The organism is Marivirga lumbricoides (assembly GCF_014636295.1).
GTDB lineage: Bacteria > Bacteroidota > Bacteroidia > Cytophagales > Cyclobacteriaceae > Marivirga > Marivirga lumbricoides.
Genome location: NZ_BMEC01000005.1, coordinates 288357 through 346027, shown reverse-complemented (window position 1 = coordinate 346027; position 57671 = coordinate 288357). Strand labels below are relative to the sequence as shown.

General features: G+C 36.8%; 57 protein-coding genes and 1 pseudogene (2 of these 58 cut by a window edge). 31 read left to right on the top strand and 27 right to left on the bottom strand.

Translation table 11 applies throughout. The features are described from left to right. The 4 genes from IEV85_RS09985 to IEV85_RS09970 all read right to left on the bottom strand — a co-directional run. On the bottom strand, positions 1-385 hold the start of the coding sequence (locus IEV85_RS09985; protein ID WP_188462840.1) for a glycosyltransferase family 4 protein. Its footprint begins 704 nt before the window's first position; the window shows 385 of its 1089 coding nt (coding positions 1-385); it begins with the start codon at positions 383-385; its stop codon lies off the left edge, out of view. Next, a complete protein-coding gene (locus IEV85_RS09980) occupies positions 369-1403 on the bottom strand; it encodes a Gfo/Idh/MocA family protein (protein ID WP_188462838.1) in 1035 nt (344 codons plus the stop codon). The genes IEV85_RS09985 and IEV85_RS09980 overlap by 17 nt, the downstream gene beginning before the upstream one ends. A gap of 119 nt (positions 1404-1522) precedes the next feature. Then, positions 1523-2236, bottom strand: coding sequence for an SDR family oxidoreductase (locus IEV85_RS09975; protein ID WP_188462836.1), 714 nt, complete (start codon positions 2234-2236; stop codon positions 1523-1525). A gap of 329 nt (positions 2237-2565) precedes the next feature. Beyond that, on the bottom strand, positions 2566-3030 hold the full coding sequence (locus tag IEV85_RS09970) for an MgtC/SapB family protein (RefSeq protein ID WP_188462834.1): 465 nt from the start codon (positions 3028-3030) through the stop codon (positions 2566-2568). 297 nt (positions 3031-3327) lie between these two features. On the opposite strand from IEV85_RS09970, the pseudogene IEV85_RS24845 reads away from it, so the two are divergent. Both IEV85_RS24845 and IEV85_RS09960 read left to right on the top strand, forming a co-directional pair. Then, positions 3328-3417: pseudogene (locus IEV85_RS24845) on the top strand (hypothetical protein); the annotation flags it as partial. 73 nt (positions 3418-3490) lie between these two features. Continuing rightward, the gene (locus IEV85_RS09960; protein ID WP_229712553.1) at positions 3491-3985 is read left to right on the top strand and encodes a flavin reductase family protein; all 495 of its coding nucleotides are present in this window, start codon (positions 3491-3493) and stop codon (positions 3983-3985) included. An 835-nt stretch (positions 3986-4820) separates the two neighbouring features. Here IEV85_RS09960 and IEV85_RS09955 read toward each other — a convergent pair. From IEV85_RS09955 to mbhE, 8 genes are all read right to left on the bottom strand, one after another. Next, entirely contained in the window at positions 4821-7466 is a 2646-nt protein-coding gene (locus IEV85_RS09955) for a PAS domain S-box protein (protein WP_188462832.1), read from the bottom strand. A 434-nt stretch (positions 7467-7900) separates the two neighbouring features. Then, complete coding sequence (gene mnhG / locus IEV85_RS09950; protein ID WP_188462830.1) at positions 7901-8254, bottom strand: monovalent cation/H(+) antiporter subunit G; 354 nt, start codon at positions 8252-8254, stop codon at positions 7901-7903. After that, complete coding sequence (locus IEV85_RS09945; RefSeq protein ID WP_188462828.1) at positions 8244-8522, bottom strand: MrpF/PhaF family protein; 279 nt, start codon at positions 8520-8522, stop codon at positions 8244-8246. The genes mnhG and IEV85_RS09945 overlap by 11 nt, the downstream gene beginning before the upstream one ends. Next, positions 8519-9010: a Na+/H+ antiporter subunit E gene (locus tag IEV85_RS09940; protein WP_188462826.1), complete on the bottom strand. Its 492-nt coding sequence runs from the start codon at positions 9008-9010 to the stop codon at positions 8519-8521. The genes IEV85_RS09945 and IEV85_RS09940 overlap by 4 nt, the downstream gene beginning before the upstream one ends. Before the next feature lie 42 nt (positions 9011-9052). Next, positions 9053-10561 (bottom strand): Na+/H+ antiporter subunit D, encoded by a 1509-nt coding sequence (locus IEV85_RS09935; protein ID WP_188462824.1) that lies wholly within the window; start codon positions 10559-10561, stop codon positions 9053-9055. 4 nt (positions 10562-10565) lie between these two features. After that, the gene (locus IEV85_RS09930) at positions 10566-10901 is read right to left on the bottom strand and encodes an NADH-quinone oxidoreductase subunit K (protein ID WP_188462822.1); all 336 of its coding nucleotides are present in this window, start codon (positions 10899-10901) and stop codon (positions 10566-10568) included. A gap of 1 nt (position 10902) precedes the next feature. Next, positions 10903-11313 carry a Na+/H+ antiporter subunit B gene (locus IEV85_RS09925; protein ID WP_188462820.1) on the bottom strand — a complete coding sequence of 137 codons (411 nt, stop codon included), beginning with the start codon at positions 11311-11313 and terminating at the stop codon, positions 10903-10905. Further along, positions 11310-13607 carry a hydrogen gas-evolving membrane-bound hydrogenase subunit E gene (gene mbhE, locus IEV85_RS09920; RefSeq protein ID WP_188462819.1) on the bottom strand — a complete coding sequence of 766 codons (2298 nt, stop codon included), beginning with the start codon at positions 13605-13607 and terminating at the stop codon, positions 11310-11312. The genes IEV85_RS09925 and mbhE overlap by 4 nt, the downstream gene beginning before the upstream one ends. Positions 13608-13774: 167 nt before the next feature. On the opposite strand from mbhE, the gene IEV85_RS09915 reads away from it, so the two are divergent. Further along, complete coding sequence (locus IEV85_RS09915; protein ID WP_188462817.1) at positions 13775-14491, top strand: hypothetical protein; 717 nt, start codon at positions 13775-13777, stop codon at positions 14489-14491. Between the two features lie 170 nt (positions 14492-14661). Here IEV85_RS09915 and IEV85_RS09910 read toward each other — a convergent pair whose 3' ends face one another. The 12 genes from IEV85_RS09910 to IEV85_RS09855 form a co-directional block, all read right to left on the bottom strand. After that, the gene (locus IEV85_RS09910; RefSeq protein WP_188462814.1) at positions 14662-15285 is read right to left on the bottom strand and encodes a protein-L-isoaspartate(D-aspartate) O-methyltransferase; all 624 of its coding nucleotides are present in this window, start codon (positions 15283-15285) and stop codon (positions 14662-14664) included. A gap of 77 nt (positions 15286-15362) precedes the next feature. Beyond that, complete coding sequence (locus IEV85_RS09905) at positions 15363-16322, bottom strand: aldo/keto reductase (RefSeq protein ID WP_188462812.1); 960 nt, start codon at positions 16320-16322, stop codon at positions 15363-15365. A gap of 280 nt (positions 16323-16602) precedes the next feature. Further along, complete coding sequence (locus tag IEV85_RS09900) at positions 16603-17196, bottom strand: hypothetical protein (protein ID WP_188462810.1); 594 nt, start codon at positions 17194-17196, stop codon at positions 16603-16605. Next, a complete protein-coding gene (locus IEV85_RS09895; RefSeq protein ID WP_188462808.1) occupies positions 17183-17671 on the bottom strand; it encodes an RNA polymerase sigma factor in 489 nt (162 codons plus the stop codon). Before IEV85_RS09895 ends, IEV85_RS09900 begins: the two co-directional genes overlap by 14 nt. Beyond that, positions 17668-18504 carry an alpha/beta fold hydrolase gene (locus IEV85_RS09890; RefSeq protein WP_188462806.1) on the bottom strand — a complete coding sequence of 279 codons (837 nt, stop codon included), beginning with the start codon at positions 18502-18504 and terminating at the stop codon, positions 17668-17670. Before IEV85_RS09890 ends, IEV85_RS09895 begins: the two co-directional genes overlap by 4 nt. Positions 18505-18624: 120 nt before the next feature. Beyond that, on the bottom strand, positions 18625-19452 hold the full coding sequence (locus IEV85_RS09885) for an energy-coupling factor ABC transporter ATP-binding protein (protein ID WP_188462804.1): 828 nt from the start codon (positions 19450-19452) through the stop codon (positions 18625-18627). Between the two features lie 2 nt (positions 19453-19454). Beyond that, positions 19455-20225: a hypothetical protein gene (locus IEV85_RS09880; RefSeq protein ID WP_188462802.1), complete on the bottom strand. Its 771-nt coding sequence runs from the start codon at positions 20223-20225 to the stop codon at positions 19455-19457. A 50-nt stretch (positions 20226-20275) separates the two neighbouring features. Further along, the gene (locus IEV85_RS09875; protein ID WP_188462800.1) at positions 20276-22090 is read right to left on the bottom strand and encodes an OmpA family protein; all 1815 of its coding nucleotides are present in this window, start codon (positions 22088-22090) and stop codon (positions 20276-20278) included. Positions 22091-22104: 14 nt separating this feature from the next. Further along, positions 22105-23226 carry a hypothetical protein gene (locus tag IEV85_RS09870; RefSeq protein WP_188462798.1) on the bottom strand — a complete coding sequence of 374 codons (1122 nt, stop codon included), beginning with the start codon at positions 23224-23226 and terminating at the stop codon, positions 22105-22107. A gap of 13 nt (positions 23227-23239) precedes the next feature. After that, positions 23240-23932: a hypothetical protein gene (locus IEV85_RS09865; RefSeq protein ID WP_188462796.1), complete on the bottom strand. Its 693-nt coding sequence runs from the start codon at positions 23930-23932 to the stop codon at positions 23240-23242. 134 nt (positions 23933-24066) lie between these two features. Continuing rightward, positions 24067-24567 carry a hypothetical protein gene (locus IEV85_RS09860; protein WP_229712552.1) on the bottom strand — a complete coding sequence of 167 codons (501 nt, stop codon included), beginning with the start codon at positions 24565-24567 and terminating at the stop codon, positions 24067-24069. Between the two features lie 5 nt (positions 24568-24572). Then, the gene (locus tag IEV85_RS09855; protein WP_188462792.1) at positions 24573-26051 is read right to left on the bottom strand and encodes an AAA family ATPase; all 1479 of its coding nucleotides are present in this window, start codon (positions 26049-26051) and stop codon (positions 24573-24575) included. A gap of 301 nt (positions 26052-26352) precedes the next feature. Between IEV85_RS09855 and IEV85_RS09850 the strand changes: the two genes are divergently transcribed. The 3 genes from IEV85_RS09850 (at position 26353) to lspA (ending at position 29044) form a co-directional block, all read left to right on the top strand. After that, positions 26353-27465, top strand: coding sequence for a sensor histidine kinase (locus IEV85_RS09850; protein ID WP_188462790.1), 1113 nt, complete (start codon positions 26353-26355; stop codon positions 27463-27465). A 99-nt stretch (positions 27466-27564) separates the two neighbouring features. Continuing rightward, positions 27565-28383, top strand: a complete 819-nt coding sequence (locus IEV85_RS09845; RefSeq protein ID WP_188462788.1) for a cytochrome c — start codon at positions 27565-27567, stop codon at positions 28381-28383. Between the two features lie 154 nt (positions 28384-28537). Then, a complete protein-coding gene (gene lspA, locus IEV85_RS09840) occupies positions 28538-29044 on the top strand; it encodes a signal peptidase II (RefSeq protein ID WP_188462786.1) in 507 nt (168 codons plus the stop codon). 76 nt (positions 29045-29120) lie between these two features. On the opposite strand, the gene IEV85_RS09835 is transcribed toward lspA, so the two are convergent. Continuing rightward, positions 29121-29327 carry a hypothetical protein gene (locus IEV85_RS09835; protein ID WP_188462784.1) on the bottom strand — a complete coding sequence of 69 codons (207 nt, stop codon included), beginning with the start codon at positions 29325-29327 and terminating at the stop codon, positions 29121-29123. A gap of 222 nt (positions 29328-29549) precedes the next feature. Between IEV85_RS09835 and IEV85_RS09830 the strand changes: the two genes are divergently transcribed. Then, complete coding sequence (locus IEV85_RS09830) at positions 29550-30641, top strand: SPFH domain-containing protein (RefSeq protein WP_188462782.1); 1092 nt, start codon at positions 29550-29552, stop codon at positions 30639-30641. Between the two features lies 1 nt (position 30642). Beyond that, positions 30643-31752 carry a TFIIB-type zinc ribbon-containing protein gene (locus IEV85_RS09825; protein WP_188462780.1) on the top strand — a complete coding sequence of 370 codons (1110 nt, stop codon included), beginning with the start codon at positions 30643-30645 and terminating at the stop codon, positions 31750-31752. Positions 31753-32160: 408 nt separating this feature from the next. On the opposite strand, the gene IEV85_RS09820 is transcribed toward IEV85_RS09825, so the two are convergent. Further along, on the bottom strand, positions 32161-32511 hold the full coding sequence (locus tag IEV85_RS09820) for a 4Fe-4S binding protein (RefSeq protein WP_188462778.1): 351 nt from the start codon (positions 32509-32511) through the stop codon (positions 32161-32163). A gap of 256 nt (positions 32512-32767) precedes the next feature. Here IEV85_RS09820 and IEV85_RS09815 point away from each other — a divergent pair, with 256 nt between their 5' ends. From IEV85_RS09815 to IEV85_RS09805, 3 genes are read left to right on the top strand one after another with little or no spacing between them, the layout of a single operon-like run. Continuing rightward, positions 32768-33775, top strand: a complete 1008-nt coding sequence (locus IEV85_RS09815) for an acyl-CoA reductase (protein WP_188462776.1) — start codon at positions 32768-32770, stop codon at positions 33773-33775. Further along, on the top strand, positions 33776-35119 hold the full coding sequence (locus IEV85_RS09810) for a short-chain fatty acid transporter (RefSeq protein ID WP_188462774.1): 1344 nt from the start codon (positions 33776-33778) through the stop codon (positions 35117-35119). It abuts the gene before it with no gap. A 56-nt stretch (positions 35120-35175) separates the two neighbouring features. Further along, positions 35176-35589, top strand: a complete 414-nt coding sequence (locus IEV85_RS09805; protein ID WP_188462772.1) for a hypothetical protein — start codon at positions 35176-35178, stop codon at positions 35587-35589. A 17-nt stretch (positions 35590-35606) separates the two neighbouring features. Here the strand turns inward: IEV85_RS09805 and IEV85_RS09800 are convergent, their stop codons facing one another. Then, complete coding sequence (locus IEV85_RS09800; RefSeq protein WP_188462770.1) at positions 35607-36239, bottom strand: histidine phosphatase family protein; 633 nt, start codon at positions 36237-36239, stop codon at positions 35607-35609. Between the two features lie 110 nt (positions 36240-36349). On the opposite strand from IEV85_RS09800, the gene IEV85_RS09795 reads away from it, so the two are divergent. From IEV85_RS09795 to IEV85_RS09700, 20 genes are all read left to right on the top strand, one after another. Next, the gene (locus tag IEV85_RS09795; RefSeq protein ID WP_188462768.1) at positions 36350-36781 is read left to right on the top strand and encodes a hotdog fold thioesterase; all 432 of its coding nucleotides are present in this window, start codon (positions 36350-36352) and stop codon (positions 36779-36781) included. Beyond that, a complete protein-coding gene (locus IEV85_RS09790) occupies positions 36778-37995 on the top strand; it encodes a chorismate-binding protein (RefSeq protein ID WP_188462766.1) in 1218 nt (405 codons plus the stop codon). The genes IEV85_RS09795 and IEV85_RS09790 overlap by 4 nt, the downstream gene beginning before the upstream one ends. A 56-nt stretch (positions 37996-38051) precedes the next feature. Next, complete coding sequence (locus IEV85_RS09785; RefSeq protein ID WP_188462764.1) at positions 38052-38510, top strand: MarR family winged helix-turn-helix transcriptional regulator; 459 nt, start codon at positions 38052-38054, stop codon at positions 38508-38510. A gap of 11 nt (positions 38511-38521) precedes the next feature. After that, a complete protein-coding gene (locus tag IEV85_RS09780) occupies positions 38522-39526 on the top strand; it encodes a ligase-associated DNA damage response exonuclease (RefSeq protein WP_188462762.1) in 1005 nt (334 codons plus the stop codon). Between the two features lie 112 nt (positions 39527-39638). After that, complete coding sequence (gene argB / locus IEV85_RS09775) at positions 39639-40457, top strand: acetylglutamate kinase (RefSeq protein WP_188462760.1); 819 nt, start codon at positions 39639-39641, stop codon at positions 40455-40457. Positions 40458-40524: 67 nt separating this feature from the next. Next, entirely contained in the window at positions 40525-41730 is a 1206-nt protein-coding gene (locus IEV85_RS09770; RefSeq protein WP_188462758.1) for an aspartate aminotransferase family protein, read from the top strand. Positions 41731-41785: 55 nt separating this feature from the next. Then, the gene (argC, locus tag IEV85_RS09765) at positions 41786-42820 is read left to right on the top strand and encodes an N-acetyl-gamma-glutamyl-phosphate reductase (RefSeq protein ID WP_188462756.1); all 1035 of its coding nucleotides are present in this window, start codon (positions 41786-41788) and stop codon (positions 42818-42820) included. Between the two features lie 9 nt (positions 42821-42829). Next, entirely contained in the window at positions 42830-44041 is a 1212-nt protein-coding gene (gene argJ, locus IEV85_RS09760; protein WP_188462754.1) for a bifunctional glutamate N-acetyltransferase/amino-acid acetyltransferase ArgJ, read from the top strand. Positions 44042-44049: 8 nt separating this feature from the next. Further along, entirely contained in the window at positions 44050-44421 is a 372-nt protein-coding gene (locus tag IEV85_RS09755; RefSeq protein ID WP_188462752.1) for a methylglyoxal synthase, read from the top strand. 321 nt (positions 44422-44742) lie between these two features. Then, positions 44743-45657, top strand: coding sequence for an endonuclease/exonuclease/phosphatase family protein (locus IEV85_RS09750; RefSeq protein WP_188462750.1), 915 nt, complete (start codon positions 44743-44745; stop codon positions 45655-45657). 251 nt (positions 45658-45908) lie between these two features. After that, complete coding sequence (locus IEV85_RS09745; protein WP_188462748.1) at positions 45909-46604, top strand: DUF2064 domain-containing protein; 696 nt, start codon at positions 45909-45911, stop codon at positions 46602-46604. 70 nt (positions 46605-46674) lie between these two features. Continuing rightward, a complete protein-coding gene (locus tag IEV85_RS09740) occupies positions 46675-47898 on the top strand; it encodes an ABC transporter substrate-binding protein (RefSeq protein ID WP_188462746.1) in 1224 nt (407 codons plus the stop codon). Further along, positions 47899-48753 carry an ABC transporter permease gene (locus IEV85_RS09735; RefSeq protein ID WP_188462744.1) on the top strand — a complete coding sequence of 285 codons (855 nt, stop codon included), beginning with the start codon at positions 47899-47901 and terminating at the stop codon, positions 48751-48753. Then, positions 48743-49516 (top strand): ABC transporter permease subunit, encoded by a 774-nt coding sequence (locus IEV85_RS09730; RefSeq protein WP_188462742.1) that lies wholly within the window; start codon positions 48743-48745, stop codon positions 49514-49516. Before IEV85_RS09735 ends, IEV85_RS09730 begins: the two co-directional genes overlap by 11 nt. Then, positions 49516-50292, top strand: a complete 777-nt coding sequence (locus IEV85_RS09725; RefSeq protein WP_188462740.1) for an ABC transporter ATP-binding protein — start codon at positions 49516-49518, stop codon at positions 50290-50292. Before IEV85_RS09730 ends, IEV85_RS09725 begins: the two co-directional genes overlap by 1 nt. A gap of 6 nt (positions 50293-50298) precedes the next feature. Next, on the top strand, positions 50299-51213 hold the full coding sequence (locus IEV85_RS09720; RefSeq protein ID WP_188462738.1) for a nucleoside hydrolase: 915 nt from the start codon (positions 50299-50301) through the stop codon (positions 51211-51213). Between the two features lie 47 nt (positions 51214-51260). Further along, on the top strand, positions 51261-52250 hold the full coding sequence (locus tag IEV85_RS09715; RefSeq protein ID WP_188462736.1) for a phosphotransferase: 990 nt from the start codon (positions 51261-51263) through the stop codon (positions 52248-52250). A gap of 4 nt (positions 52251-52254) precedes the next feature. Next, positions 52255-53232 carry a radical SAM protein gene (locus tag IEV85_RS09710; RefSeq protein WP_188462734.1) on the top strand — a complete coding sequence of 326 codons (978 nt, stop codon included), beginning with the start codon at positions 52255-52257 and terminating at the stop codon, positions 53230-53232. Beyond that, positions 53229-56444: a SusC/RagA family TonB-linked outer membrane protein gene (locus IEV85_RS09705; protein WP_188462732.1), complete on the top strand. Its 3216-nt coding sequence runs from the start codon at positions 53229-53231 to the stop codon at positions 56442-56444. Before IEV85_RS09710 ends, IEV85_RS09705 begins: the two co-directional genes overlap by 4 nt. A 10-nt stretch (positions 56445-56454) precedes the next feature. After that, positions 56455-57671 carry the 5' portion of a SusD/RagB family nutrient-binding outer membrane lipoprotein gene (locus IEV85_RS09700; RefSeq protein WP_188462730.1) on the top strand. Its footprint extends 232 nt past the window's final position, so only the first 1217 of its 1449 coding nucleotides appear in the window; the start codon lies at positions 56455-56457; its stop codon lies beyond the right edge, outside the window.

Sequence of the window (57671 nt, the reverse complement as noted above, 5' to 3'; positions counted from 1 at the left end):
CCTTTACTGCTCTCCAACAGGTTTGTTCACAGGAATGATAAACTGTAATTACAGGACACTTCCAGCTGCCAGGGCTTTGGTTATAATTGTTGAAATGAATAATATCAGGATCTACCTCAAGGCAAATGGAAGCTATCCATTTTTTTGCCAAGCCCATGTCTGATGAAGCCCCCTGCGTCCATTCCAGCTTGTAATTGCTTTGATACACATGTGTATTAGAAAGTTTATTTACATCAATGGATTGCTTTTCATTGAGCAAAGCACCCATAGTCACTAAATGTACCTCCACATTATAGCTCATTAATGCTTTGCACAAATCCAGTGCATAGGTCCAAACACCTCCTACGGTGTCAGCAGTCATTACTATTTTAAGTTTGTCTTCCATACACTCTGTCTATTATTTCTGCTAGCTGCAGGTATTCATTGGCACTGCCGGGATCAAAACCCTGTCCATCTAATACTTTTTGAGCCCATTCTAAACCTGCCCTTCCACTCCACTCATCAGTAGCTCCGGCTATTTGCTCAGTCTGCGTTCCATTATATTTTTCTGCTTTGAAATCAGAGAAAGATCCATCAATATTTTTAAAAGCTACTCTACCTTCCGAGCCATAGAATGTAGCTTCCATTACAGCATCCCTGCCTTCAGAAACATGCCAGGAACAATCCAGATCAATTGCTGTGTTTTTGGCGGTAATCATGGATACTTTGGCCAAATCTTCTACTTCTTCAGCACCTGGCACTAACTTTTTACCCTTACTGTAAAGGTGACTTCGCACTTGTTCTACATAGGGGAATCCAAGGCAATTCAAGGCCATGTCGATCATATGTACCCCCAGGTCCATTACGCATCCACCGCCTGACTGCCTGATATCGTAAAACCAATCTTTATCCGGCCCATAAGCATTATGAAACACTAAATTGACAGCATACACCTCTCCTATTTCTCCTCTTTGGATAGTATTAAACACCGCCTGAAAAGCTTCCGTAAACCTGTAAGAAAGATCTACTGCCAGATACTTATCAACCTGCTTAGAAGCATTGATCACCTGACGCACCTCTTTAGCTGTGCATCCTAAAGGTTTCTGACAAAAGACAGCTTTCCCTGCCAACAAAGCATTGATAGATTGAGAAGCATGTAAAGCACTTGGTGTTGCTATCACCACCCCATTTACTTCAGGATGCTCATAAAAATCTACCGAGTTTTGAAGAAGCTGAGCTTTAGGTGCCAGTTTCAACGCTTCATCTGCATTTTGCTGAAAAGGCTCAAAAATAACAGAGGCTTCTGAATGACCATCTTCCAATAAAACCTTCATTCTGTTTCGGCCAATCCAACCGATTCCCATGAAACCCAGCGAAAGCTTTTTATTTACTACCCTATTTCGTGTTGAGATCAAGTTATTCATCCGTTTATTATAAGTGCTTTAATGAAACCATCAGGCCGATCTGCGTGCTTGTAAAATGCGTGCTTCGCCTCCCGTTATAAGTACTTTCTTGTTCATTATTAATTGGTTAGCTTAAAAAATCAGAAAGTTTGGCCTACAGGCCTGGTGACAATTTTATTTATTGAAGCTTCTCCTTTTTTGGAAATTGTATACAATACATCATCTGCTATATCTTCGCTTGAAAGGCTACTCATGCCAATCTCTTCTATAGGATTTTTACTATGGCCTGATATCTGGTTATTAAAAAAATCGGTTTCTGTAATTCCTGCTGCAATAATGCTCACATTAATATGAGGGGAAGTCTCCAGCCTCAATGTTTCAGCAACATTTTCCAATGCTGCTTTTGATGCACTATAAATCCCTCCATAGGTATAAGAATTACCTTCAGAAACAGAAGAAATAAAAATCACCTTTCCGGATTCCCTTTCTACCATCTTTGGTACAAAGCGCCTTATTAACCTTAGCGCTCCCATCACATTGAGGTTAAAGATGTAGAACCATTTTTCAGGATCTCCCTCAGTAAGCTTTTCATGAATCCCTCTCCCTGCATTTAAAATCAAAATATCCGGAACACCTACATTTTCCAGTACCCATTGGTAAAATGAATCTACTTCATCTCCTAAGGTCACATTGCAAAGTCTAAAGTGTATATTTTCATGTGTATGATCTGGAAAAGCTATGTCAGCTATTATTACAGTAATACCTTCTTCTGCCAGTTTTATTGAGATAGCTTTGCCGATGCCACTGCTGCCTCCGGTTACAATTGCAATAGAAGAAACTTGTTGCCCGACCATACTTTTACTATTTAATTGATGAATTTTATTACTTTATCCTCCACAAATGTAAGTTCACCGCAAATTCATACCCTTACATCATTTTTATTGAATGTTGTATAGTTGTGTATCTTCTATAGCTGCCTCTATAGGTTTTAACTCAATCTAACTATCTAAAAACGTGCTGTTTGTTAATCCTCATAAAATTGATTTGAGAAATCGGTTTGGGAAAAAGAGAGGATTCAATGCTATTTTGGAGAAAATTAAAAGCCTTCCTCTTGTTAAAAAGGAAGGCCTTAGGAATGATTTTGGAGCACAAAATTATTCGGATGTAAAAATAATTTGCCTGATTAGTTATTGATCCTGTTGTAAACCAGTTTAGCTACCCGATTAATTACTAATATAAAAAATGTGGTTGTAACTGCCAGCACATACTGATCTAAGGCTACGGCAATTCCTATACCGGCAGAAAAAAGAACAGTAGCTGCTGTAGTTAAATAATAAACTTTATCTTCCTCTTTACCTTTAAGAATAGTGCCCGCACCTATAAAGCTAATCCCTACTATAATGGCTTCGATAATTCTGGTAGGATCAGCCTGAATAGTTCCCATAGCTTCACCTTCTCCATAACTATCTACAATTATTTTACCTAAGGATAATAATAATGCAGCTGAACTTCCCACTATCATATTAGTTCTAAAGCCGGCTGGTTTATTCTTGAACTCTCTTTCAAGTCCGATTAAGCCAGTGAGGACAGCAGCAATTGCTACGTTCATAAGAATATACAGCTGATTACTTAATTCAAAATCTGTCATATAAAAAAATAGATTTATGTTAAAAAATTGTACCGAAGAGTTTACGGAGAAAAATAGAGCTTGTTAGGATGATGACAGCTTTTTAATATACAGGTGGATAGAAAGAGGATTCATACAGTAAAAGGTGAACTAATCGCAAACAATGAGATAGCGCGGGCGTAGGTATAAATAAATCAAAACTATTTTTTAACCTTAAAATCTAATTGTCATGTCAGTTGTAAAAGTTATTGAAATCATGCAGCCTCACGTAAAAGTTTTGATGATGCAGTCCAGGTAGCACTTAAAGAAGCTTCCAACTCTGTAAGTAATATCCAGTCAATTTACACAAAGAAAATGCATGCTAATGTGGAAAAGAATGAAATAGATTCCTTCAGAGTAGATAAGTAAAATAAGTAAATACAAAAATTGACGTACTTGAACCAGTACCTCGATTTTCACTCACCTCAAAAAATTAAAAAAAATGGAAAGAGAAGTAAAAAAATCAAGTGAATTAACACAGGCCTTTAAAAAACTGACTTATGGTTTTTACATCATGAGTTCAAAATATGAAGAGAAAATTGCAGCAGGAACAGTAAGCTGGGTAAGTCAGGTTTCATTTGAGCCTCCCCTTATTATGGCTGCAGTGAAAAAAGATATTGATTTAGCTAAAACAGTTAATAAAAGTGGCGTTTTTGCTATTAACATAATAGGAAAAGCAGAGCTTAAACTGATTCCCGAATTTTCTAAAGACACTCTAGTAGAAAACGGTAAACTTAATGGAGAAGCATTTGAAGAAGGAGAAACTAAATCACCATTATTAACCAGGTTACCGGCATTTTTGGAAGCTAAAGTAGTAGAAACAGTAGATAAAGGAGATCATACCATTTTTATTGGTGAAGTGGTAAATGCAGGTGTAAGAAACACTGATGCTGAACCTTTAATGGAGTGGGAAACCGATTATCATTATGGAGGTTGATAGCATCTCTTAATTCATTTAATATCTAAGTTAGAAGCTTATTCATTTAAGCTTCTAACTTAATATGCAAACAACAATTAGGCTACTCAAGGAAAATGAAATTGAACTCAAAAACTAGATATACTGACCTTAATAGGAAAACTAAGTATAAAACCTCAAAAAAAAAGATATTTTACTAAATATTGAGGCTTCAATTACACTTTAAGATATTTTAAACAAAATTTTATTCTTTATCTTTTTGCCTGATCAAAAAGATACAAAAAATCAAGACAAAAAGATGCTCCTACGCTACAATTCAACGCGCTCCCCGCCTTTTTGTCGACCAGCCCGCTCGGTTTTAGCAAGACTTGTCCCAACGATCGGGATATTATTTGGTTATCCAACAGTGCAGTATTTATCATGAGAACCCTAGATATATTGACCTTAATAGGAAAACTAAGTATAAAACCTCAAAAAAGAGAAGTTTTACTAAATACTGAGGTTTCAATTACACTTTAAGGTATTTTAAACAAAATTTTATTCTTTACCTTTTGCTACTATATAACAAGACTTGATTTCCTTTAATGGAAAACTATTCTATCTCGTAAAACACCCCTTTAGTCCCCTCTAGGGGACAGCCACACGGCTTTAGATCAGCAGAAAACCAAAAGCATCAACACTATTTTTCTATCGTAAGAAAAGTTTTGTTATCTCAATTGAGGTTCAGTTCAAAGGACTGCGATGACTGCAGTATTTATCATGAGCACCCCAATTAATTTTAGATCCACATTCCCATTTTACATCTACCAAATAGACTTTCCACAAACTTACCAAGGCAGGTATCCTTTTACTTTAATTAAGATTGTAGCTTTTTAAGTGAGGTAATATCAGTCGCAAGTTTTAATATCCTGCTTGGTGCCCCGTTAGCATCTCTTATAATGGAATAACTCCCTTGAAGAAATCGGACCCCTCCGTCCTTAGCCACTCGTTCAAACTCTCCATTGTGCATTTTACCATTCCCCAGGTCTTCCCAAAACTGCTTGTATTCTTTAGATTTAGCTAACTCTTCTGAAACAAAAATGCGGTGATGTTTACCTTCAACTTCGCTTAGCTGATAGCCCATTAATTTCAGGAAATTTTTATTGGCATTTAAAATGGTGCCATTCAGTCCAAATTCAATAGAGGCTATCCCACTTTCGTCAACAGCCACTAAACGACTTTCCATTTCACTTGTCCTGCGCTCCATCTCTTCCTGTATCGTAGTAAGTTCTTCCAGGTTTTGACGTAGTTCTTCATCCTGAGCGCTCATCTCCTCTGCCTGCTCTTGTAATTCAAGTTGAAATTTCTTTATTGAAGTAATATCATTGGCAAGTTTTAAAATCCTGCTAGGCTGGCCGTTGGCATCTCTTATAACGGAATAACTCCCCTGAAGAAATCGAATCTCCCCATCCTTAGCTAATCGTTCAAACTCTCCATTATGCATTTTCCCTTTGCCTAAGTCTTTCCAAAACTCCTTATATTCCTTTGATTTGGCCAATTCCTTTGAAACAAAAATACGGTGATGTTCGCCTTCTATTTCCTGGGCCTGGTATCCCATTAATTGAAGAAAATTGTCATTAGCCTTTATAATCGTTCCATCCAATTCAAATTCAATGGATGATATACCACTTTGATTCACTGCTAGCATTCTGCTTTCAATCTCACTGGTTCTTCGTTCTATTTCTTCCTGTGTGGCAGTCAATTCCTCAAGATTTTGACGTAGCTCTTCTTCCTGTGCGCTCATCTGCTCAGCTTGTTCCTGTAGATCAAGTTGAAAATTCTTAATGGAAGTGATGTCAGTAGCAAGTTTTAATATCCTACTCTGATTTCCGCTCCCATCCCTTATAATGGAATAACTTCCTTGAATATATCTTATTTCTCCGTTTTTGGTTACTCTTTCAAATTCTCCGCTATGCATTTTCCCATTAGCAAGATCTCTCCAGAATTGCCTGTAATCTTCTGATTCAGCAGTTTCTTTAGATACAAACATTTTATGATGTTTGCCTTCAACCTCAGGCAGATCATAGCCCATTAAATTCAGGAAATTATCATTAGCCTTTATAATAGTACCATCCAATTCAAATTCAATAGAAGATATGCCACTTTCATCTACAGCAATCATCCTGCTCTCTATTTCGCGTGTTCTGCGTTGTATTTCTTCCTGGGTTGTAGTGAGTTCTTCAAGGTTCTGACGTAGCTCCTCATCCTGTGCGCTCATCTGCTCAGCTTGCTCCTGAAGTTCCATTTGAAAGTTTTTAATAGCAGTTATATCTGTGGCAAGCTTTAGAACTCTGGAGGGGTTTCCATTTTTATCTTTAATGATGGAGTAACTCCCTTGCAGATACCTGGTTTCTCCATGTTTCGTTACTCTCTCAAACTCACCACTATGGGTTTTACCCATAGCCAAATCCTTCCAAAATTGTTTGTAATCTTCAGAGTTAGCTATTTCCAGAGGCACAAAAATCCGATGGTGTTTGCCTTCCAGGTCATGAGATTGATAGCCCATAAGCTGTCTGAAATTTTCATTGGTGTTTAATATTGTACCATCCAACTCAAATTCAATAGAAGCTATTCCACTTTCATCTACAGCTACCATACGGCTTTCAATTTCGCTGGTTCTTCGCAGCATCTCTTCCTGAGTGGTTTCCAGCTCCTCCATATTTTGCTGGAGTTCCTCCTGTTGAGACTTCATTTCTTCTGCTTGCTGTTGAGTCTCTTCCAACAATAACTTTGTTTTAGTGTTTATCTTTACACTATTAATAGTTGAAGCGATTGTTTCTCCTAATTGCAAGAGAAAATCAATTTCATACTCTTTAAATCCATGGAAGGAAGCAATTTCTATGGCACCATGAACTTCATCTTCCAATTTTAAAGGCACTATTAGAAGATGTCGGGGAGTGGCTTCTCCCAAACCAGATGTTATTTTAAAGTAATTTTGGGGTATTTCAGTAAAATACATATACTCTTTTTCCCGCACTATCTGCCCAACCAGTCCTTCTCCAATTTCAATTCTTTTAGTTAAAAATTTCTCTCTGGAATAGGCATAACACGCCAGTAGTTCAAGGTGTACTTCATCTCTTTGATCATCATTGATAATGTAGAGCCCTCCCTGGTTGGCTTTTAAGCTATGGATTAAGTGCTTCAGAATTTCACTTGAAAGAGTCTTAATATCATCATTGGTACTTCGTAAGATTTCCATGAAATTGGAGCGTGTTTCAGCCACCCAATGACGTTCTTCCTCCTTTCTAGAAACCTCTAGCATTTGCTTACGCAGGTTTACAAGAGAATTCAACAGCTCCCCTTCCATCTCCATTTCTACTTGCGAAGAATTATTAGAATCATAATGGCCTTTTTCTATTTCATTTATGAAAGTAGTAGCTTTTAATACTTGAGATTGAAGTGACTGAATAAACTCATTTAATTCATGAAGCTTTTTCTTTTTAATTACTTTATATGGAATCATAGAATTATGTGACGTTAAACCTTTTTAAAAATTATTCAATTTTAGATAAAAAAATATAACTATTATATAATTGAATATGTTTGAAAAATCAAATATTAAAAACAAGTGTAATATTTATATTGAAAGAAAAACTATTCTGTTTAATAGTTAATGTGTATTAAAACTGCGCAGCCTATATTAAGCTCCCTTAATTTATCAAATAGAATCGAATTATGATGAATTATTAGGTTCTGACGATGAATAATTCTAATTAATAGATAAATAGAGAAACATTATAATTTTTTTTCTCTCCAGATCAAAATCATTTCTACTTAAAATGTGCAATTATAAATAATCAATATTTCATTACATAGGTAGTAATTTTCTTATTTAAGCTAATTAATATTTGTCCTGAGAGTACTCCCAAACAATTTTGGTAGTGAAGTCATTGATAATTACTTTTCTTGTTTTGTTTTATCTTTCTTTTCATCTTCATCCAACTCATCAATAATTGTCTTTTTCCAAAGCGGTAATTTTCTGGCGTGTGCTTCTTTGCCCAGCAAATGAGAAGAAACAGGTGTGGTAAGCAACAATAAAAATATTATTGTAAACGCTTTCAATACCACGGGCAGGGTATTAAAATAGATACTAACACTTAACATGATTAGGCCTATTTTAAAAGTAACAGCTTTAGTTACTGCTGACATTCTGGTATAAATATCTGGCAATCGGAACAATCCTATGGAGGCAGTAAAAATCAGGAATACTCCCATAAATACGAATATCAATATTAGAATTTCAGCGATCATGTTTTGTTCTTCTATTAGTGTAATAAGCAAAAGCCATAATAACAAAAAATCCAATTAGAGCTAATACCAAAGCAACATCCATTAACATGGCATTATCAGTAATCATAGCATATATGCCAATGATGCCAATCATATTGGCAGTCATTAAATCGAAAGTTACTACCCTGTCCATAAATGAGGGCCCCTTTATAAAGCGAATCATTACCACAAAAAAGGCCACTATTAAGGCAATTAATGCAATCCATAAAAGTGTATCAAAGTAACTCATGATAATATTGTCATTATTCGTTTTTCAAAACCATCCTTCACCTTTCTTCTTTCCTGATCTAATTGGCCACCCTTAACATTAATGCAATGGTAATAAAGGAAGTTTTTGTCATCACTTATTTTTAAAGTTAAAGTACCGGGAGTAAGTGTAATTAAGTTTGAGAGTAATACAATACCCCTTTCCGATTTTAAGCTAAGAGGAAGCTTAATAATTGCAGGTCTGAATTTTAGACCAGGTGTAATGATATAATAAATTATCCGGAAATTAGAAACGGCCAGTTCTTTCAGAAAATAAAAAAAGAGACCAAATGCAGAAAAAAGCTTCTTAAAGTAAGACCGACTGTATACGTAGCTTGAAAGCCAAAGTAATAGAAAAAAAGAGAGTATTACTGCAAACTGCAAAATCCCTGAAGCATCAATCTTCACATATTCTTTTACTGCTAAAGTTAAAACCAATGTGATTCCTATATGAGTTAAAAATATTTTCACAATCTGTTAAATTTAATATGCATCTCTATTTATAGCTCTAACTTATTTTCCTAATACTTTCTGAATGTAAAGGCTTGGGTTCATCAGCTGCTCTGCTGCCAGAGATGCATATTTCATCAGAGGCATGGAGTAAAAACCTATTCCTATAATCATTACAGTTATTGTAATCACTGGCACGGTCATTCGCCAATTTCTTTGAATAAATATTGATTCCAACAACTCATTTTCATTCTCTTTTTTTTCTTTCTCCCAAAAAGCATACACCCAAATTTTTGTCATAGAAAATAATGTAAGCAATCCGGTAACTATTCCTATAGCAATTACCCAATACTCCTTGGCCTCGAAACCAGCTTTAATCAACAGGAATTTAGGCCAAAATCCTGAAAAAGGTGGGATTCCGGCTAAAGAAAGGGCTGCAATAAAAAATAGTAATGAAACAAACGGATAGCTTTTATACAATCCGCCAATATTCTTTAGAACTGAAGTTCCTTTTATCTTTTCTACCAGGCCCGTAATCATAAAAAGATTAGTTTTCACCAGGATATGCTGTACCATATAAAAGATAGCTCCGGCCAAAGCAAGCGGAGTAAATAATGCCAGACCCAAAATCATGTATCCAATCTGACTGATGATATGAAAGGAAAGAACTTTGCGCATACTGTTTCTTGATAAAGCTCCCAGTACCCCGCTGAACATGGTAAAGGCCGCGGCTATTAATAAAATAGTATGAGTATAGGCTATATCCTGCACAAAAATGAGGGTAAAAAAACGAATGAGCGCGTAAACACCTACCTTGGTTAGCAGTCCGGAAAAGAAGGCTGTAACAGAAATATCCGGAGTGGGATAAGAAGCAGGCAACCAAAAATACATAGGAAACAAAGCTGCTTTAATTCCAAATGGAAGTAAAAAGAAGATAGCTGCTACAGTTATTAAAGGATTATCAGGATTCTCCCTGCAAAAAACGGCTACGTTCGCCATGTTTAAACTTCCGCTGATACCGTAAATTATTCCCACTCCCACTAAAAGAAATGCTGAAGCAATAAAACTTAAGAGCATGTATTTAACTGTGCCTATCAGCTGTTCTTTACCGTTGCCTAAGGCTAAAAGAATAAATGAGGCAATGAGTAAAATCTCGAACCATACATAAAGGTTAAAAATATCTCCTGCCGTAAATGCTCCATTTACACCCATAATCAAAAAGTGGAAAAACACGAAAAACCCAAACTGTTTCTTCTCTTTCTTTATATTTTGTAAAGCATAAATATTTACCATTAAGCCAACGAAGGCTGTAACCAATACCATGATGGCAGAGAATATATCCATTACCATGGTTATGCCAAAGGGAGCTTCCCACCCTCCTATCTGGGTTACCATTATGCCATTTTCCTTGACTGACTCAAGTAGAAAAAAAGCTGTTATCAGCAATAAACAGGCTCCTGCAATAGAGATAAAATGCTGTGCCTTTTTACTTCTGTTAAAGAACAGACAAATGGTGGCTGTTAAAAAGGGTAATATTAAGGGAAGTAGAATGGAGGCCTCTGTTAATTGCATACTATTACTTTTTAAGGTCATCTACCTGATGAATTTTGGGAACATCATACAATTTCTTAAAAAGCAGTAGGGCAAATGCCTGAATGCCGAAACCTATTACTAAAGCTGTTAAAATTAGTGCCTGCGGCACAGGATCTGCAAATGATTCGGGTACACTTCCATCTTCTTTTATAAAAGGACCCGCTTGTCTCACAATTCTACCAGCAACAAAAATAAAGAGTGCAGTGGCATTTCCTATAATCACTATACCTATTACAAGCTTCACAAAATCTCTGTGCAGAAGGAGGTAAATACCTGCTGCAAATAATAACCCTACAAATATTGATAAAAAAAACTCCATCTTAATCTTCTGTTATATTGGGAAAAATAATAACCATTACAATGCCCCAAACCACGAGGTAAACACCAGCATCAAATAATAAGGGGGTACCAAGCTTTGGCAGAAAAAAAACTTCCCATGGTAACCAATAGGCTTTAAAAAAAGAGGCCTCTGTAATCAGGCCTGGTAAGCCACTTAAGAAAGCTATCAATAAGCCTAATGCAATAATTTTCACCGGCCTCAACCACATTTTTTCCAGTGTAACTTCTACTCCATTGGCAAAAGCATACAGCACAAACCCTGCTCCCGCAGTTAGGCCTCCCACAAAACCACCTCCTGGTAAATGATGCCCTCTCATTAATAAAAACACTGAAAACAGCATCATAACAGGTAAAATGTACTTAGCAGTTATGGTAAGAATGAGCGACTTCATAATATCGTATTCTTTTTTGAATAATTAACCAGTGCAAACACTCCCAATGCTCCAATAGCCAAAACGGTAATTTCTCCAAAAGTGTCCAGCACTCGGAAATCCACAAGAATTACATTCACCATGTTTTTACCTTTTGCTATGTTGTAGCTATTTTCTGCATAGAATTGCTTTAATCGGGAAGTAAGTGGATCATAAGTTATAGAAAAGAGGATGAGCGTAATCAATAAGCCTATTCCCAAAGAGATAAAAGCATCTCTATAGCGCGCAATAGTAGTTTTGGGGATAATTTTCTTAGGAAGTTTATGTAGTATAAGCACGAAAACGGTAACAGTTAAAGTGTCAATCAGGAAAAATGTAATGGCTAAATCAGGAGCACCTGAAGTAAAAAATATGATAGAAATTGCGATGCCTACAATCGAAAGAGACAAAAGGGAGTCAATTTTAGAAGGTGAAAAAAGCGTATAGGCTAATGCTAACAATGCAATGATTCCAAGAATTAAATCGATTAGATATACATCAATTGTGGAAGTATTAATTCTTATACCTGCTTTGTAGAAAAAGGTGAAGCCTGCCAGTAGTAAAATGGTGAACAGGGTAAACATTGCATAATATCTTAAATAGCCGGTTTGAATTTTGCGTGTTTGCCATTCTCCTAATTTAATTACTCCATTAAAAAGATACTGGTAAATGTTAGATGGATAAATTAGTGAGAGAAATCCGGCTTTAGGTTTCCAATTAAAAGCAATTTTCGCCCAGTAAAGCCCTAATCCGGCAATGATTGATAAGATGCTCAATGCCAGAGCCATATTCCAGCCATGCCATAAGGCAAGATGTTTTTCAGGTATATTGTTGGCAAAAGTTGCTGCAGCATTACTCAAAAGCTCCGATAGCTGATCAGGAAATAAACCGAAATACAAACCTGCCAAGGCTGTTACTAAAGGAGCCAGATAAAATATCGTCCCCCCTGCAATTATGTTTCTTCCAGCTTTTCCTTTTTTCTTAAAAAATGTACTGTGGGCCAAAATTAATAGCAGAGTGACAAAGAATGTTCCAGTCAATACCATTACTATCACTAAAATTGAAGAGAAAAATGGGGCATGAAGCACCATTTCCATCAGCATTTCTTTGGCCACAAAACCAAAAAACGGAGCAATACCTCCAAAAGACAAAGCAGCTAAAGTTACAAGAATAAAAGCAGCAGGCATTTTCTTATATAAATTTCGGGGCAATTCACTTATTTTCTTCGTGCCAGCTTGTTTATCGATAATTCCTGCCAGCATAAACAATGTTGACTTATATAAGGCATGAGCAATAATATAGGCCAGACCTGCATAAACAGCAGCCTCAGTTCCAAGCCCAAAAGAAAGCACCATAATACCGAGCGCACTGATAGTGGAATAGGCCAGTAATTTTTTAAGATTATCTGATTTAAAAGCCATTATAGCTCCTGTAAGCATTGTTAGCCCTCCGGTAGCGCATAAAAGAATTTGCCATTCAATGGTATTTCCTATTATAGGAGAGAAACGAGCCAAAAAATAGATTCCGGCTTTTACCATGGTGGCTGAATGTAAAAAAGCACTCACAGGCGTGGGAGCTGCCATGGCATTGGGCAACCAAAAATGGAACGGCACCTGGGCTGATTTCGTAAAAGCACCTAAAGCAACACATAATAAAATAGGTAGATAAAGAGTGCTCGATTGAAGGGTATCACTAAAATTAGATAATTCAGATATAGTATACTCTCCGGTAACTATTGTTATCAGTACTAAACCTGCTAATAAAGCAAGTCCACCAAAAGAAGTCACCAACAAACCTTGCCATGCAGCATATCTTGCCTTCTTCTTTTCATGCTCATAGCCAATTAGAAGAAAAGAAGTGATACTGGTCAATTCCCAGAATACAAGTACAGTAAGCCAATTATTAGCTAAAACCAAACCTAGCATGGCAGCCATAAATAAGGTAAGGATCATAAAAAACCTTCCATAATAAGCTTTCCCCTTCATATAGTAACCCGCATACACATATATCATGGCCCCTATCCCTGAGATTAAAAGCAGGAAAAGAAGACTCAACCCATCCAGGTAAAAAGAGAAATTCAGGTTGAAATAGGGATTCCAGGTGAGTGATTCCTGTAAAGGAAAAGCAGGTGAAAATTGCAGGTATTGGTACAAAAACCAGGTGAAAATTACAGCCGGTATAATGGCTAACAAGTATGCCGTTTTGCTACCGAACACTTTATATAGCAGAGGGACTGCCAGAGAAAGAATTACGATAGTAAAAATGCATACAATCATTAGAGGTTATATTATTACGTGATTTATGTATGTGAGATAGCTCTTACTTGTTATCTTTACTTTGATAAGCGGCAAAGCACCAACAGAGCCTTTATTAACACGTACATAAATTAGCAGTGTTACAGCTTATGGACAAATCCTTATTTTCCCTTCCAGATACTAATTAAATGACAAAACCTCAAAAATATTCAGATGATGATGTTTTAGCTCAGCAATTGCAACATGAAATTATTGAGTTAGAGCAAAAGAAAACACAAATAGAGGAACAGATCAATCAATTTCAAATACGCATCAGATCAGCAATGTTTGATGAAATGGAGGAAGTTTCTGTATTGACAGAACTATATAAGCAGCATAAGAAAGCTAAAAGAGAGAAAAGACTTGAGCAGAAGAGAAGAGGAAAAAATTATAAGGCAACTACTAGCGATGTGGTAAAACACAAAAACACCACATTAACTACTGAAAAAGCCGACAATGTACAATCTTTGAAGAAAATATATAAAGAGGCAGTAGTTTTAATTCACCCTGACAAAGTGGAAGATCAAAATGAAGTTGAGAAAATAAAACAAGCTGCTGATTTAACAGCACAATTAAATAATATCTATAAAAATGGTGATTTGGAAGAGCTCACCTATTTTTACCACCACATTATTCTTTCTCAGATCAGTGAAAAAGCAGTTCCCAAAAATGATTACAAAACTAAGCGCGAAGTGCTATCTCAGAAAAAGAAGCGCCTGGAAGAAGCTATTGCTGAGCTACAGAATTCCTATCTCTATCATGTACTTAACCACTATGATAACCCGAACGACTTTTTGATTGAATTGAAAAACCACTTTCAGGATAAAATTAAGAAATTAAAAAAAAGAACACGGAAAATACGATAATTTACAAGCCAAAAGGATATGTATCTGGAAAATTCCCAGATAGCTTTGTAAGAGCAATTGAGTCCGTCAGTTCTGAAAGTTCGGCAAAACATTCTAAAAAGTATTGTGCTGTTTCTAACGCTGTTCTTATAGTTTTTCCATCAGACAGAGATATCTTATATCTTAAAAAATCAAACTACCTCACCCGCCATGGGAACAAATTTAACCCCTAAAAGCGCTTTCCCTTCAAATTCATCTTCACCCGTTTTAGTTAGTATAATTAATTTCTGAGAATCTTTTCCTACCGGAGCCACCAAACGCCCCCCTATCTTCAGCTGGCCTTTTAATATAGAAGGAATTTCCATAGGGGCGGCAGTTAACACAATTGCATCATAAGGGGCGTGCTCAGACCATCCTCTGAAACCATCGCAAAATCTTACTTTTACATTATCAATTTCTGCAAGTTCAAGATTCTGCCGAGCCATGTCAGCCAACTTTTCAATAATTTCAATAGAATACACCTCGCTGGCGATTTGTGCCATTACTGCGGCATTATATCCGCAACCGGTACCTATTTCCAATACTTTTGATCCATCATGTAGCTTTAACTTTTCAGCCATAAAAGCTACCATGTAAGGCTGACTGATGTTCTGCCCTTGACCAATCTGTAAAGGCCTGTCTTCATAAGCATGCTCCTTTAATTCCCTGGGAACAAACAGACTCCTGTCAACTTTTTGCATTGCGTCTAAAACTGCGGAATCACTTATGCCCCGCCCCTTCAGATGCTCTTCAATCATCTCTTCTTTGCTTATCATATTATTGTAGTTTAAAAAATTAAATTTGTTCGATTAAAAAAATCTAACTGAAATAGTCAGGTCTCGATTTATATTTCTTACTCTACATTACCCCATAAATACTCTCGCTTATATGGAGATCCTTCCCTCGTCCAGAAACTTCCATCTACAAAGCGATAGTTCTTGTCCTCTTTGTTAATGGTCTCCATTTCTTCTTTGCTTAATTCAATGTCAGCTGCTTCGAAATTGGCTTTCAGATGTTCCTTATTCGTGGATTTCGGAATGATCGCAATTCCTCGGTTGAGTGCCCAGGCAAGTAAAATCTGAGGTGTTGTTTTGTTATGATTTTGAGCGACTGATTTTACTGAATCCAGCTCAAACAAATCCGGTTCGTCCTCTTTCTTCATTGATGAAGCCCTGTCCTTGGAACCTAAAGGTGAATAACCAGTCACTAGAATGTTATTCTGTTTACAGAATTTTACCAGTTCTTCCTGCAGCAAATGTGGATGTAATTCTACCTGATTTACCTCTGGAGTTGTATCGCAAACTTCCATTATACGCTTCAGGTTCAATATACTGAAATTGGCTACACCAACATGCTTAGCTAAGCCTTCCTTTTTTACTTGTTCCATAGCAGACCATGTAACCTCAACCGGTGCCTGATCCTGGCTAAGAAAATCTTCATCGGATTTGGGTTGCACCACATCCGGCTTTTGAGCTACAGGCCAGTGAATTAAATATAAATCCAGATAGTCTAACTGAAGATTAGCCAGGCTTTCTTTTAAAGCAGGCTTTACATCCTCTTTCTGATGAGAATTATTCCATAACTTAGAAGTAATAAACAAGTCCTTTCTTTCAACAAGCCCATCTTTAATTGCTTTTTTTATAGCTTCTCCTATTTCCTTTTCATTTCCATAAATAAAGGCGCAGTCGATATGCCTATATCCTATTTTTATGGCTTCCAATACAGCATCGTATACTTTCCCTGATTCCGATTTCCATGTACCAAGGCCTAAGGTTGGAAAATAATCTCCGTTTCTGAATGTTAAGTTTCTCATTTAATTTGAATTCTTTAAATGTTTCGGTGCCCGGGTTTGAGGGTTACCGATTATTAATATTTACTGTTGTACTATAACACGACATTTTCAATATTGTGGTTTAAAAAAAGAGATAGAGAATTAATGTTGCATAGGTGAATTTAATCAATAGCAAAGCATTGATACAGCTCATAAAACTAAATAAAAAGAGGAAGAATGCTCCCCCCCTCTCAGTCTGAAATAATAATCTCGCTCAATACACAATAAGCTTACACTAACAGTAAATCATATGATGGGTACTCTATTCATTATCTAACCCTGAATTCAGATTAACTAACTCTTTTAAAACCTGCTTCTCAGCCATTACCCCTTTTTTGAGTTGCCAGAATAAGATTACCGCTATCACTACAAATGAACTATCCATTAAAATCATCCATTGAAGGTTAATATAAAGGCTAAACTCCGGAGTAAGCATATAAAAGCCTATACAATACAAAGCAATAATTATAAGGGTAAACCCTCCATGTATTTTGGTTCTAAACTTATAGAAACTAATGAGTTGATTGTTACTATCTTTCAGTGAATAATCCAATCTGAGCTTATTGGCCTTTAGCAAACTGAAAATTTCAACTATAATTCTTAAAGTGAGGCCTCCTAACATAAGTGCTACACCGGTTAAACTTAAAATAGTTTTAAATGGTGCTACATAATAGAAAAACAGGCAAAGTATTACCAAAGTAATTGTTAATACTATTATGGTTCCTACATGAGCCATTATCGACTTCCGTTTCTTTTGCCTGGCAAGTTCTTTAATTTTAGTAGTATCACTGGTATTCTGAACTACCTGTTGCCTGCCTGCCTGCCATTCATCTTTAAATTCATTAAACTCTTTCATTCTCTAATATCTTTTTAAGCCTTGCTTTAATTCTATGTATTTTTACTCTTAAATTGACTGATGAAATCCCCATAATCTCACCTATTTCATCATACTCCAATTCATCCAGCACCATCATAATAATCAACCTATCTATTTCCTGTAGTTGACCTATTGCAGCAATTAAGCTGCTATAATTACCGGGCTCATCAGTGTTTTGCTCTTCCGAAGGTAGATTATCTAATGAGCTATGTTCGGTCTTCTTATATTTTCTCAAATAATTCAGGCTGGTATTCACAGTTATTCTGTACACCCAGGTCTTATAGGACGACTTCCCTTGAAAGTTGGGTAGAGCATTCCAAACATTGATAAACACTTCCTGAGTAAGATCATTTGCTTGCTCTTCATCTCCTTTCATATATCCAAGGCAGATTTGCCTAACCATAGGATGGTATTGAGGGTATATCTTGTCGAATATATCAGAAAGTTCGTTCATTTTAAAAGGAATGCATTTAGCTGCTTATAAAACCACTCTGGCTGATCAAACATGATAAAATGTTTACTTTCAGGTGCCAATACAATAGATTTTTGCTTTAAATTCTCGAATTGCGTTTCGTAATTCTTCATCACTAATTCCTTGTCAGGGAAAGTAGCTCCCAAGATAAGAGTTTCGGCTTTGAATTTTGAAAGTGCGGGTCTCAAATCTACCTTTAACAAATCGGTATATCCATATACAAAGGTATTTCTATCTGCTTCAATGCTCCATTTGGTTAACAATGGTACTTTTTCGCTATTTAAAGTCATATTTTGAGACATCATTAGGGCTGTTGCTGCTATTGCGCTGTCATTCTGTTGCAACATCTGCTTATTGTATGGACTTTCATATTGAATAGCTGAAGCAGGTACTCCGGGCATCATTAAGGCCCGCATACAAGGTAGCGCATCTACCAAAATAACTTTACTAACCATTTCCGGAACTTCCGTGGCAAGCTCCATCGCCAGCATACCGCCCATGCTGTGCCCTACAATAGAAAATTTTCGAATCTTCTCCTTTCTTATGTAATCTAAAAGTTCTTTTTTAATAGTAGGGTACCAAGGCATTTCAATAGCAGGTAAGCCATTAAAACCTGCGTACGATACTTTAATTGAGGTAAAATCTCCTTCCAGGTTATCAATCGACTCATTCCACACTGAGCCTGGAGTGGTAAATCCCGGAAGGAAAAATATAACCTCTCCACTTCCTGATTTTTCCGTATAAATAGCTGGATTTTGAGCTGCCGCAAGTAATGAAGTCAGCAACATTAATAAAGTAATCTTTAATTTTTTCATGAGTTTTTGATTTTAAGTTTCCTCTTAGTACCAAAAACATCAGAAATGTTACACTCATGAAAAAATTTATAAAGCCTCAGCTCTTACCATTTGTAAAAGCGAGACGTTATAATAATCAACTTAAGAAGCTAGCATAGCAGCTTTTATCTGTTTCACTACTTCAATATGTCCGAGACCAAATTCTTTCCATGCTAACCCTAACTCCTTCATATCAAAATGTTTAACAATAGTACCATAATTAGCGTGTTCTCCATCTATTGTAGGATAACCAATTACATAAATACTATCTGCCAGTTCTGCTGCTAATTCAATATCATGAGTGGAATAAATAATTGTATTGAAAGAGTGCAAAGAGCTAATCATATTAAAAGCTTTTTTAGCATCTTCTATATTACCAACATCAAGGCCGGAAAATGGCTCATCAAGCACCATGTAATGGCCTGAACAAAAAATTTGCTCAATAATGGCCGTTCTTTGCCGCTGGCCACCTGACAGTTCATTAGGATATTGGTCCTTTACCTTCTCTAAACCCCACTCCTCCAAATAGCTGATTATCTTTTCATGTTTCTCTTCTTTACTAAGCTTTTGCTTTCTTAAAGCAAAGGTTAAAGCCTCATAGACAGTTTTGTTTCTAAAAAGCGTATATTTTTGGTCCACAAAGCCTACATCTCCTTCACAAACTTCTTTTGCATCATTTCCTCCTTCCGTAAGAGTATCAGCTATCAATATTTTGCCAGTGGTAGGTTTTACAAGGCCTGTTAACGCCCTAAAAAGAGTAGATTTACCTCTTCCCGATCTTCCTACAAAACAAATGACCTGACCGGTTGTACTTCCTTCCCTAACTATGTCATTTTCAACAAAATTAATATCTTTTATTATCACTTTATCTCCGTAGGCCACACTAAGGTTTTCTACATAAAGAAGTGTATTTTCTTTACTATAGCTCATTTTTATAATTTGGAATACCTGAAGAATGTTTTTCTAATAAAATTCAAGACAAAGTCAATGGATAAACCTAATCCCAAAATAACTATTTGTAAAGCAATAATTCGTCCATGGTTCATGAATTTGTCAGAGTTTTTAATAAGAAAACCAAGACCTCCAGCAGCCACTAAGATGGACTCCACTGTTACTAACATCATCCAAACAATAGCCAAATTTTGTCTTATTACTTCAATTACATGATCTATTCTTCCTTTTACGACTACTTCCCACAAAACTTCCCACCTATTGCACTGTAAAGATCTTGCATGATCAAACTCTTCTTTTCTTATAGAACTTACCATACTTAGTAATGAAGTTGTTAGGTAAGTACTCATAAATGTTACAAGCACCCAAATCTGCATTGTTCTAGCATCACTTATTAATATAGCCAGATAAAAAGTAATACCGGTAAGTGGTAAATAACGTAGCTTGCTAACAGCATTTGCTATAGGATTAACAATAGGAATTGTTGATAGATAGGATATAATTAAAGAAATGATTACTGCAATTAATATTGCAACAAAGCAAAGCCACAACGAACTTCCGATGTGAACCACAAGGCCCTCGTTATACAATTCTACGAAACCGGTAAGAACTTGCTGTGGTGAAGGGAACAGGTGTCTTTCTCCACTGCTTCCTATGAACCAAAAAAGAAAAAGAGATACTACCCAGAACAGAATGATCATTCGAAAGGTATTCTTTCCAACCTCTTCAAATGGTTTGATTAGATGTTTCATAATTTTGAAAGCAGAATGAAACGGGCAATACCGTTTCATTCATGCATTAATTACTTTAGTAATGTAATTACTACTCTTCTGTTCTTGGCTCTACCGCTGCTTGTCGCATTATTCGCTATAGGCTCATCTTCTCCTTTTCCTATAACACTCTGAAATCTTGATTGAGGAATCCCTTTACTTCTTAAAAAATTAACTACAGATTGTGCTCTCCTCTGAGATAAATCATAATTAGCTTCCGCAGAACCTGTATCATCCGTATGTCCATCAAGCTTGAGCTTAGTGTCTTCCGCCTGAATTAAAAGGTTGTAAATGGTTTCTAATGTCTTCTCTGAAGAAGAAGAAATAGTAGCACTTGCAGTTTCAAAATTAATATTCCATTCTCCTGAAGCAATAACTTCATTAGCGGTTTGTGAATAATCAGCTTTATAGGCAGCTCCGGCATCAATATCATTAATATTTTTGATGAAATATAAGTTAACAGCCTCATCATATGGTACTATCCTTTTAACGGATTCATTAAAGCCAAATGGATTAAGCTCACTTAGATAAGAAGATACCTGGTTATAAACTGCTTTATACCTGTTGGTACCATCTGTAATTCCATAATATTGCATTACATCCGCATAGTTAAACACTCTGGATCCTCCCATATTATATTCAATACCATTTTTAGTACCCTTTTGTCCCTTAAACATATCGTACCAATATTTTGGGGTTTCCAAATCATAAGTTGCAGCGACAGCTTCAGAAGCACGAACACTCCATTCATCGTATTGCTTCATTTGATTGGATGCTGTTAAAGCAGATTTTAAAATACTACTTACAATATCAGGGTGTTTAACTGCCCATTCTTTTACAGCTATTACGGTGGTAGCCATTTGGTTATTAAATTCCTTGGTAGAAACAATGTCCGTAAAACCACTTAATTCATCAAAAACCATCTTATCACCTGGTGTCCAGGTAGCACATCCATCAACCTTTTTATTAATAGTTTTGCCAGTTAATTTACCATTATTCACTTCTTTTAAAGGAACTGTCCAACCTGCTTTCTGAGATTTAATCAATTCCTCAGCAGATTTAATATAATCATCATCCTGTGAAGGATAGAAATTTACAGCTTCCGGATCGTAAGTGGTTACATCAGGGTTTACTTTTAACCCATTGGCAAAAGCATAGTTAACAGCAGTTACCCAGTCACCATCACCCAATACCGCAGAAATTAATGCTCCTTTCATACTCTTAGGATCAACTTTCCAGCTTGGCGGGCCAATTAATTTATCTTCTCCATAGCTCAAACCTACAGCACCCACTACTTGTACATGGTATTTATCTTTTCCAAATTTATCATCAAGTGCCTGTTGCATTGTACTGATATAAAAAGGAGCACCATCCCCCATCATCATAATGGCAAATGCACTTTTATCAGCATCCGGAAACTCTTCGCCTCTATCAAACTCTTCAACAAACTTCATTTGCATGTTACGAAGTTCTGAAAGCCAATCCTGACGAACAATTTCAAGATTAACTCCGTTTTTCTCCATTAATGAGCCTTCAGTAGTTAAAGCTCCTCCATTAGAAACTATTATTCCAGATTGCGCATTCCAGGCATAAGCTGCAATTTTAACAAGTGGTTTATCCTCAACTAATGAAGACCTTCTTTTGGAAGGAAGCGGAAGCTTTTCAACTGCCGTAACGTTATTTACTTCCTGGTTATCAATATTTAGTTTATCCAATTGCTTGGCCTCTCCCACTCTAAGGCCGGGTGAAAAGTAGTAAACGGCACCTAAAATACCTCCTATTACCACTATCACTATTATCAATTCTGATAAAGTAGTTAATTTTGATGTTCGTAGAATTTTTCCCATTTTTTTTTGTGATTTTAATCAAACATGTTTCCGAAACCACCTCCGGCCTGTTTATCTTCTTGTGTTAATTTATAGTTAGGATTATTGTATTTCTTAGATTCAGGTATATAGTCCTCCCCGGTTTTTATTTTATCTGCCAGGGTATCTAACTGAGAGTAAAGTTCATCGCTATTCACATCATATTTAGAAGTGAGCATATCAATATCTGACAGGTTTTCCTGAGTTTTTGCTATATCCATAGCAATTGTTTCAGTAACTACATCCAATGCATATTCCAGCTCCCAATCTTTTGTGAAAAGCATTGCAGATTTAGCCCCATCTGTTGCTGCTTTAGCAGTTTTTGCAAACTCGTATTCTTTCTCAAGCATTTTGATAGTAACTTCGAAATCTGAAATTTTAATATCAATGGCAGTACCTGCTAATGTTAGCTTTCTATCCAGCTTACCCATTATGTTAGCCCTGCTTCCATATTTCTGAACAAAGGTTTTGCTTTGCTCCAATTGATGTGAAATCCTTTGCGACTGAGAAAGTTTTTTGGCAAGACTGCTATGTAATTCCACATATTCATCTGTATCCTTTCCAGCATTTCCCTTTTCAGCAATTATGGCTTCCATATCTGATTTGATCTTTTGAGCCTGCTTCTGTAGCACAATAACCTGGTCCTGAAAGTCTTTAGCCTCCTTTTCTGATTTAAAAGCTTCAGCTTCCATAGTATTTTTCAAAGCTTTAATTTTTGCTTTCGAATCGATGAAGATCTTTCTGTTCTTAAGCATTTTCATTTTTTGCTCCTGCAATTCACCAAATGGATCATGTCTTATCAGAGATTTGTGAATTGCACGGGTAGCTCTTCTAAGACCTTTAAAGATGACGGGAAGCATCAGCACAAAGAAAATTAGAAAGACAGCTACACCAGCTAACGCGATAATTTGACCTAAAGCAGTAAATAAGGGAGGTAAAACGTACACCCATGCTGCATAGCCTAATCCACCAAATAACGCAATCTTTAAAAGCGCATTCAATCCTTTTTCACCATTTCTCCAATTGTTAGGGTTTAAAGAAATTTCCCCCTTTTCATCATCGAAATGTTTTAGAATAGGAAGGTCTAAGACATGGCTTTTCGATTCTTTTTTATTCATCTTCAGTTAAAAATTATAAGTTCTTTTTAATGCCTTCTTCTACTTCAGTGATAGATTCAAGGATTTTTGACTTAGCTACGTCATTTGCTGTAATCTTTTGATCAATTTCAGAGATTTCAGCCAGCATAGTGATGTCAATAGATTGTAAGTCCTTCTTTTTATTGACAATTTGCGATTGGATATCCTTTAACTTCTTTTCAAGACTTGAAATCTCATTTACTAAATTCTCCTTCTGTACTTTTTGACTATCTTGAATTTGAGCTTTTTTCTCCCTACCCTGAGTTTCATATTTTTGATGAACTTTATTGATCTCATTAATATAAAAACCAGCCTGCTCCAACAGAAATTCTTTACTAACTTTAGAGTCTACACCCTTTGCCATGGTGAAAGCCATTTTGTAAACACCAGGTTCATGTGACTTTACTGAATTGATCGCTTTAAAAAATTCATAAAAATCATAACCCGGCCTGTTTAAGCTTTGAAAACCTGCTTCATACATTTCAATAACTGTATTCAAAACGGATTCACTTACATCAGTAGGAGTAGGTGCTTTTTTGGGGAATTTCTGAGGACTACCTCCAGAATCAGGAAAACTGGTAGAGGATTTAGACCTTCCACCTTCCTGCTCTTTTTTAACGGGTTCTTCGTTTTTACTGTCTTCAACTTTAATAAAAAGAGATTTCCAGTCAAATTTTTCTTTAGACATAATATTTTAGAATAATCAAAAATAGCAATAAATATGTAATACAAAAAGTCAAATTTATATCATTTTAGTACATTATTTTTAAAGATTTCAATTTTCTTGAATTAATTATATTTCAAAATAGTGCAAACTAAATGCTACCTCACAAGCTTAGACCACGCATATTTTAGGATAAAAAACAGTATAGCAAAAGCAACTAGTAATTGCACAAAACCTCCCATAAATACAACTCCGAAATAAGTGCGCTGAATTATAAATAAGATTAAAAATGACAACCCAATTATTAACATTAAAGCAGAAAGTCTTCCAAAACCTGGAATCGACTTCATCCCTATCCTTCTATTCATAATCAGCAGAATAATCACCATAAAAACTATTGGAAGGAAATAAACGGTTACGTTGAGATGCAATAAATCAGCCTTTGCTATAAAAAACAAGTAACATGTAACCATGGTAGCAAATATGCCGGGAATGCATGCACCATATACCAAAATACTGGCAACATATTTTAAATAACTAAAATTTGTTTTCTTTACTATGGCTGCTAGTATAATTGTACTGATTAAGAGCATAAGGAAATAACCAAGAATAATATATTGATTATCGCTTAGCATATTTAATAAATCTTTTACCGTCATTTTATTTACCCCTCATTAAATAAATTAATACTGTTTACTGCCTTTAATACCTCAGGCACATCTTCTTCTGTTATCGTCATTAATAATTCGTTAGTAACAGGTGTAATTTCCACTATTCTATTGGCCTGTTTCTCAATAATGTTTTCAAATAAATTGCGCATAGTTCTGGCATTACCGAAGGACTTATGCCTCTTTTCATATACTCTATCAATTATTTCCGTTACCTTTTCCTCGGCATCTTCAGTTAGTTTAAAATCAGCTTTACTTACATACATTTTAAAAATATTGAGTAATGCCTCAGGCGAGAAGTGATCAAACTTAAAATAGCGATTAAAGCGAGATTGCAAACCCGGGTTAGATTGAATGAAATCTTCCATTTCATCTGGATATCCTGCTGCCACCACTACCAAATCTCCCCTTTTATCTTCCATTCGCTTGAGCAGAATTTCAACAGCTTCCTGCCCATAATCATTAAAACCTCCTGTTGATAATGAATAGGCTTCATCTATAAAAAGTACTCCTCCATGTGCCTTCTCAATTATTTCTTTGGTTTTTATAGCCGTTTGCCCTACATATCCAGCAACTAAACCAGCTCTGTCAGTCTCTATCACATGGCCTTTTTCTAAATAACCTAAATGCTTATATATCCTTCCAAGCAAACGTGCTATAGTAGTTTTACCTGTTCCGGGAGGTCCCATAAATACTGAATGGAGTGCATTTTTTGATGCCTTAAGACCTTTTTCTTCTCTTATTCTCTGAACTTTTAAGAAATTCGTTAAATCTAGTACACTTTTCTTTATCTCCTCCATCCCTATTAAGGAGTTAAGCTCATCAAGAGCAAGTTCCAGAGTATCATTTTCAGGTATACCTTGTAATTCAGAGCTCCCTTCAATAATATTTGGATTATTTAGCTTATGAATAATTCCGTGCATAAATGCTTTCTCTTCAGCACTGATTTCACCATCAGATTTTACTATCAGAGATAGTATACCATTCATTATTGCCGCATAAACAGGAAGGTATTCACTCTTCATCTTTGCTAAACCAGCAGCAACCATAAACTCCCCTTCCATTTCATTTAAAATAGGAAAGAAAGGCGTGTCTTTTATTAGCTTAACATTTTTATTAAATTGTACAGAAAGAGTAAGGGTCCGTAGTTCGTTTAAACTATACTTTTTATTTAAATCCTTCCCTTGCAGAAACTCATAAAAGTAAATTAGCGTAAAATGAGCAACTGAATGCGCTTTTTTATCTGGAAGCTGAATAAAACCATTAATAAAGGTGATGAAGTCAGCCATAAAAATATGCTCAGTTTTAACCCCATCAGTTCCTCCCTTTAAAGCATATTCATTTACAGATTGTATAAATCTATTATCTCCATTTAGTTGCTTACAAAATGAGCTGGCTCTTACAGCTAAGAGGTTCAACATGTGCATAAACTCCTGACTGATTAATTCAGCTGAAGAGTCAGAATTATTTTTCATTAAAGGAAATACTTGCTTTAGATAAATAATTAACGGTCGGCAATTTAATAATATTTATAAAAAATTGACTATAAAAGCGATTTAATTGATCTCCTTGCCAGGATTAAAATACAGATGCATCAATTATTTAATATATCTAAATAAAATCATATCCGTTAGAGAAGTTGAAATCCAATAATTAATTATCGAAATTTATAAAAACAACTTTTCTCAGGTAATAGAATAAGCAATCAGGGTTTCATATTTATTCTACATGTAACCAAAAGCATGGAGGTACTATTAAAATAATTCAAAAAACAATATGTCAACAGCAGATATTATTAATTCCCAACAGGATCAAATTCTTTCGAATTGGATGCAATCACTGAAAGAAAAAATGCCCGTAATAAGTCAATACGACAAATCTGCCATTGAAAACAGTGTCCCAAACCTTTTAAAAGCCATTGTAGTAAATTTAAAATCGGATAATCAGGAGGAAGTTAATCATAATAGCCAGGAACACGGTCAGCAAAGAGCCTCCTTTAGAAACTATTCATTACGGCATATCATAAGAGAGTACAATTTGCTAAAAATAACTATCCTTCACCTGTTGGATGAGCACGAACTAACTCCACCCAAAGAAAGGGATGCAATTATGCTTGTAATAGACCAGGCTATAGAACAAGCGGCAGAAATATTTTACATAGTTAAACAAGGAGTCCAGGTAGATGCAAGAAAGGTAGCTGAGAAAAAAGCGAATGACCTGGAACTGGAAGATGATAACAGGGAAGAATTTATCCAATCTATTTCCCATGATCTTAATAGTCCATTAAACAATATTAAAGGATGTATTAACCTGCTGGAAAAAGATTTGGATGTAGGAGAAGTAAGTCAAATTCTTAGGATATTAAAAACCAGTGCCAACCAGGCAGAAATGCTTATTAAGGATTTTTTAGATGTCGGTAAAATTGGCACAAATGAAAAAGTACCTGTTTATATAAGCAAGTTTAATATACTGGAAGAATTAAGAAATGAAATAAATGTTTATGAGGTTTCCCAAAAGGTGGAAATAGAACTACAGTCAGAAGTTGATGATTTATATGTGGAAATTGATTTGGAACTTTTCAGGCGTGCTTTCAACAATCTAATGAACAATGCACTAAAGCATGGGGAAACTGAAAGCAAAATAACAATTTCATGCCTGCTTGAAGAAAATAAGCTCATTATTTCTGTTCAGAATTATGGGAAAGTAATTCCGGATAAAGTACTTCAGAACATTTTCAACAGATATTACCAGGTAGACGGCACAAGAAAAGGTTGGGGAATAGGGCTTGCTTTTGTGAAAGAAGTAGTTAAAGCGCATGAGGGTGATGTACAGGTAACCAGCAATAAAGATCAGGGTACTATTTTTAAATTGATTTTCCCTCAGGATTAATTTTCTGCCGGGTATAATATTTTAACTAATCCTTTTCATGCATTTCTTAGTATATTGTAAAATTAAAGCGCAAGCCCTTTTACTATTATATCATAAACTATGGAAATGCACACAAAACAGGCACAGAATTACTTTTTCCTACTTCTAGTAAGTTTTAGTATTCTTTCTTGCGAATATGAAAGCCTGGAAACCTCTGTAGACTGTTCTCAAAATTCAATCATTTTAAGTGTATTAGATGTAGTAAATACTGAATGTGGTTTGGAAAATGGTAGCTTCACTGTTGTTGCTACTGGGTTGGAAGAAGGATGGGAATATAGCATTAATGGAGATGTTTTTAGCACAAATGCCAATTTTTCGAACTTGTCTGCAGGTAACTATTCGGTGATAGCAAAAAGCATTCAAACGCAATGTCAAAGTGAACCACTTGAAGTACTTATAGAAAATGAAGGAGGCCTTCAGCTTTCCATAGTTCAAAAATCTGATTCAGAATGCGGAGAAACAGAAGGCAGCATTATAGTAAATCAGCAAAACGGTATTCCACCAGTTGAATACAAGATAAACAATGAACTATTTCAGCCAGACTCATCATTTAAAAACCTTCCCAATGGAGTGTATAATATTTTTGCAAAGGATGCCAACGGATGCGAAACCAGCATTAGAGGTATTACAATTAGTTCCGGCATTAGCTTAAATGCAGATATACAACCTATCATTATAGCTAATTGTGCTGTTTCAGGATGTCATAACGGAAGTCAATCACCCAATTTAAGTACTAAAGAAAACATTATAGCAGAAGCTGCATTTATTCAGAACAGAACAAGCAATAGATCCATGCCACCTGCTGGTCGTCCAGATTTAAGTCAGGAAGAAATTGATAAAATTACCTGTTGGCTCAATGAAGGGGCTCCGGATAACTAATTATTTATTTACAGAATAAACCTCCTGTAAACCGTTTTTAATCACTAAGAACAAACATAGCTTATAACAGATTGAATTTCTCCTTTTATTTCACACAAATATTCGCTTTTTTAGCCGCCTGAAATTTATATCTATACAAGGAGGAAGCAATCCAATGAGTTTTAATAGAAAAAAGAGATTAATCTTAGTAATGGCTATTTTAGCTATTTCTGTAATTGCCGATCAGGTAAGCAAAATAATCATTAGAAACTACATAGAGTTACATGAGCAATTTTCTTATTTAGGTGGCTATTTTACTATCACAAAAGTAGAAAACTCAGGGGCCTTCCTGGGAATGGGCGATTCAATGCCTGAATATATACGAATTATTGTGCTAATTATACTACCTATTGTAGTAATGTGCTATGGTATTTATTTTTTAATTACTAAAAAGGAATTGCCTGGATTAACTTTAATTGGCTTTACCATGATGATTGGAGGAGGACTGGGAAATATTTATGACAGAATAGTTTATGGGTCAGTAACTGATTTTATGCACATTGATTTCGGCTTTGCACAAACTGGGATATTTAATGTAGCTGATCTTTCAATTACTACAGGGGCTGTTTTGGTGTTGCTTCAATCATTTGCAAAACCAAAGCCAAAAGTTGAAAATAAATAATACCTGATTAGTCATTTAGAATAATTAAAATAGTGCCTAAGTATTTCGTAGGCACTATTTTAATCCATTCATTTGTCTATTCATCATGATTATTTTTTGATATCCATGTTACAATTCCAACAACTGCCAATGCTCCAATAGCCAAAAGGGCAATATTGGCATTTCTTTGTGCCTTTTTAGCTTTAGTAACATAGCCGGAACCTAATCCTCTTTTATTAATTAAGTCGCCTAGTCCATTTACTTTATCTTCAAATTCATGCTTTAATTTCTCGGTAAGTTTCATATTGTTCTAGTTTTGCTATGCTATTGTTTACGCACATTAGAAAGACAGGGTTAACGATTTAATTGAATTTATATCTATTTAGTAATCAAATACTTTATATAATCAAACTTCTCTCTCACTCAATACTGTCCAAAAAAATAATAAATTTATTATATTAAATATTTTTGTTTTATCAAAAATTTAACTTCTTTTAAGACCTAAATTCAAATTCAAAAGCTATATATGGGACTTTTCAGCAGTTTAAGAGGTGAATTCATTGATATAATTGAATGGACAGACTCTTCTAACAATACACTTGTATACCGATTTGAAAGGCATGACAATGAAATTAAAAATGGCGCTAAACTTACAGTAAGGGAAGGGCAAGCCGCAGTTTTTATCAATGAAGGCAAAATTGCAGACATCTTCATGCCTGGTATGTATACTTTAACCACAGCCAATTTGCCTGTTCTCTCTACATTAAAGGGTTGGAAGTACGGTTTTGACAGTCCTTTTAAGGCAGAAGTATATTTCGTTAGCACGAGAAACTTTACAGATCAAAAATGGGGTACAAAAAATCCAATTACGTTATCAGATAGCAGATTTGGAATGTTGGAAATCAGGGCTTTTGGAACTTATGTAATTAAAGTAAATGACCCTGGACTATTCATTAGAGAGGTGGTGGGAACTGACGGCCATTTTACTACGGATGAAATAGGCAATCAATTGAGAAGCATGGTAGTAGCCCGTTTCACTGATGCTATTGGTGAAGCAGACTTACCCGTAGAAAAATATGCTGCCAACACCAACGAGATTTCCACACTTGTGAAAGGCATCATGCAGGAAGACTTTAAGGTATATGGATTAGACCTTACCAATTTCCTGATCGAGAATATTTCAATGCCTGAAGAAATTAAAACAGAAATCTTCGAGCTCAGCAGATTGAATTCTATTGATCTGGATAAATTTGCAAAAATTAAAGCAGCCAAAGCCATGGAGAAAGCTGCTGAGAATGAAAGTGGAACAGCTGGTGCCGGTATGGGCATGGGAATGGGTTTTGCAATGGCTAACCAAATGGGGCAATCTTACAATCAGCAGCAAGCTGCAGGAGCACCACCACCAATACCTGCTCAGTCGACATTTCATGTGGTGTTAAATGGACAGCAAGCAGGTCCATTTGATATGGCTACCTTACAGCAAATGATTAATCAGCAACAAATAAACAGAGACTCTTTGGTATGGAAACAAGGCATGAGTAACTGGACTGCTGCGAGCCAGGTGCCTGAATTCTCTACTCTTTTCGGTTCTGTTCCACCACCACTTCCACCGCAATAAAATGGACAATGAAACATTACAATCTGTAAGTCTTTCTGAAACGTTTGGATGTATCGATTGCGGAGCAGATTTAAAATATAAACCAGGGACCACAGAATTAATCTGCGAATACTGTGGAGCTAAGAATGCTATTCCAGAGTCAGAAGCTATTATTGAAGAACTGGATTTTGAAGCTTTTTTTCAAAAGGGAGAAGATACTGAAGATCATCATACGCTTAAAATTGTAAAATGTACAGTTTGTGCTGCTGAATCATCATTAGAACCTCATATCACGTCTTCTGCATGTCCCTATTGTGACACTCCTCTTATTGTTCAAAACGCAAAGGAAGAAAGCATTTTACAGCCTAAAAGCTTGTTACCCTTTAAAATCAATAAAGAGGAGGCCATTCAATCTTTCAAAAAATGGATCAACAAATTATGGTTTGCTCCTAATGCATTAAAGAAAGCTACTCTATCCTTTGATCATTTTAAAGGTATATATCTACCCTTCTGGACCTATGATTCGGATACTGTTACTCCTTATGTAGGTCAAAGAGGTACTTATTATTATGTAACGGAAACTTATACTACAACAGAAAATGGTAAATCAGTAACAAGAACACGGCAGGTGAGAAAAACTCGCTGGTCATCTGTTTCAGGCCAGGTTAATCACTTTTTTGATGACGTATTGGTACCAGCTTCTGAATCTCTTTCTAAGGAAAAAGTAAATGCTTTACAACCATGGGATTTGGAAAACCTTACCCCTTTTGATTCAAAATTTCTCAGTGGTTTTATAACCGAAAAATATCAAATCAACTTAAAGAATGGTTTCAGCAATGCACAGCAAATAATGCATTCAGGGATTACACTTCTAATTCGCGAGGATATAGGAGGGGATGAACAGAGAATTTTAAGTAGAAATACAAACTACTCCAATATCACTTTTAAACATATTTTGCTTCCCGCCTACATAAGTGCCTACAATTTTAAAGGCAAGCTTTACCAGTTTATGATAAATGCACGTACCGGTGAAGTACAAGGTGAAAGACCCTGGAGCGTTGCCAAGATTGTTTTCGCTGTGTTAGGAGCTATAGCAATAGGTGTTGTTCTCTATTTCTTACTGAAAAAATAGAATTAAATAATAAAGCAGATATTTATGACTACTCCTGTAGGGCCTAAACTACGGTAGCAATCAAGATGATGAGATTAAAATCCCGGAGGGGTGACATTTTATAAGAACCTTGCTTAATGAATACAGAGGGTATAAAATGTCGTCCTTACAGGACTTTAAAATAGGGTAAATTCATTATTACCATAATATCACCTCTACGAGGTTGTGAGCCTCACAAATTTCATCTCTTCCAAGTTTCTTGAGACAAGAAACATATCTCGCTCTTATCTTGCTTGTATATGAGGTCACAGAATTTGACCTTAGTGTATCTAAGGTACCAGCCCCAGCCGGACGAAGCTATTTGGACAAAAAAGAAGAGGCCACCCTTTTAAGACAGCCTCTATATTAAGATTATACTTAATTAATCATTTATTCCTGGTGCATCCATTCCTTTTTACCCATCAATTCTTCTTCACTTTCTCTCTCATCAGGATCATCCACACAACAATCTACAGGGCAAACAGCTGCACATTGAGGCTCTTCATGGAAACCTGTACATTCTGTACATTTGCCTGACACAATATAGTAAAATTCATCTGAAATAGGATCCTGCATTTCATTGGCATCTACAACAGAACCATCAGGAAGTTTAACCTCATCAGTAAGAGAGGTACCACCCGCCCAGTTCCATTCAACACCACCTTCATAAATAGCGGTGTTAGGGCATTCAGGCTCACATGCACCACAATTTATACATTCATCTGTTATCATTATTGCCATAACCGAAAGAATTTATCTTTTAAAACTCAAAACAAGTTGTTATAACAACAAAGTTAGACACAATAAGTTTGTGTAGCAAAACAAATTAAGTCAATCATCGAAGAATATTCTTATTTATATTTATTCCAACTATTTTCTTTTACAGTGATACAGCATAGGCATCAGGTAAATCAAAAGAGATTCTATTTAGGTGGTTACCCGTCTTTATACTATTTTTACATTTCCATACAGCAACAAATCAAACAAGCACATTTAAATGACTATTGAAGAGCGATTAGCGGCCTTTATTAAACTTGGAAATAAATTAAGAAATTTATCAGAAATTGAACTGGACGAGTGGTATTTTAGAGCAACAGGTTTTAATAACTGGTTTACTCGCGAGAATGTAAGTCATGCGGTAAAAGCTATTGGAGGTATGCTGGAAGAAGAAAAGCTCCGCAAATGGATAGCACCCTATTCATTAGACTCATCCACTGGTAAGACAGTTGCTATAATAATGGCAGGAAATATCCCTTTGGTAGGGTTTCACGATTTTTTGACCGTTTTAATGGCGGGACATAAAGTATTGGCAAAATTAAGCTCACAAGACCCTTTCTTACTTAAGAAAGTAAGCGAGTTATTGATTTCTATTGAGCCCCGTTTTGAGGAACGCATAGTACTCACTAAAGACCCGATTCGAAACTTTGATGCTGTTATTGCAACAGGTAGTAATAACTCAGCGAGGTACTTTGATCAGTATTTTGCAAAGTATCCCCATATTATCCGAAAAAACCGTACTTCAGCAGCCATACTGTCCGGAAAAGAAAGTGTGGAAGAGGTTGAGGCTTTAGGGAGGGATATGTTTCAATATTACGGCTTAGGTTGCAGAAATGTGAGTAAGCTGTTCGTTCCCGCTGGTTATGATTTTCAATTTTTTATTAACAGCCTGCAATCATTCAATACGCTTGCTGATCATCATAAGTGGGTCAACAATTACGACTACAACAAGTCAATTTACCTGGTAAATCGCGAACCACATTTTGATTCAGGCTTTTTCCTGTTAAAGGAAGATAAAGATTGGGTATCCCCTATCTCTGTTATTTATTATGAATTCTATCAAAATGAGGAAGATCTGCAGCAGAAGATGAACGAGAATAAATCACTTATTCAGTGCGTAGTAGGTAAAGGTGAAAATGAACTGGCACCTGGAACTGCTCAAATGCCTGAGCTATGGAATTATGCTGATGGAGTTGACACCATGGAATTTCTCACTAAAAAGATTTAAATGAGCTTCACTAAGCAATATGTTAAATTAGTAGAGCGGTTTCTTCCCTCTCCTTTTATGATTGCCATATTGTTGAGTGTTGTTACATTTTTCCTGGCATTTTTCTTTACAGAAAGTGGTGAAGGAAGTTTATCTCACAGTTTCAAAATATTGAGTTATTGGGAAACCGGCTTTTGGGAATTACTTTCTTTTACGATGCAAATGGTGCTCATTTTGTTATTGGGCCATACCTTAGCTTTAACTCCATTTTTTTCAAAACTCATTAGCAAAATTGCAGATCTGCCTAAAAATACTGCTCAGGCAGCTTCGATGATGAGTTTTGCTACTATTTTTGTTAGCTTTTTTAACTGGGGTCTTTGTTTAATTTTTGGAGCTATTCTCGCACGAAAAATAGGTGATAAATTCGCCTCACAAGGAAGAATCCTTAATTATGGTTTGGTGGGAGCTGCAGGCTATTCAGGTATGATGGCCTGGCACGGAGGTCTATCAGGCTCTGCTCCGCTGAAAGTAGCTGAAGCTGATCATTTTCTTATCGATAAAACAGGAATAATTCCTATTGAAGAAACAGTTTTTTCTACGATGAATTTATCGCTATTCATGGTTTTACTCTGTATGGTGCCTCTTGCCTTCTACATTATGGGCAGGGCTTTTAAAAAGGGCTCTAATTCAGAATACTATAATAAGGAAGAAAAAACCACGGAAAAACCCACTGCTAGCAAAATAGCTTTGGACAGTAGCCGATGGCCTGCCTATTTATTAGGAGGGGTCATTCTTATAGTAGCTTTAGTTAAAGCTGTTCAAAGCTGGCAGTCTGATCAGTCTTTTATAGACCTGAATTATGTTAATTTTCTTTTGTTTGGCACCAGCCTGATACTTCATGGTTCTCTGGCCCAATTTATGAATGCTGTAAATTCAGGGATTAAAGGAGTAAGTGGTATAATTATTCAATTTCCCTTGTACGCAGGTATTATGGGAATTATGAAATACAGTGGACTCGTGGTGCTTATTTCTGATTTTTTTGTTTCCATTTCCACAGAAGTAACTTTTCCTATATATACATTTTTCAGTGCAGGATTGGTTAATTTTTTTGTTCCTTCGGGAGGAGGACAATGGGCAGTGCAAGGCCCCATAGTAGTTGAAGCAGCACAAGCACTAGGTATTTCGCTGCCAAAAATTGTAATGGCTTTATCGTATGGGGATCAAATAACAAATATGTTACAACCTTTCTGGGCGCTTCCCCTTTTGGGTATTACCCGATTAAATGCTAAAGATATCTTGCCTTACAGCACAATTATTCTTCTTATAGGAGCACTTATTTTCATTATGGGTCTTTTATTGTTCTAAAGATATAACAAGCTGACTATCAAAGTCGTTTAAACTCTAAACTAAATATTAGCAGAATGAAAAAGTTAACTTCGGCTCTCAGCCTTCTTTTATTGTTTTCAATATGGTGTGCTTGCAGTGAAGATGATGGAGTAAGTAAAACTTCTTTAGGCACCTACCAATTAACAGCAATTTATTCTGACCCCGGGGATGGAAGCGGAGATTTTGCTCCTGTAGAAAGTAATAAGAGAATTACATTATATCAGGATAGTACCTTTGCAGCCAATTTTTCCTTGTGCAATGGACTATCAATTGAAGATACCGGAAGTACTGAAGGGACTTTCTCTTCAGCGGAGCTATCATTTAAAGCAGATTGTAACAATTCACTGCCTTCAAATGAACTAAGAATTGATTTATTTGAATCAGAATTAATTATATATTATAGTTGCTATGAAGGTTGTTCTGAGAAATATAGTAGAATCAATGAATGAATTGATGATCTTTCAAATCAATTTTTAGTTTCTAATAAATCCTTCAAATGTTCTAAATCATTGTATTTCACCAACTGATACATATTGTCAGTTGCCCGTACATGATAAATCCCTAAATTATGGTGTTCGAAAATATCCATATTGCTTAGAGGGTAATTGAACAGCTGGCAAAGTAGGATTCTCATAGCCCTGCCGTGCATGCAAATTAGCACATTTCGCTCGTTCTTTTGCGCCATAATATGATCCATTGCCTCCATCTGACGCATTGCCACTTGAGCAGGGGCTTCTCCGCCTTCTATTGGTAAATTAGTTTCACCTTGTTGCCAACGTTCTAAAATAGAATAATAATATTTATCCTCTTCAGGTGTAAAGGGGCTTCCTTCCCGGGTGCCCCAGCTTATCTCATTTAAACCGGAAAGCTTTTCGTACTTTAAGCCATCATCAATAAATCCCTGAACGGATTCCTGCGTTCTTTTTAACGTAGAGATGTATAATTTGTCGAAAGGGAAATTCTTGTAAAATTCATAAAAAGCTTTAGCCTGCTTCCTGCCTGTTTCGTTAAGGGAGGAATCAACGCCACTACCCTGAACAATCCCTTTTAAATTATATTCTGTTTGCCCATGACGTACAATTACTAAATCTTTTACCATAATAAGCCTGCTAAGATGTTAGATCAAAGTTGAAGCGAATTGTTTAAATTTGAAAGGTATTCCGTAATTTTCCGCATAATTTAAAATTACCTCCAAAAAAACTGAAGAAGATGAGTAGAAATTTCAAGATACAACCTAGCCTGGAAACCCTCAACAAAATGGGGCAAAACACTATTTCAGAAGTTTTAGGAATGGAATTTACTGAAATTGGGGATAATTATCTTGTAGCTAAAATGCCGGTTGACAAACGAACACATCAGCCCTATGGTTTGTTACATGGTGGTGCTTCAGTGGTTCTTGCGGAAACATTGGGCAGCGTTGCAGCGATGTTGATGGTAGATCAGGATCAGTATTATTGTGTAGGCCTTGAAATTAATGCCAATCATTTAAGAGGAGTGACCAATGGCTGGGTATATGGGCGAACTTCACCTGTTCATGTTGGTAAAACTACGCAGGTATGGAGTATCGAAATAATTAATGAAAAAGAACAATTAGTTTGTATCAGTCGTATTACGATGGCAGTATTAAAAAAGCAGAATTGAAAAACAGTACCTTTAAAAAAAATGAAATTAAGCTGAAACCAGCAGAATGGATGAGCAAAGTTGTAAACTATGCTCAAATTAAAAATGCCGGCTTAGCAATATGGAAGCTACCTCAGGATAACACCATTCATATTCTTTATGATTTGGATGGAGGTACAAAACTGGATGAAGTAAATCTTGATGATTTAGAGGCAGGCTTTATTCTTGCTCCGTTTCAGGCAGCAGAAAACCCTAATATTCACTTCAAAACAGATATCAAAGGGAGTTTCTCATTAGATCTTGTTAATAATTCGCTAGATGAGCTAATTGAACTACAATGGGAAAAAATCAAAAGTGAGGAGGAAGATTCTATCATTAAGACGAATATTGAAAGCCTTCATAAGCGCTTGAAGAAAACTGTTTCTATTAACTCCACTTCAAAGAAGGACTATATCAATACTGTTAAGGCCGGAATTAACGCAATAAAAACTGAAGAACTATACAAAGTAGTTCCTTCTAAAATAAAATGCGTCAACATTGAGGAAACCCTTGATATAGCAGATGCTTATTTGAAAGCTTGCGCAAAATATACGGATGCTTTTGTAAGTTTAACATTTTCTCCAACTTCCGGGCTTTGGATGGGAGCAACTCCTGAAACATTGATTGAAGATAAGAAAAATGAATATTTCAAAACTGTAGCGCTGGCAGGTACACAAGTAAAAACAGAAAACAATGTTATCCATACTGCATGGACACAAAAAGAAATTGAAGAACAAGCCTTAGTTTCCCGGTATATTATTAATTGCTTCAAAAAAATAAGATTACGTGAATATGAGGAAATAGGTCCTAAAACAATTCAGGCTGGCAGCCTTCTTCATCTTAAAACTACTTATAAGGTAGATACCAAAGCGCTAAACTTTCCGGAATTAGCCTCAGTAATGTTAAAACTATTACATCCTACTTCTGCAGTTTGTGGAATACCTAAAGAAAAGGCGCTGGAATTTTTAGCAGAAAAGGAGTCTCACAACCGATCCTATTTCAGTGGATTTATCGGACCCGTTCGAATGTATGATCAAAGTCATATTTTTGTTAATTTAAGATGTTGCCAGTTTACGAGTAATAAGGTAATTTTCTATGCAGGTGCGGGAATTACAATTGATTCAGATCCGGAAAAAGAATGGTTTGAAACCGAAATGAAATGTAAGGTTTTAGAAGACATAGTCTTTCATACATAAGTTTTTATCGTTAATTTTACCTCATTAATCGAAATAAAACTCTAATTCAACCAAATATGCAAAATGTACTATCCCCAAAAGAGGCTACTATTGAACAAACTTTTGCCGGCCTCCTGAAATGCCAGCATACCCTATGCTATAATATAGCTCAAAAGTTAAAAAAATTTAACCTCACCCGTCAGCAGTTTGAAGTACTCTCTATACTTAAAGAAAAGTATCCTGAAAAGCTTAACATTAATGCGGTAAGAAGTGAAATGAATGAAACCATGCCGGATATTTCAAGAATTGCCAATCGTCTTCATGAAAAAGGCTATATCAACAGGTTAAAAAAGGAATTTGATAAAAGAAATACAGAAATTTGCCTTACTGAAGAAGGTTTCATCAAAATGGAATTGGTTCAACCTATTATTTATGAAGAAATGGGCTCTCACTTTAATAAATTATCGGATGATGAATTATTAAGGTTGAATGAAATAATTTATAAAGTGACGGAAAACAATAGCGAGAAGGACTAGTTTAATATTAAATGTCTTCTCTTATTCAATTTACAGAATCAGGTATTTATTGTCAGCAAGGTAATTTCTATATTGATCCCTGGCAGGAAGTGGACAGAGCGTTGATAACTCATGCACACGCTGACCATGCCAGGCCAAATCATCACAATTACCTTGCTCACCACCTTTCTGCCCCCATTATGAAACTCCGCCTTGGAGATTCAATTAACCTTCAAACTACTGATTATGGTACTACTACCCATATCAATGGTGTGAAAGTGAGTTTTCACCCCGCCGGGCATATACCAGGTTCCGCTCAAATCAGGCTTGAATATAAAGGGAGAGTTTGTGTAGTATCGGGAGATTATAAGATGGAGGATGATGGGCTAAGTGAGGCTTTTGAGCCCGTTAAATGTAATGAATTTGTAACAGAATCTACTTTCGGCTTACCTATTTACCAATGGCAAAACCAGCAGTTGGTTTATGAAGAGATTAATGAATGGTGGCGAAAAAATAAATCAGAAAATAAAACTTCAGTCATTTTTGCTTATGCTCTTGGAAAAGCACAGCGCATACTAACTAATGTTGATCCTACAATAGGAAGAATTTTAACGCATGGAGCCGTTGAAAATGTGAATGAAGTCTTTCGGTCAAACGGTATGAAGCTGCCGGAAACATATCGGGTAACTAAAGAAACGCCCAAATCTGATTTTACAGGAAGCCTCATAATAGCCACACCTGCCTCTATTGGCACTCCCTGGATGCGAAAGTTTGCTCCATTTAGTACAGGCATTGCTTCCGGGTGGATGATGCTCAGGGGAACCAGAAGAAGAAAGGCCGCTGACAGAGGTTTTGTGCTATCCGACCATGCTGATTGGAACGGACTTATAAAAGCGGTTGAAGCCACAGGTGCTGAAAAAATTTATGCCACTCATGGCTACTCAGATGTATTCAGCAAATATCTTCAGGATAAAGGTATGGATGCCACGCGAGTGGAGTCACTTTTTGAGGGGGAAAGCCTGGACAGAGAGCTATAAGATATATTTATTTTCTTACTTCCCATTCCGATTTTGCTCTTACCATTACCATTTAATCCCCTTTAAAACCACTTTTAACGCAACAAAATCCGCTCAAATCAGTATTTTATGTATGTATAATACTAAAAAGCAGACCGTTCTCATCAAATATGGCGGTAATGCCATGACTGATAAAAACCTTCAAAAAGAGGTAATTAAAGAAATAAAATCACTTTCCGATCACAACTACTCTCCTATCCTGGTACATGGCGGTGGTCCATTTATAGAACAATTTTTAAACTACGGCAACATCCCCTCAGAATTTATCCAGGGCTTAAGATGTACTTCAGAAGAAGCCATTCCATTTGTTGAAGCAGCCTTAAGAGGCTATGTAAATGGTCAATTAACAGAAATGGCTTTAGAAGCAGGGTTAAAAGCTATTGGTTTATCTGCCAAAGATGGGAGAACTGTTACCAGTAATCCAAAGGAAGTGGATGTAAATGGTACGAAGCGAACTTTAGGAAGAGTAGGTGAAGTTGAAAAGATTGATACAAAGCTTTACGATAATCTTTTAGAAAACGGATATTTCCTTATTCTTAACTCTATAGCAATGGACACTTCGGGTGCCTCTTATAACGTTAATGCGGATATTTTTGCAGGTGCTTTGGCTGCCGCGCTTAAGGTGGATCATTTCCTGATACTTTCAAATATTGAAGGTCTGATGAAGGACCCTGAAAAACCTGAAACCATTATCCATGAAATTGATGAAGCTACTCTCCGCACTTCTTCAGAGATTAAAATCAGCGAAGGAATGATGCCTAAAATGGAAGCTTGCTTTACAGCCATCAATGGTGACGTAGCTAATGTAAGGATCATCAACGGAGCAGACCCGAAAAATATTAGCCGTGCTTTAAGTGAAGAAGGGTTGGGAACAAAAATTATAAAATCATAAATTAGATATTCATTAGCTTTACCAAAAAGAATTTTAACTTCTCTTTTTATAATATCATTCAAATCATATGGAAGAAAGTATACAGAAATTAGATAATTACCATTTACCTCTTTATGGAAGATTACAAGTTGTAGCTGAAAAGGCTGAAGGCATGTACATGTGGGACAGTACAGGTAAAAAGTACCTGGATATGTTGGCTGGAATTGCAGTTTGCAATACAGGACATTGTCATCCCAAAGTAGTAAAAGCCATTCAGCAACAGGCAGCTAAATTATTGCACGTTTCCAACATCTTCTACATACAGCCTCAGGCCGACCTCATTCAAAAGTTAGTGGAAGCATCTGGTTTAGACAGAGCATTTTTTTGCAATAGTGGTGCAGAAGCCAATGAAGGAGCTATTAAATTTATTAGAAACTACGCAGCCAAACATGATAAGAAAGGTCCAATAGTGAGCTTTACCGATAGCTTCCACGGAAGAACTATCGCCAATCTGGCAATGGGAAAAGAAGTGTATCAAAAAGGTTTTGAGCCCCTGCCCGATGGCTTCCACAGATTGGAATACAATAATCTTGAAATGCTTACTGACTATATAAAGTATCATAAGCCTATAGGATTTGTAGTTGAAATTATTCAGGGTGAAGGGGGAATCAACGTGATAAAGGAGGAATTCATCTTAAAGTTAGCTGAAATCTGTAAAGAACATGATATTCTGTTAGCCATAGATGAAATACAGGCAGGATTCGGAAGAACCGGCAAATATTTCGCTTATCAGCATTTTGATATTCAGCCCGATATAGTTTCTTGCGCAAAAGGAATGGGTAGCGGTGTGCCAATAGGTGCAGTAATTACCAAACAAAAGGTTGCTGATGCCTTACAACCCGGACAGCATGGAACTACTTTTGGGGGTAACCCGCTGGTTTGTGCTGCAGCACTAGCCACTATGGAAGTGATAGAAGAAGAAAAGCTTCTTGAAAATGCAGCAGAAATGGGAGATTATTTAAAACAGAAACTGGAAAGTGCTGTAGGAAGCCATCCTGCAGTAAAGGAAATTAGAGGGAAAGGTTTAATGCTGGGAGTAGCCCTTAATATGGATGGCAAACCTATTGTGATGGAAATGCTCAAGCACGGAATGATTGGGAACTGTGCCTCAGGTACAGTAATGCGCTTTGTACCACCACTTATTATAGAAAAATCTCATATTGATGAGGCTGTTGATATCTTTAAAAAATCTTTAGAAGCAATTTATGAAGCTGAGAAAGCAGAAAAACAGTAGCTATTTGAATAAGAAGAAGATCGCTATCATTCAATAAAAAAATCGCTTATAAAAAATGAATAAAATAAAAATAGGAATAGTTGGGGCCTCAGGCTATACAGGATCAGAATTGGTTAGGATTCTGTTAAACCATCCCAACGTTAGTATAGAATATATCACTTCAGAAACTTCTGCAGGAAAGCCTTTTGCGGATTTACACGGAGCTTTTCGTCAGCTAATGGAACTTCCATTAATTAAAGTAGAAGAAGCCCTTGATATTGATGTTGATGCAGTTTTTCTTGCACTTCCTCATGGGGTTTCTATGAATTATGCTCCTCAATTTCTTGAGAAAGGGCGCGTGGTCATTGATCTTTCAGGAGACTACAGACTTGATGATTTAGCATTGTATGAAAAATGGTATCAAAAGCATGTAAGTCCTGAGCTAATAGGAAAAGCAGCATATGGATTACCTGAATTGTTTAGTAAAGAAATTAAGCAAGCCAATTTGATAGCCAATCCGGGTTGTTACCCAACTTCAGCTATCCTTGCATTGGCACCTGTCATCCAATCAGGTAATTATGAGGAAAGCACAATTATAGTAGACTCAAAATCAGGCACCACCGGAGCAGGAATTAAGCCAGGAGGAAGCACTCATTTCCCTTCTCTGTACGGGAACTTCTTTGCCTATAAAGTGGAAGGCCACAGGCATCAGCCTGAAATTCATAATTCGTTATCTAAATTAAATTCCAAGGCTTTTACTATCAAATTCACACCCCACTTATTACCTATAGACAGAGGTATTTTGAGCACGGTGTATGTAAAACCATCAGAAACAACGGATCTTAATAATTTAAGAAAAAGCTTTACTAATTTTTACAGCGGTCAACCTTTCATCAGGATCACAGATGCACCACCACAGGTGAAAAATGTAAAAGGATCTAATTTCGCTGATATTTTCCCCTATTATGACCAGGAAAATGGATTAATTGTAATTCTATCAGTGATAGATAATTTAGTAAAAGGTGCTGCCGGACAAGCTGTTCATAATCTGAACTTGAGGTTCAATCTTGAAGAGACTGCAGGTCTGGGTCTGGCTCCTTTAAACCCATAATTTTAAATAATGATAACGGATTTACATACAGTACCCGGCTTTGTCTTCAATGGATTTTCAGCCGGATTAAAGAAAAACAATCAATTAGATTTAGCCATTATACATGCTGAAAAGCCTTGTGCTGCTGCTGCAGCTTTTACCCGCAATTTGGTAGTAGCCGAACCGGTAAAAGTCTGCAAAAAACAAATGGAAGATGGCTTAATCCAAACAGTAGTCATTAACTCAAAAAATGCTAACGCATGCACAGGCGAATTAGGAAAACAAGCAGTATATGATGAAATTAAAAGAACATCTTCTATATTTCATGTTGCGGAAAAGGATGTTTTTATTGCCAGCACAGGAGTTATTGGAAGGCCATTCCCCATTACACAGGTGTTAAATGGCATTACATTGGCAGCTAATGGACTTGAAAACACTGAAAAAAGTAGCGATGCCACTGCCAGAGCCATCATGACTACAGATACTAAGCCAAAAGGAGCTTCTTTTACATTCTCTTTAGGAGAACAAACCATTCATATTGGAGGAATAGCCAAGGGATCTGGCATGATTCATCCAAATATGGGAACCATGCTGTCATTTATAATTACAGATCTTAATATTAAGCCTGAGGTGCTGAAAGTAGCATTAAATAAAGCCGTAGACAGATCATTTAATATGATCTCTATAGATGGTGATACAAGCACTAATGACACTGTGCTGGTGATGGCCAATGGTAAAGCCGCTAATGATTTAATTGACAGTACCAGCCACCAACATTATGCAAAGGTAGAAGAAGAACTTACGAGAATTTGCATTGACTTAGGCCAAACGATTGTGGATGATGGTGAAGGAATAACTAAAATGATTACTTTTGAAGTGAAAGGTTTACCTGAAGAGGAAGATTGCAGAAAAATCATTAGAACACTTTCTACTTCATTGTTAGTTAAAACAGCATTTTTTGGAAAAGACCCTAACTGGGGAAGACTATTTGCTGCTGCGGGCCGGGCCGGGGTTAATTTTGATCCTGATAAAGTAGATTTATTCATGGGGCAGAATGATGAATTGTGCTTACTAAAAACCGGGCAGCCCGAAGAGCTGGATGAAGCTTTAGCTGATGAAATACTTTCTAAGCGCGATGTAAAAGTGAAGTTTGATTTCAACCAGGGTAAAGCTCATGCAATAGGTTGGGGATCAGACCTTTCCTATGATTATGTGAAAATTAACGCAGAATATACTACCTAGAAAACAGAATGAAAATAGCAGTAATTGCACACGATGGAAAGAAGCCGGAAATGGTCGCTTTTCTTATGAGAAACAAAGATAAACTTAACGCTGTTAACCTTGTAGCTACAGGAACAACCGGCAAATATGCGGAAAATAGTGGACTGGAAGTAAATAAGTTACTCTCAGGGCCGCTGGGTGGAGATGCACAAATTGCAGCACTGGCAGCAGAGAAGAAATTGGATATGGTGTTATTTTTTCGGGATCCTTTAGGTAAGCACCCACACGAACCGGATGTTCAAATGCTGATGCGAATTTGTGATGTACATAATATTCCCATAGCTACCAACCCGGCCACTGCCCAGCTACTTTTAGATGCTGTGTGGGCGAAGAAAGAATGAAAAGACATGGTTTTACCCTTGTAAATTAGTTTGAGCAATTAATATCTTAAAGAACTAATCTATCAATATTTTAGCTCTTTTCTTTAAAGCTGATTTTCAGATAAATACTTCTTAATCCGGTATTCTATTTGTTGAAAATCAGCTTTTCTTGTTTAAAACAGCCGAAATGCCTTTCTTAAACTTATTCATCTCTCAAAATAATCTCTTACTTTTACGTGAAAATTTATTAAGTCTGATATCACCCTTATTATATCCAAAGAAGGCTTGTATAAGGGTAATTCAAAGATAGCCCACATCTTAGATTTGCATCCGGAATAATTAATGAAAAAGAAAATTAGATACTTCCTCCTCTTTTCCGCCATAATATTGGCTGTTCTCAACTCAGTTTTATCAGAGGAAGATTCTTCAGAGGGAACATCTCACCATGCTCCAAGAGAGTTTGAACTTTTCAAAGCTTACACATGCGATACTAAATTAACAGAGGCAACATTGGATATTGTTACCTGGAACATTGAATTCTTTCCCAAAAATGGAAAGAGTACCATCAGAGGTATTTCAGAGTTAATCAGAAATACCAATGCAGATATTATTGCTGTCCAGGAAATTGCAGAGCCAGATTTATTACAAAATTTAATTGATATTACGCCAGGCTGGAATTACAAGGTTTATGATGTGAGAGGCGGACAGGAATTAGGATATTTATACAAAGAATCTGAAATAAGAAATATCAGCAATCTTTCTATTATTTATCCTGATAACTCCAGTGCTTTCTACAGGCCTCCTGTCATTACCAACATACAACATGTTAATGGACAGGAAATTACTCTCATCAACATACATCTTAAGTGCTGCGGAGGAGAGGAAAATACTGCCAGAAGAAAAGAAGCAAGCATCCTTCTAAAAAAATACATTGATACTCGTTTGAAGAATAATAAAGTTATGGTGCTGGGCGATTTCAACGATGAATTAAGCGATGACGTTAACAATCCTTTTCACAACTTTATAGAAGATGTGGGGAATTACTATTTTGCTGATATGGAAATAGCACTTGGTCCAAGCGAGTATAGAAGCTATCCTTCCTGGAAAACTCATGGAAGTCATCTGGATCATATTTTGATAAGCAATGAGCTATTTGATGATGTTGAGATGGTTACCACCCTCACTTACAATGATTGCATTGAAGAATATGAATCCAACATTTCTGATCACAGGCCTGTTCTGCTTAGTATAAAATGAAAATAATTAAATTTTGCTTCGGTTATTGAGGTGATTTTATTGCCTTCCAGTTAAGCACTGTATTCATCACTCTTAATAAAAATCAGCTTATTTTAAACAATTTAGCTTATCAAATTGTATTGATCTTAATGTAATGAGACCAGATTTATCTACTTTTTTATCTATATTGAGATTTGAAGTAAATCCGAATTTAGATAAATAGTCGTTTATATGACAGATCAATAAAAATAATAGCCTTAAAATTGTTTTTAGTGCAAAGAACCAAAAATATAGCTATCATATTCTTCAGCCTCAATGCTCCTCAGCAAGGAAAGGCAAAGAAAATACTATCCACCGGGTTGTTGCGAAACGAAGCACTTAACTCTGCTTTTATTAACCGCACTGAAAAAATTTTAGCTAAAGTTGGTTTACCGGTTTTCCGTTTTGATGAGAACAATCAAAAAGGGAATCAGTTTGGTGAAAAACTTGCCAATGCATATCAGGAAATTTTTGACTTAGGGTATGAATCCATCATTGCTGTGGGTAATGACAGCCCCGAATTAATCAATGCAGATTGGGATCAAATACAGGCCCACTTAATAGATGGCAAATCTGTCATCGGACCAACCCTGAGAGGAGGAACTTACCTTATTGGCCTTTCCAGACAGAACTTTAAGAGAGATAAATTTGCTCAACTGCCCTGGCAAACCAATTTGCTTTTCTTCCAACTTCAGCAATATTGCAAAGTTAATAACTCGCCCTACAGCGTGCTTCGCAAAGTGAGGGACATTAATACTTACTTCGATCTGAAAATACTCTTAGGAAATAAGTATTTAGATTCGGCAATGAGAAAATTCATTCTGCTGCTGAGTGCCATCAAACAGAAATTAGTACTTAAAAAAAACCTTTTCATAGTCTCTTCTGCTATTTTGCTTGAAAGCCCTTTTCGCGCCCCCCCTTCAAGATAACCTTCCATTTTATGCCATAGAAGAGGCTCAGCAAGCTTCTTTATTCTTTTAGTTTTCAGATTATCATACTATGTTAAAATTGAATTTTTTAGTGCCATTTATAGTGGCTTTATGTGCTTTTTCGAGTTGCCAGAACAATACTTCCGAAGATCAACCAGACCTTTTAGCACAATCCTGGGAAGAAATAACTGATAGTACCGCAGGCACAACAGTTAATTTTATGATGTGGCAGGGAAGCCCTGAAATCAATAATTATATTAATAATTATGTGGTACCATCAGTAAAAGAAAAATACAACATTGACCTTAAAATTTCCGGGGGACAAGGTGCAGAAATAGTGCAGTTGATCATGAGCGAAAAACAGGCTGATGTAAACAGAGGCCAGGTAGATATTGTATGGATAAATGGAGAAACATTTTTCCAGTTAAACCAGATTAAGGGACTTTGGGGTCCATTTGTGAAAAAACTGCCCAATTCAGAATACATTGATTTTAATGACCCTTACATTGAAACTGATTTTCAGCAACCTGTAAATGGTATGGAAGCACCCTGGAGTATCAGTCAGTTTGCCATGGTGTATGACTCGGCCAAGGTAGCCTATCCACCTAAAAACCTGCAAGAGCTGGAAGCCTACGTAAAAGAGCATCCTGGAACCTTCACTATTTCAAATGATTTTTCCGGCATGACCTTGCTAAAATGTTTTTTGGCAGAAATTAGTGGCTCTCCAAAAGGGCTTAACGGGCCTTTTTCAGAGGAAAAATATGAAAAACTCTCTGATCAGCTATGGGATTACATCAATAGAATAAAGCCCTACTTCTGGAAGCAAGGGACAACATTTCCTAAAGAAGCTACCAAAATGGATCAGATGTTTGCTAATGGTGAACTATGGTTAGGTTACGGATATGGAGAAGGAGGTATAGAAGATAAAGTCCTGCAGGGCCTCTTCCCTACCAGCACAAGAGTTTATGCGTGGGACAACGGAACTATTCGCAATGCTAATTATTTAGGTATACCTTATAACTCAGGCAATAAAGCAGGTGCACTTCAGGTAATCAATTTTCTGCTTAGCCCTGAAGCGCAATTTAAAAAGATGGATCCTGAAGGAATGAATGCCAATACCATCCTAACTGTAGAGAAACTACCTAAAGATTGGAAAGAAAAGTTTGAATCTGTGCCCGATAGAAAATATGGCGTTAAAATGGCTGATTTAGATGGAAAAGATATTCCCGAACCAGCTCCTGAATACATGATCAGGCTGTATGAAGAGTTTAGAACCGAGGTAATCGAGAAATAATTGAAAAGGAAAAGAAGCACCATATCGATTGCATTTTTTATCCTTGTAGGAGTAGTACCTTTTGCTGCTGCCTTTATTTATGCGCTGCTCTACAGTTTTGGTATAGTAGGCGTAGTAAATACAGGATTCACTACTCAGTTCTGGGAAACAGTAATTACCTCAGGGGAATTTTTCAAGTCATTTGCCTATAGTGCGCTCATTGCAGCCCTATCAGTAATTATTTCAGTAAGCACAGCACTCTGGCTTACCTTGAAGTTTCGAAAGGAGCTTGATAAAAAATTTCTTTCCTACATCATTTATTTACCACTCGCTATTCCGGGGGTGGTTGCAGCTTTTTTCACCTATCAGCTACTTTCCAAAAGTGGCTTTTTCTCCAGAATTGCTTACCAGTTTGGCTGGATACAAGAAGCACGTTTCTTCCCTGATCTGGTAAATGACCAGATGGCCATTGGCATCATCATCACTTTTATAACAGTGGTAGTTCCCTTCTTTCTCCTGTTATTTTTAAATGTATATAAAAATGAGCGCATCCAGGAGCTTTCAGAATTATCAGCTTCATTGGGAGCGAAGCCAAACCAGGTGCTTTGGAGAATCAGCTTGCCGGTAATATTACATAAGACCTGGGTACTAATCGTGTTATATTTCATTTTCTTATTAGGTGCTTATGAAATACCTCTTATTCTGGGACAGGAGTCACCACAAATGCTCTCAGTATTGATCATCAGAGAATTGAAGCAATATGATTTAAGTAAAATTTCAGAAGGGTATGTAGCTGCAGTAATTTATACTGTCACAGTTTCTGTGGCTGCTGTTATCTTATTTAGCAAAAGAAAAAGAATAGCACATGAAGCTTAGTTGGAAACCCTACATATTATCACTGCTGGTAATACTCATCATATTTCCATTTGTCTATTTAGTGCTACTCTCCTTTGCTTCAGATTGGCAATTTCCTAACCTGCTTCCCTCCTACTTTGGTAGCCGAAACTGGCAAATGGTTGTAGGTTCAGAAAACGGTCTTTTAGGAAGTTTAACCCTTTCTATAATCATTTCACTTTCAGTAGCTACTATTTCTACCTTGAGTGGGTTTATATTGAGCAGAACGGTATCCTATCACTCCAAAAAGCATACGCTAACATTGCTCACCTACTTTCCCTACATACTTGCTCCTGTAGTATTTGGTGCATGCTTAAGCTATTTTTTCCTTAAGATCGGTCTATTTGGCACAGCAACAGGTGTAGTGCTTGCACAATTTATGATAGCTTTTCCTTATGCCCTTATATTTTTTAGCAGCTTTTGGGGAAACCGAACTAAAAGCTTTGAAAATTTAGTAAGTACCCTGGGAGGTTCCCAATGGCAGAGCTTCAGTAAGGTGCTATTTCCAATGGCTGGTGGCATGCTTTTGATCTGTTTCTTTCAAACCTTCCTTATTTCCTGGTTTGAGTATGGACTCACATCAATTATTGGAGTAGGAAAAGTACAGACTTTAACTATTAAAGTATTTCTTTTCATCAAAGAATCAAACTTTTTCTTTGGGGCGTTAAGCTGTTGCCTGCTTATTTTCCCACCTGTCTTACTGCTTTATATCAATAAAAAATATGTATTTAATAAACTAATTTGATGTTTCTTGAGGTAAAAAATATTAAAAAAGCATTTCATAAAGAGCAGGTTATCAGCTTGCTCAACTTCACCCTGGAAGCACATAAAACCCTGAGCATTCTGGGAAAGTCCGGCTGCGGCAAAACCACCATGCTAAAAATTATTGCAGGGCTTGAGTCTCCGGATTCAGGCGATATTTTGTTAAACAGCCTCCGCATTAATGAACAAGCTCCTGAAAAAAGAGGGATAGTTTACCTCTATCAGGAAGATTTATTATTTCCCCATTTAACAGTATTTGAAAATATAGCTTTCGGATTGAGAATAAAGAAGGTAGATAAAAATATAATCGCTGAAAAAGTGAACACCATGATTCAGCGGCTGGAACTGGAGGGGCAAGCTGACAAGATGCCGCATCAACTTTCCGGCGGGCAAAGGCAGCGTGTTTCATTTGGAAGAGCTATCATCACCAATCCTTCACTTTTATTACTGGATGAACCATTTGGCAGCCTTGATGCAGGTACAAGAACCAGAATGCAATTGCTATTTAAAAAATTGGCTGAAGAATTCAGCATCACTTCTCTGTTTGTAACGCACGATTTAAAAGAAGCTATTTTGATGGGCGATGAAATTGGTTACATGGAAAAAGGGAACCTCAAAGTTTATAAGGATCGGGATTCCTTCATCAACGACCCCATGACAGGTGTACAAAATGAAATTTCTTTCTGGGATAGTTTAAATACAAAGAAAGAAAATGAGCCGATGAATGAAGAAGTAAAAATTAAAAACGAAACTGAATAAACAGATATGATCAAGCAAGTGTGGATAGATACTGACCTCTCGGTAGGAATGAAAAGACATGCCAGAGAAGGCTATTGCGATGTGGACGATGGCTATGCCGTATTACAATTAATGAAAGCCCACAACATCAATATAAAAGGAATAAGTGCTGTTTTTGGAAACACCAGTATTGAAAATGCATATGCACTATCTCAGAAAATGAGTAAGGAATTTGCAGGAGGAAAAATACCTGTTTACAAAGGCGCAGGAGAAGCTCTGGTGCTTGCAAATATTGAAACCAATGAAGCCGTGGAGGCACTTGCCGCAGCCCTCAAAAAAGAAAAACTGATCATTATGGCCATTGGCCCGGCTACTAATGTTGGAATTCTTTTGCTCAAATATCCTGAATTAGCCCCGCAAATTGAAGATGTTGTACTAGTGGCCGGAAGAAGGAAGGCTACTGATTATTTTGAAATCGGCACCCAGGGAAACCACGCTCCGGACCTGAATTTTGACTTGGATAATAACGCTTTCAGAATTATGTTCGAGGCAAAAATTAAAGTGACACTTTGTCCTTTTGAAATTTCGAATAAAGTATGGCTTAAGGATGCAGACCTAAAAAGATTAAAAAATGGCGATCCGGTAAATGAATGGTTAGCTGAAGCATCGAAGCCCTGGCTTGAGCAATGGATTAAGCAGGGAGCAGAAGGCTTTAATCCTTTTGATGTTCTGGCCAGCCACTATATTATAGCCCCTGAAGATTTAAAAGTTGAACCTTTAAATACCAGACTTGAAATCCATCAGAATGATATGATCCCGGAAAATGACAAAATGGTATTTAAACAATACCTGCTTTGCGATAAAGGAGCTGGCTACCCTATCAATTATTGTTATGATGTGGTTGCTGATTATCATGAAAAGCTAATCAAAAGCCTACTATAACCACCTAATAGTAAAACTACAAAATCAACCTCAAACAAATAAAAACCATGATTACTCTAAAAGCTGAAAAAGAAATAATAGAAAAATACCTGACAGAAATTTCATTTCTATCTTCAGATGAAAAAGTGCAGAACGTAGAAAAGCCGGGAGAAGGCAACATGAATTTCACCTTACGTGTAATCACCAATTCCCGCACATTTATTCTCAAACAAAGCAGAGACTATGTTGAAAAATATCCTCAGGTGGCTGCTCCGGGTCAAAGGGTTTTGCGTGAAGCCGAGTTTTACCAAATTGTTAAAAACAACGAGGGCTTAAATAGCAAAACGCCCGACATTTTAAAAGTGGATGAGGAAAACCATATAATGCTTATGGAAGACCTGGGCGAAAGTAGTGACTATACTTTTCTCTACAAGGAAGGTAAGGTCATTTCTGAGTCAGAATTGAAGGAGATCATCTATTTTATGGCTGATCTTCATACGTCATTTACTATTGAAAATGTTCAGGAGCCTATTCATAATAAGGACATGCGCGCATTGAATCATGAGCATATCTTTAAATTTCCTTATGAGGAAAATAATGGTATCAACCTGGAAGATATTTTACCGGGTTTAGCTACTGTGGGAAGAAAAGTGAAGCTTGATGCTGAGTTAAAGGCTGCTGTAAGTGAATTGGGAGATAAGTACCTGGCTGACGGAAAACATCTATTGCATGGCGATTACTTTCCCGGAAGCTGGCTTAAAACCACCTCCGGACTAAAGATTATTGACCCTGAGTTCTGCTATTTTGGTATTCCTGAGTTTGAAATAGGAGTTTGTTTAGCGCATTTATATATGGCAGAGCAACCCCACAACTTTATTAAAATGGCAATGGATCTCTATAAAGAAAAAGCCCCTTTCGATGATATTGTGATGATGAAATACATGTCAGTTGAAATACTCAGAAGAATTCTGGGACTTGCTCAATTACCTTTAAGCCTCTCTTTGCAAAAAAGAGAAGCATTGGTAGAAAGAGCGGCAATGATAATCACCAAATATTAACAGGATGAATGAATCAAAAGACTATACTGACTACTACCAGATATACTGGGCTTTTACACAGCTCTGCAATGACCAATGTATCCATTGCTACAACAATTCCGGACCAAAGGGAGAAAGAATTTCCAAGGATGACTGCCTGGCCATCGTAGAAAATTTACCAAATGGCCTGCAAAAATTGATCTTAAGTGGAGGCGAACCCTTAGCAGAAAAGCAACTCCTCTACTCCATTCTGGAAGCAGTACAAGTAAAATATTCCGGAAATATTAATGTAGCACTTCAGTTCAATGGCGACTTGTTAACAGTAGAGATATTGCAAAAATTGATGAAGCTGGGAGTGAATCATTTTTCTATCGCCAGTATTGACAGATACCATAAAAAACAAGGAGAAAGAAAGGATGCATTAGCGGAATTGTTCGAATCACAAGGTATTTCTTTGAAAGCTGGTCAGCCTACAACCTCCAAAACTGAAGCCTTAAAAAGAAAGACAAATTTGACCTATAGTTTTTTTGGTGCCAATGAAGAGATGTGGTTGGGAGGCAACTGGGCTAGAGGACGAGCGATGGAACATAATATATGGAAACAAGATGGTGAACATAATTTCTGTGCCATTCATTCGGGTGCGATTGGATTTATGGAACCACCGAAGGAAGATATTATTCAGGAATTATCTATTCAGCTGTGGAAAGTAAATCCCTGCTGCCCTGGAACGGTAACGCCAATGGGTGATGCGCGAAAAGAAAAAATAGCAGACATAGTGCAAAAAATGAGTAAGCATGAGATCATGAAGAAGCTCAATCAGGGCAATATCTATGCGATTGGAGAAAGCATAGGCATCTCTGAAGAATATGGCAGAAAAAGGGCGAAGGAATTAAAAAATGTATGTCTCTGGTGTGATGAGTTTTTCACCAAACATTATGACATGGCTACTCAAAAAGCCAATGGAATCAATATGAACAATCAAAACAATACAATAACCAGATGAAGATAATTTTACTATCATTATTACAATTGGTGCTTTTTGCAGCCGTAGCGCAGGAGCAGACCATTAGTGGTAAAATAACCGATGCACAATCGGGTGAGCCACTGCCGGGAGTAAATGTGCAAATAAAAGACACCAACAAAGGGACTAATAGTTCAATTGATGGTGAATACAAGATTTCCGTGCCCTCCGAAAATACCATTTTAGTATTTTCATTTATTGGCATGAAAACTCAGGAAATAAATGTAGGGCAGCGCTCAATTTTAGATGTTCAGTTAGAACAGGACCTTCAGCAACTCAATGAAGTTGTAGTAACAGCGCTGGGAATAGAAAGAGAAAAGCAATCGCTCTCCTCTTCTATAGCAAAAGTTGATAGCAGGCAGCTCACTGATGTACCCATGACCAATATGGTCAACAGTTTAGCAGGCCAGGTAGCCGGAGTACAGGTCACCAACGGATCATCAGGCGTGGGCTCTTCCTCCAGAATTATCATCAGAGGTGAAAATTCACTCACTGGTACCAACCAACCATTATTTGTTGTGGATGGAGTACCTATTAGCAATGAGCAAATCACAAGTGATTTAGTAAATAATGGCTCTTTACAGGAAGTAGATTATGGCAACGGGGGAGCAGAAATTGACCCTGATAATATTGCCTCAATTTCTATACTTAAAGGGGCAGGCTCTGCTGCACTTTATGGGTCAAGAGCTGCTAATGGAGTAGTTTTAATTACAACAAAGAGAGGAAAAGCGCATAAAGGCTTAGGAATTACAACCAGTAGTACGCTAACTTTTGAAACTCTCTTAACACTGCCGGAATACCAGAATGAGTATGGAGGTGGAATTGGGGATTTTGAATTTAATACAGGTTTGGGTGCTTTAGATGGAACTGCTGGTATTTACAGTTATGGACCGAGATTGGATCAAGGCACTTTGATTAAACAATTTGACGGGCCTTCTACTGATATTAATGGCAATCCTGTAAGAGGTGGAGATGTAATCGCCAGAACCAGAGCTGACGGCACATTGAATGACATTACCGCCACACCATGGGTATCCCGACCTGACAATATCCGCAACTTCTTTGAAACGGGAATTACCTCCCAACATAACATCGCTGTAAATTCTGTAGGAGATAAAGGCAATATCAGATTGGCCTATAGCAATTTGAGAAACGAAGGAATTCTACCAAACACAGATCTCAACAGAGATGGTGTTGCTATTAGCCTGGATCAGCAATTAACGGATAAACTAAGTGTAAACACTTACCTTAACTATATTAATACACGTAGCAAAAACAGGCCGAATTTAGGATATGGCTATGAAAATGTGATGTATGGATTTAACTGGACACAGCGACAAACTGATTTTGAACCATTGAAGAATTATTGGCAGGCCGGGCAAGAAGGTTTGACTCAGTTTAATTATAATTATGCCTGGGTAAATAACCCCTACTTAACGCTGTTTGAAAATACTAACAGTTTCGATAAAAACAGGATACTAGGGAATGCCTCTGTCAATTATGACCTTACTGATAAACTGCGGTTAAGTGTGAGAACAGGGGCTGATATTTACACTGATAATCGTGCTTTTCGCAGGGCTTTGAGTACCAATGCTAACCCCACAGGAAGCTACAGAGAAGATCAGGTGATATATAATGAAATGAATACCGATTTTCTGCTTTCCTATACCGACAGAATAAATGATGATTTCACTTATGACATTTCGCTAGGTGCTAATAGGTTCGATCAATCTATAAAGTACAAATTTACAGAAGCCACTCAACTAGCGCTTCCTAATATTTATACACTGGCTAACACAAATGCACCCTTAGTAGGAAACAACGAAATCTATGAAAAACGCATCAACAGTGTGTATGCATTCGGGAACATTGGTTTTAGAAATACACTCTATTTTGATTTGACACTCCGCAATGACTGGAGTAGCACCTTGCCGGCAGACAATAATTCTTTTGCCTATTATTCAGCAGGATTGAGCTACATTTTGTCTAATATGGTATCACTTCCTGATGCATTTACCTTTATGAAGTTAAGGCTTAGTGCTGCAAGTGTAGGGAACGATACAGAACCCTACCAGCTCCTCAATACTTTCGCTTTCAATCAAAGTTATGGAGATAAGCTCAGGGTAACCAATCAAAGAACACTTAAAAATTTGAATTTAAGACCGGAAAGACTAAATGCTTACGAAGCAGGAGCAGAAATCTGGCTATTAAATGATAGAATTCAAACTGATATTACAGTCTATCAAAACACGAGTATTGATCAGATTATTGGAAGACCTATTTCCCTTTCTACAGGGTTTGCTAACAAACTGGAAAATGGAGGAAAAGTACAAACCAGAGGGTTGGAAGCTTCTATTAGCGGCTTAATCATTAATAAGTCAGACTTCAAATGGAAAGCTTCAGCAAATTATTCCATCTACCGAAGCAAGGTGGTGGAATTGCCAGAGGGCGTAGATCAATTTGTAACAGGCAGTGCTGATTTTTTTGGGGGATCAGGAGGGTCAAACTCCCTGTTTTATATTGCTAAAAAAGATGGTCTTGTAGGAGATATGTATGGTACCGGCTTCAAAAAAGTGGATGGAAGAACTGTGTATGATGGGAATGGTGCGCCAGTAACTGATGGCACGTTGAGATTGCTCGGTAATTACAATCCTGACTTCACAGTAGGACTAAACAATGAGTTTTCGTACAAACAGATCGTAATGAATGTGCTTTTTGATTTTAGATATGGAGGAATTATTGCTTCCAGAACCAGGTCGCTGGGAAGTACTTCCGGTGTTTTGAAAGAAACCCTGGTAGGTCGTGAGGAAGGCATTATTGGAGATGGAATAGTAAATATTGGTACAGCAGAAAACCCAAATTATGTTGAAAATACCACAAGAGTTTCAGCTAACTCCTACTATAACGGGATTTTTTCACGAGGAAACGAAGAGAGCTCTATTTATGATGCTTCTTACATCAAGCTGAGGCAGTTGAGCTTATACTATAACCTAAGTAAGGGACTATGTGAGCGCATTGGCTTTCAGAGTATAAAATTAGGCTTTATAGGCAGTAACTTACTACTCTTTACTGAAAATCCCCATGTTGATCCTGAGCTTAATGCCTCACAGGGTAGAAATATAGTGTACGGTGTGGATGATATGTCCTACCCTTCTACCAGAAGTTTCGGCTTCAGTATTAAAACACAATTTTAAATAAGAAAAGATGCAACTATTTAAATATACATTCGGTCTGCTTTTGAGTGCTATTCTACTTGCAGCATGTACAGACAATTTTGAGGAGATTAATGAAAACCCTAACTCCCCGGAAAATGTTGAGCCTCAATTTCTGCTCACCAATATTATCTCAGTGGCTGCTGATCAAAATACCTATTACCAGGGATTTGATCAGTCCAATTACTTTGCACAATTTGTTGCTGCTATAGATTTTGGTTTCTTTGATAGATATATCATTGGCTCCAATGCAACGTATTGGGGTGTTTTAAACGGATTGGTTACTGACATAGAATCGATGAAAGCTTCACCTTCTTCTAATGAAGCCTATGTTGCCGTGGGAGATATCATGAAATGCTTCCTATTTTCACAAATGACTGATTTATGGAATGATGTACCCTACAGTGAAGCCAATCGATTAACAGAAGGCTTTGAAAAACCAAAATATGATACACAGGAAAGCATTTATACAGATCCGGAAATAGGAATACTTGCCGTACTGAAAAGATCTGCCACCACTTTAGAAAGCACCAATCAGGTAATTGTGGGTGATGTGATGTTCAACAATGACCTGGATAAATGGGTACGTTTCGCCAACTCATTAAGGGTTAGGTATCTGATGCGGATTAGTAAAAGACTAACTGATTTCTCCGAGCTGGAAGCCCTGGCCAATTCCGGCAAACTCATGCGATCTAACGAGGACAATGCCATTTTACCTTATCTGGCAACAGCCCCTAATCAATTTCCATTTTTTCTATCCACTGTAGGAGGTTTAGTAGAGCATGTAATGAGCCAAACAGCAGATTCAGTACTTAGCTTATGGAACGATCCACGAATTGGGGTGCTGTATCAGCCTGTTGCAAAAGCTTTAGCTAAAGATAGCATCTACTACAGAGGGATCAGGAACGGTCAGACTAACGAAACGGTTCAACAGCAAGGTCTGGGAGTCGATGACCTATCAATAGTAGGTTCCATTTTTAGAGATGTACCTGATGGCGCAGACGCCCAATTTATGCAGTATGCAGAAGTACAGTTTGCATTAGCAGAAGCGCGGGAGAAGAATTTTATTACAATCGGATCCGCTCAGCAATATTATGAAAACGCTGTAAAAGCGAGCTTTAATTACTATGAAGTTGAGGTTCCTGAAGGCTATTTCAGCAGACCGTCTGTTGCCTTAGATGGAAATAACAACCTTACTAAAATTATGAC

Coding starts and splice junctions, on each gene's coding strand:
- IEV85_RS09930 (WP_188462822.1), bottom strand. CDS start 10,901: ATGGAGTTTTTTTTATCAATATTTGTAGGGTTATTATTTGCAGCAGGT.
- IEV85_RS09815 (WP_188462776.1), top strand. CDS start 32,768: ATGACTATTGAAGAGCGATTAGCGGCCTTTATTAAACTTGGAAATAAA.
- IEV85_RS09810 (WP_188462774.1), top strand. CDS start 33,776: ATGAGCTTCACTAAGCAATATGTTAAATTAGTAGAGCGGTTTCTTCCC.
- IEV85_RS09720 (WP_188462738.1), top strand. CDS start 50,299: ATGATCAAGCAAGTGTGGATAGATACTGACCTCTCGGTAGGAATGAAA.
- IEV85_RS09710 (WP_188462734.1), top strand. CDS start 52,255: ATGAATGAATCAAAAGACTATACTGACTACTACCAGATATACTGGGCT.
- IEV85_RS09805 (WP_188462772.1), top strand. CDS start 35,176: ATGAAAAAGTTAACTTCGGCTCTCAGCCTTCTTTTATTGTTTTCAATA.
- IEV85_RS09865 (WP_188462796.1), bottom strand. CDS start 23,932: ATGTCTAAAGAAAAATTTGACTGGAAATCTCTTTTTATTAAAGTTGAA.
- IEV85_RS09955 (WP_188462832.1), bottom strand. CDS start 7,466: ATGATTCCATATAAAGTAATTAAAAAGAAAAAGCTTCATGAATTAAAT.
- IEV85_RS09925 (WP_188462820.1), bottom strand. CDS start 11,313: ATGAAGTCGCTCATTCTTACCATAACTGCTAAGTACATTTTACCTGTT.
- IEV85_RS09780 (WP_188462762.1), top strand. CDS start 38,522: ATGTCTTCTCTTATTCAATTTACAGAATCAGGTATTTATTGTCAGCAA.
- argC (WP_188462756.1), top strand. CDS start 41,786: ATGAATAAAATAAAAATAGGAATAGTTGGGGCCTCAGGCTATACAGGA.
- IEV85_RS09855 (WP_188462792.1), bottom strand. CDS start 26,051: ATGAAAAATAATTCTGACTCTTCAGCTGAATTAATCAGTCAGGAGTTT.
- IEV85_RS09770 (WP_188462758.1), top strand. CDS start 40,525: ATGGAAGAAAGTATACAGAAATTAGATAATTACCATTTACCTCTTTAT.
- IEV85_RS09915 (WP_188462817.1), top strand. CDS start 13,775: ATGACAAAACCTCAAAAATATTCAGATGATGATGTTTTAGCTCAGCAA.
- IEV85_RS09750 (WP_188462750.1), top strand. CDS start 44,743: ATGAAAAAGAAAATTAGATACTTCCTCCTCTTTTCCGCCATAATATTG.
- IEV85_RS09890 (WP_188462806.1), bottom strand. CDS start 18,504: ATGAAAAAATTAAAGATTACTTTATTAATGTTGCTGACTTCATTACTT.
- IEV85_RS09825 (WP_188462780.1), top strand. CDS start 30,643: ATGGACAATGAAACATTACAATCTGTAAGTCTTTCTGAAACGTTTGGA.
- IEV85_RS09975 (WP_188462836.1), bottom strand. CDS start 2,236: ATGGTCGGGCAACAAGTTTCTTCTATTGCAATTGTAACCGGAGGCAGC.
- IEV85_RS09835 (WP_188462784.1), bottom strand. CDS start 29,327: ATGAAACTTACCGAGAAATTAAAGCATGAATTTGAAGATAAAGTAAAT.
- IEV85_RS09875 (WP_188462800.1), bottom strand. CDS start 22,090: ATGGGAAAAATTCTACGAACATCAAAATTAACTACTTTATCAGAATTG.
- IEV85_RS09870 (WP_188462798.1), bottom strand. CDS start 23,226: ATGAATAAAAAAGAATCGAAAAGCCATGTCTTAGACCTTCCTATTCTA.
- IEV85_RS09800 (WP_188462770.1), bottom strand. CDS start 36,239: ATGGTAAAAGATTTAGTAATTGTACGTCATGGGCAAACAGAATATAAT.
- IEV85_RS09980 (WP_188462838.1), bottom strand. CDS start 1,403: ATGAATAACTTGATCTCAACACGAAATAGGGTAGTAAATAAAAAGCTT.
- IEV85_RS09850 (WP_188462790.1), top strand. CDS start 26,353: ATGTCAACAGCAGATATTATTAATTCCCAACAGGATCAAATTCTTTCG.
- IEV85_RS09740 (WP_188462746.1), top strand. CDS start 46,675: ATGTTAAAATTGAATTTTTTAGTGCCATTTATAGTGGCTTTATGTGCT.
- IEV85_RS09730 (WP_188462742.1), top strand. CDS start 48,743: ATGAAGCTTAGTTGGAAACCCTACATATTATCACTGCTGGTAATACTC.
- IEV85_RS09755 (WP_188462752.1), top strand. CDS start 44,050: ATGAAAATAGCAGTAATTGCACACGATGGAAAGAAGCCGGAAATGGTC.
- argJ (WP_188462754.1), top strand. CDS start 42,830: ATGATAACGGATTTACATACAGTACCCGGCTTTGTCTTCAATGGATTT.
- IEV85_RS09935 (WP_188462824.1), bottom strand. CDS start 10,561: ATGCAATTAACAGAGGCCTCCATTCTACTTCCCTTAATATTACCCTTT.
- IEV85_RS09830 (WP_188462782.1), top strand. CDS start 29,550: ATGGGACTTTTCAGCAGTTTAAGAGGTGAATTCATTGATATAATTGAA.
- IEV85_RS09785 (WP_188462764.1), top strand. CDS start 38,052: ATGCAAAATGTACTATCCCCAAAAGAGGCTACTATTGAACAAACTTTT.
- IEV85_RS09895 (WP_188462808.1), bottom strand. CDS start 17,671: ATGAACGAACTTTCTGATATATTCGACAAGATATACCCTCAATACCAT.
- IEV85_RS09900 (WP_188462810.1), bottom strand. CDS start 17,196: ATGAAAGAGTTTAATGAATTTAAAGATGAATGGCAGGCAGGCAGGCAA.
- IEV85_RS09945 (WP_188462828.1), bottom strand. CDS start 8,522: ATGAGTTACTTTGATACACTTTTATGGATTGCATTAATTGCCTTAATA.
- argB (WP_188462760.1), top strand. CDS start 39,639: ATGTATAATACTAAAAAGCAGACCGTTCTCATCAAATATGGCGGTAAT.
- IEV85_RS09905 (WP_188462812.1), bottom strand. CDS start 16,322: ATGAGAAACTTAACATTCAGAAACGGAGATTATTTTCCAACCTTAGGC.
- IEV85_RS09960 (WP_229712553.1), top strand. CDS start 3,491: ATGGAAAGAGAAGTAAAAAAATCAAGTGAATTAACACAGGCCTTTAAA.
- IEV85_RS09725 (WP_188462740.1), top strand. CDS start 49,516: ATGTTTCTTGAGGTAAAAAATATTAAAAAAGCATTTCATAAAGAGCAG.
- mnhG (WP_188462830.1), bottom strand. CDS start 8,254: ATGATCGCTGAAATTCTAATATTGATATTCGTATTTATGGGAGTATTC.
- IEV85_RS09715 (WP_188462736.1), top strand. CDS start 51,261: ATGATTACTCTAAAAGCTGAAAAAGAAATAATAGAAAAATACCTGACA.
- IEV85_RS09795 (WP_188462768.1), top strand. CDS start 36,350: ATGAGTAGAAATTTCAAGATACAACCTAGCCTGGAAACCCTCAACAAA.
- mbhE (WP_188462819.1), bottom strand. CDS start 13,607: ATGATTGTATGCATTTTTACTATCGTAATTCTTTCTCTGGCAGTCCCT.
- IEV85_RS09845 (WP_188462788.1), top strand. CDS start 27,565: ATGGAAATGCACACAAAACAGGCACAGAATTACTTTTTCCTACTTCTA.
- IEV85_RS09970 (WP_188462834.1), bottom strand. CDS start 3,030: ATGACAGATTTTGAATTAAGTAATCAGCTGTATATTCTTATGAACGTA.
- IEV85_RS09885 (WP_188462804.1), bottom strand. CDS start 19,452: ATGAGCTATAGTAAAGAAAATACACTTCTTTATGTAGAAAACCTTAGT.
- IEV85_RS09910 (WP_188462814.1), bottom strand. CDS start 15,285: ATGATAAGCAAAGAAGAGATGATTGAAGAGCATCTGAAGGGGCGGGGC.
- IEV85_RS09705 (WP_188462732.1), top strand. CDS start 53,229: ATGAAGATAATTTTACTATCATTATTACAATTGGTGCTTTTTGCAGCC.
- lspA (WP_188462786.1), top strand. CDS start 28,538: ATGAGTTTTAATAGAAAAAAGAGATTAATCTTAGTAATGGCTATTTTA.
- IEV85_RS09880 (WP_188462802.1), bottom strand. CDS start 20,225: ATGAAACATCTAATCAAACCATTTGAAGAGGTTGGAAAGAATACCTTT.
- IEV85_RS09820 (WP_188462778.1), bottom strand. CDS start 32,511: ATGGCAATAATGATAACAGATGAATGTATAAATTGTGGTGCATGTGAG.
- IEV85_RS09860 (WP_229712552.1), bottom strand. CDS start 24,567: ATGACGGTAAAAGATTTATTAAATATGCTAAGCGATAATCAATATATT.